Below are 56195 nucleotides of genomic sequence, written 5' to 3'. Positions count from 1 at the left end.
GTACGCCCATCTGGTGAGCGACCGCTTAGTACCTTCAGCAGACGTGACGCTAGAAGCCCTGGCACCCGGTGTCAACGCCACACGACGCGGGTGTGATCCATTACCTCACCAGCAGGTCCAGCAACCGCTCCGGCTCCGCAGCCGGATCGGCGGTGAGCCCGGTGTGCACCGGACCCGGCTGGAGGACCGTCGAGCGGGGTGCGACGAGCCAGCGGAAGCGGCGTCCGGCGTCGTCGCGCGCGGCCTGCCCCGCCGCCTCTCCCCCGGTGCACACGCCCTCGACCGCACGCAGCGCGGCCCGTACGCCCGCCACATCCGCCTCCGGGTCCAGCGCCAGCAGCTTGGTCTCGTCCAGGTGGGTGCGGGCGGCCACGAAGGACCGGGCGCGGCAGTACACCAGCACGCCGGCGTTGAAGCACTCCCCGCGCTCGACGCGCGGCACCACCCGCAGCAGCGCGTACTCGAAGACGTCCTTCCCGCGGGCACGGGTGCCCAGGGTGCGCTCGCTCACTTGATCCCCTCGATGCGTTCGTGGATGACGGTGGCCCGCGCGACCAACGGCTCCGCATAGGCCCGCCGGAGCGCGTCCGCCGACTCGAACCCGGGCTCGTCCGTCAGCCACACCTCGGGGATCGAAGCGGTCACCTCGGCGACCAGATCGGCGGTCACCAGGGGCGCCAGTTCGGCGGCGGCTGCCCCGACGTCCGGCGCAAAGGAGACCAGCGCGTGGTCCGAGGCGTCGTACGGGCGGGCTGCGGAGGCCGCGGCGCCGGGCCAGTTGTGGTGCCAGATCATGGTGGCGCCGTGGTCGATGAGCCACAGGTCGCCGCGCCACATCAGCAGATTGGGGTTGCGCCAGGACCGGTCGACGTTGCCCACGAGCGCGTCGAACCAGACGATCCGCCCGGCCTCCTCGGGGGACACCGCGAAGGCGAGCGGGTCGAAGCCGAGCGCTCCGGACAGGAAGTCCATGCCGAGATTGGTGCCGCCGCTGGACTTGAGCAACTCCTGCACCTGCTGGTCGGGTTCGCCGAGCCCGAGGACCGGGTCGAGGTCGACCGTCACGAGCCCGGGGACCCGGAATCCCAGCCGGCGGGCGAGTTCACCGCACACGACCTCGGCGACGAGCGTCTTGCGGCCCTGTCCGGCGCCGGTGAACTTCATGACGTAGGTCCCGAAGTCGTCGGCCTCGACGAGCCCCGGCAGCGAGCCGCCCTCCCGCAGGGGCGTGATGTAGCGGGTGGCGGTGACTTCCTTGAGCATCGCCCCAGGTTACTGGCGTGCCGCCGGATGCCCGAGACGGCCCGGGGCGGCGGTGCGCCGAGGCCGACAGCGAATCGACAGCGCATGACAGGGAATCGACAGGTCCGCTTTACCCACCCCTCGGCGAGAACGCGTCAGGATTTCGACATTGTCTGAACAGCCGGTCCCCAAGGGCCGTACCTCTCGGCAGATCACGAACTCCCGGAAGGAACGTCAGCATGACCAGCGAATCAGTTCAGCCGGTGCCGAGCCCGAGCCGCCGTACCGTCGTGGCGGCGGTCGGCGCGGCGGGGCTCGCCGTCGCGCTGACCGCTTGCGGGTCGGAGGACGACACATCCGGCTCGTCCACCGAACAGGGCGCCGACGCCAGTTCGCCCGCCGCGGGAGGCGACGAAGCCAGTTCCCCCGCGGCAGACGGCGGCGCCGGCGGTGCCGCGCTCGCGAAGACCTCCGACATACCGGAGGGCGGCGGCAAGGTCTTCAGTGACGAGAAGGTCGTGGTCTCGCAGCCGGCGGCGGGTGACTACAAGGCGTACTCCACGATCTGCACGCACCAGGGCTGCCCGATGACGGACCTCAAGGAGGACGTCATCTCCTGTGCCTGCCACGGCAGCCAGTTCTCCATCGCCGACGGCAGCGTGCAGAAGGGCCCCGCCACGAAGCCGCTGGAGGCCAAGCAGGTCACCGTGTCCGGGGACTCGATCACGCTCGCGTGACGCGTGGCCCCTTCCAACAGGCCAGCACCTCGTCCGTGGTCGCGACCGTGGCGACCAACGCGAGGGTGTTGCGGATCATCGCCGGGGTGTAGTCGGAGGGCACCCCGGCGATGGCGTCCGTGGGCACGACGGCGGTGTAACCGCGGTTGACCGCGTCGAAGACCGCATTGGGGACGGCGACATTGGCCGAGACGCCGGTGACGATCAGGGCGCGGCAGCCCAGGTTGCGCAGGAGCGCGTCGACCTCGGTGCCCTGGATGGGCGACAGCCCGTGCAGCCGTCGTACGACGAGGTCCTCCTCGGCGACCTCGATCGGGGCCGCCACCCGGACCGCAGTGGAGCCGGAGAGCTGCTGGACGGGGAGCCGTTCGGCGGCGCGGAACAAGCGGGCGTTACGGCTGCCGCCCCGGCCGTCCGGGCGGCGTTCGGCGATCGCGTGGATCACCTGGACCCCGCTCTCGTGGGCCCCCGCGACCAGCCGCGCGACGTTCGCGAGGGCACCGGAGGAGCGGGCCTCCTTCGCGAGCTCCGGCAGGGCGCTGTCCGATCCGACGACGCCCTGCTGGCATTCGACGGTGAGCAGTACGGTGGTCGCGGGGTCGAGGAGTTCGCTGAGCTGTTCGTACGACGGCATGGTGCCCCCTTGTCGCCGGCCTGGTGGGGCGGGCGACAGTAGCCACCATTGCGCGAGGACGGAAGACCGCTCATCCTTTTCTGACGTGATGTCAGAGGATCTCTCCTCTGGCACGACGTGGGAGAAGAGAAGAGGGGGCCGCATGACCGTCACTCAGCGCCGGGGCCGGAAGATCATGATGACACCGGGTGAGCTGGACGAGTTCCTGACCAGCCAGCGCACCTGCCGGGTCGCCACCGTGTCTGCCGACGGGGCCCCGCATGTGAGCACCCTCTGGTTCGCGTGGGACGGCACCTCGATGTGGCTGTACTCCGTGGTGCGCAGCAAGCGGTGGACGGACCTGCGACGGGATCCGCGGGTCGCGATCGTGGTCGACACGGGCGAGGAGTACGACGAGCTGCGCGGCGTCGAGCTGTCCGGGGCCGTCGACTTCGTGGGCGAGAGCCCGCGCACCGGCGAGCTGCGCGCGGAACTCGACGTCCCGGAGACGCTGTTCGCGCGCAAGAACTTCGGCCTTGAGGAGATGCCGCACGACGGGCGGCACGCGTGGGTGCGGCTGACGCCGGAGAAGATCGTCTCCTGGGACTTCCGCAAGCTCGGATCCGCATAGGTCAGCCGACCTTCAGGGCTGCCCCCCGCAGCGCCTCGACCGCCGCCCGGATCGACGGGCGGCGGTCGGCGTCCGCGCGCCACACGGCGTAGATGTACCGGTGGGCGCCGTGCCGCACCGGCACCGCCCGCACCCCCGCGGGCATCGGCTCGCGGCCCAGCCGGGGGGCGACGCAGACACCGAGACCGGCGGCGACAAGCGCGAGCTGGGTGTGGTGCTCCTCCGCGCGATGGGCGATCCGGGGCTCGATGCCCTTGGCGCGCAGGGTGTAGAGCAGCCACTCGTGGCAGAACTCGCCCTCGGGCCAGGCGACCCACTCGTCACCGGCGAAGTCCTCCAGGTCGACCTCGTCCCGGCCGGCGAGCGGATGCCCCTCCGCCATGGCGACACCGACGGGATCCTCCAGGATCGACGCCTTGGCGAGCCCCTGCGGCATGGGCAGCGGCTTGTTGTACCAGTCGAGGACGACGGCCAGGTCGGCGTCGCCGCGGAGCACCGCGTTCACCCCGCCCTCGGGCTCCAGTTCCCGCGACCGCACGCGCAGCGCCGGGTGGTCGGTGCGCAGGGCGGCGAGCGCCAGGGGGAACAGCCCGCGCAGGGCGGTGGGGAACGCGGCCAGCCGCAGCTCGCCGACGACCTGCCCGCGCTGCGCCTCCAGATCGGACTGGGCGAGCTCCACCTGGGAGAGGATGCGGGCCGCGTGCTCGGCGAGGAGCCGGCCGGCGTCCGTGAGCCGTACCCCCCGGCCGTTCTTGGCGAGGAGCTGCTGTCCGACCTCGCGCTCCAGCTTGGACATCTGCTGGGAGACGGCCGAGGTCGTGATGTGCAGGCCCTCGGCGGCACCGCTGACCGAGCCGTGCCGGGCCAGGGCGTCGAGGGTGCGCAGGCGCTCCAGGTTCAACATGTAAGCAATACTACGAGATACCGTGCGCGAAATCTCGCTTGTGCTACGAAATTGCTTCCACCATCGTGGTCGCCATGAGCACCCCCACCCAAGTCCGTGCCGCCCTCGACTGGCGGCTGCGCTTCGGCGCCCTCGCCCTGGTCTGGGGCTTCAGCTTCCTGCTCATCAAGGTGGGCACCGAGGGCTACGCCCCCTTCCAGGTCACGCTCGGCCGGCTGGTGTTCGGGACGGCGGTGCTCGCCGCGGCGATGGCGATGAGGCGGCAGCGGCTGCCGCGCGAGGCGCGGACATGGGGGCATCTGGCAGTCGCCGCGTTTCTGCTCAACGCACTGCCGTTCTCCCTCTTCGCCTACGCCGAGCTGACCATCCCGTCCACGCTGGCCGGCATCTGCAACGCGACCACGCCGCTGTGGGGCATGGCCCTGTCCCTGGTCGCCCTCTCCGAGGACCGGCCGACCCGGGTCCGCGTCGCGGGACTCGGCCTCGGCTTCCTGGGCGTCCTCACCGTGCTCGGCGCGTGGCAGGGCTTCCAGGGGCTGGACGCCACGGGCACGGCGATGGCGCTGGGAGCTTCCCTGAGCTATCCGATCGGCTGGATCTACGTCCGACGCACGCTCGCCGGGTCCGAGCACTCGCATCTCTCGCTGGCCGGCACCCAGTTGCTCCTGGCCACGGTCCAACTGGCGGTCGTCACCCCGCTGTTCACATCATGGCCAACGCGCTTCGAGGCCTGGCCACTGCTGGCGATCGTGGCCCTGGGCACACTCGGCACCGGCCTGGCCTTCCTGATCCAGTACGGCCTGGTCGCCGAGGTCGGTCCCACGACGGCCACGATGGTCACGTACTTCATCCCGGTCATCGCCACGGCCGCGGGCGTCGCGATCCTGGGCGAGTCGCTGAGCTGGTGGACGCCGGTGGGGGCGGTGATCGTGCTGGCGGGGGCGGCGCTGACGCAGGTGCGGGCGAAGGTGGGGGGACGGGTGGTCCAAGCGGCCCCGGTGCAGTCGGCTGCGGTTCGGCAGCGCCCCGAAGGGGCACGGGGAACTGCGCGACGAGCCACGTCGGGCCCGCAGACGACGAACGACCGCGCTCAGACGTAGCTCCGGATCGGGCCCGGGCCCACGGCCAGGGCGATCGCGTCCGCCAGCGGCCCGGCCTCGGCCTCCCTGAGCGTCGAGACGGTGACCCGGATGCCGGGCGGCGCGCTCATCCGGAAGCGGGCGCCGGGCGCGACGGCCCAACCGGCGTGCAGCAGGCGGGACACGGCCCCGGTCTCGTCCGGCACGGGGATCCAGACGTTCAGGCCGCTACGGCCGTACGCCTTTACCCCCCGCTCCGCGAGCGCAGCGATCAGCGCGTCCCGGCGCCGCCCGTACGCCGCCCCCACCACGCGCGCGTCCACCGCGTCGTCGGCCCGCAGCCGCACCACGGCCCGCTGCGTGATCCTGCTGACCCAGCCGGGCCCCAGCCGGTGCCGCCCGCCCACCCGGTCCACGGTGACGGCGTCCCCGGTGAGCACCGCGAGCCGCAGATCGGGGCCGTACGCCTTGGCGACCGAGCGCACGAAGGCCCAGCTCTGGGTCACGCCGGCGAGTGAATGCAGGGGCAGATCGACGATGCCGTGCCCGTGGTCGTCGTCGATCGTCAGGGTCTCCGGGTACTCCCGGAGCACGGCACGCAGGGCACGCGCGCGTGCGGCGCTCACCGCGGCGCCGGTCGGGTTCTGCGCCCGGTCGGTGACGATCAGGGCGCGCGCCCCGGCCTGAAGGACACGGCGTACGTCATCGGGGAGCGGCCCTTCGTCGTCGAGGCCGACGGGGGCGGTGCGCAGCCCGAGCGCCGGGACGAGGTCCAGCAGGCTGCCCCAGCCGGGGTCCTCCACGGCGACCGTGTCCCCGGTCTTGAGGTGGGCGGCGAGGACGCGCTCGATGGCGTCGAGAGAGCCGGAGGTGACCGCGAGGGGCCCGTCCGGCACGCCGCCCGCGTCCAGGTCGGCCCGCGTGAGACGGGCCAACTCCGGCTCCATGGGGTCGTCTCCGTACAGCACGGGTTCGCGGTCGGCCTGCTCGGCGGCTGCCGCGAACGCCTTGGCCAGCGACGGCAGCAGCGCGGGGTCCGGGTTGCCGCTCGCCACGTCCCGCACGCCCTCGGGCACATCCACTCGGACGTACTCGCGTCCCGTGGTGGCCGGCTTGGGCCGCACCCGGCTGCCGCGGCGTCCTGAGGTCTCGATGACCCCGCGCTCGCGCAGGATGCGGTACGCGGCCGCGACCGTATTGGGATTCACGCCCAGCTCGACCGCCAACTCCCGCATCGGCGGCAGCAGTTGGCCCGGCTTCAGCTCTCCCGACCCCACCGCGGCCTCGACACTGGCCGCAATCTCGGCTGCGCGCCGCCCGGCGATCCGATATCCTTCTAGCACAAAGTCAATTATGCACTAGTGCAATGGAGAGCGCAATGCAGGGGACCCAGCAACAGCCGACGTCGCAGCCCACCGCCTACACGCCGACCGACCGCACGGTCCCTACGCGCTCCCCCGACCGGGCGTCGTACGACAGGGACCTGGTGCACGCGATACTCGACGAGGGCTATGTCTGCCACCTCGGCTTCGTCCGCGACGGAGTGCCGGTGGTGCTGCCCACGCTGTACGGCCGGGTCGGGGAGCGGCTCTATGTGCACGGCTCGACCGGTTCGCGCCCGCTGCGGATGACGGGCCGGACCGACCCGGGGCTGCCGGTGTGCCTGACGGTCACGCACGTGGATGCGCTGATCCTGGCCCGCTCGGCCTTCCACCACTCGATGAACTACCGCTCCGTCGTGGTGCACGGCGTCGCCCACGACGTGACCGACCCAGAGGAGAAGCGGGCCGCGCTCGATGCCCTGGTCGACCATGTCGTACCGGGCCGGGCAGCCGACTCCCGGCCCGCCAACAAGAAGGAGCTGGCCGCCACCGCCGTCATCCGCCTCGACCTCGACGAGGTCTCCGCCAAGCTCCGCACCGGCGGGGTGAACGACGATCCCGAGGACCTGTCACTCCCCCACTGGGCCGGCGTCGTCCCCCTGCGAAAGGTCTACGACACCCCGGTCGCGGACGCCCAGCTGGCCCCCGGCACCGAACTCCCGGACTACCTGGCGGGCCTCTGACACTGGGCGCGCCCACACCGCGGAACCGCACATCGATTCAGCCCCGCGCCCTTTCGGCACCTGCACGCGGGCACCCCGCGTGAAGAACGGTCCGGGCAGCGCCCCGACAGGGGCGCGGGGAACTGCGCGACCAGCCACAGCGAACCCGCAGACAACCCACCGGCCCCAGCGGGCCACTCACCCGGCGGCACCCCGCGCCGACACCCGCGTCTCCGTACCGCCGGCGGCAACCGGCTCGGCCGACCCCTTCGCCGGCGCGGACGACTGGGCGATGAACGCGCCGGCCAGCACGATCGCGCCCCCGATGATCTGCGGTGCCGAGAGATGCTCGCCGAGCAGCACCCACGCGAGCACGGTCGCGATGACCGCTTCGAGGCAGGCCACGACACCAGCGACCTGCGGAGACAGCCGACGCACGGAGACCACGCCGGTCACGTACGCGACGACCGTGGCGACAAGCACGATCCAGCCCAGCAGCAGACCGGCGGCGACGGGGGTGCCGTTCATGTCCGCGGCGTCCCTGAGCACGGACCACTCCATGCTCCAGGGGCGGGCGACGACGGTGAGCACGGCGGTGCCGACCAGGAGGCCGTAGGCGATGACGCCGAGCGGATCAGGGGCCTCGGCGCCGGAGTCGCTGCCCTGGTCGGACAGGACGAAGTAGCCGACCTGGCAGCAGGCGGCGCCGAGCGCGAGGAGCAGGCCGAGGGCGTCGAAGCTCAGGCCGGACCAGACCTCCACGACACAGGCGAGACCGCCGACCGCGAGGACCACGCCGAGCGCGGCCGCGCGGGTGACCGGCCGCCGTTGCACGAACCGCACCCATCCCAGGACGAGGGCGGGCGCGAGGTACTCGACGAGCAGGGCGACCCCGACGGGTATCCGGGAGATCGCGGCGAAGTAGCAGGCCTGGACACCGGCCACGCCGAGCAGGCCGAACCCGGCGAGCAGCGCGGGCCGCCGGCGCAGCAGCGCGCGGTGCCGCACGGCGAGCGGCAGCATCACCAGGGCCGCGCCCGCCACCCGCAGCCACACCACGTGGAGCGGGTCGAGCCCCGCCTCGATCAGCGGCTTGGCCGCGACACCGGATCCCCCGAAGGCCAGCGCGGAACCGAGCGCGAGTCCGAGCCCGACGCCCTTTCCACCGCTGCCGCTGCTGCTGTCTGACGTATGCACCGGCACATGATGACAGGCGATGACATGAGCGTCATCCCCAATGACACCTGTCTCAGCGCTTGGACGGCACCCCGGGTCTCCGGCCGGTCAGCCGGTCTTCTCCAAGTGCCTCTCGATCCGCACGAAGAGGGCGCGTACGTCGACCCCGGCCCGGCCGAGCACCTCGACGGCCCGTGCCTGCGGGTCCACGACGACGGCGGCGAGCAGGTCGACCCCGAGGGCCGGTTCACCACCGCGCCCGGCGGCACGCTCGCGGGCGTACTCCATCGCTCTCGCGGCCAGTGGCGAGAATCCCGCCTCGCCCTTCACGACGGGTACGGCACCGGAGTCCTCGACGCTGCCCTGCCAGCGCAGGCCGTAGCCGATGCTGCGCTGCACGAGATAGCCGAGCAGCCGGGCCACCTGCGGTCCGGGTTCGAAGACGGCGCGCACCTCGGGGTCGGATTCCAGGAGCGAGTGCAGCAGATGGGCCGAGTCGATCTGCCGGTCCCCGTCCCGCACGGCCCGTCGGCGGGCACCGGAAACCACCGCTGCCAGCTCGTCACTGAGCCCGGCATCGTTGTCCATGCGGTGACCGCCCTGCTCTTGGGCCGCCTGCCGGGGGATTCGGGGTTGCACACCCCTACCCCATCAGTCCCTCCAGATCAGGACATCCCCGGAGAGAAGCATCTTTGCGTCCCACAGAGAGTGGACCCGGGCAGCAGGAATCTCCTCCTTACGGATGAGATCACGCCGTTTCGCTCCCAGCGGCGCGCACCGCCCCACTCCTGCGCCCCTCACGCAACCGTAACGCTCCGTCGCACGTCCAACACGGAGATGGGGAGCAGGTGTTGGCTGGTGGCCCTTCCGGCCGTGGACGGCAGACAGTACGTGTACCGGGTGTACGCCCCGGAGGACGCACTGCTCGCCGACCTGTTCTGGGACGCCTGGCACTGCCACGACGAAAGCACCTTCCCGCGCGCATGGGACCTGTTCGACGCGGCGGAGATACGGCTGGTCAGCTGACCCCGGCCTCACCCGGAAGGCCCGCACGCTCTCACGAGAAGCCCACATTTTCTGACGGTTCATCAGTATTGAATGTTCCGGTCCCTGCGGCTACGTTCCGCGACACCGTAGCCCGACACGAAGAGGTGGTCGCATGGCCGAAGTCAGCGCGGAGGCACGTATCGGGGCCCCCGCGGAGAAGGTGTGGGCGCAGCTCACGGACTGGTCCGCGTACGGCGAGTGGAACGCGACCCACACCGGCTTCCCCAAGGGCGGCCCCGAGACCCTCGAAGTGGGCGGAACCTTCCAGGAGAACATGAAGCTCATGGGCTTCCCGGCCGAGGTCGACTGGACCATCGAGGAACTGGAGCCGGCCCGGGTGCTGGCCATCCACGGCAAGGGCCCGATGGCGGTCGACCTGACCACGCGCTACACGCTGACGCCGGACGGCGACGCGACCACGGTCCGCATCGACGGGACATTCACGGGCGCCGCCGTGTCCTTGATGGCCGGTCGGCTGAAGGACTCGGCGACGGCCGCGCTGAACGAGTCGCTGCGCAAGCTGGAGGGTCTGCTGACCTGACACCCGGACACGCGAAGGCGCCCCCGCGGAGACTTCCGCGGGGGCGCCTTGATCTACGGCGGGGAGGCCGTCACACGTACCGTCAGTCCTCGTCGGCGAGGATCAGGTACAGCTTCTTGCGGGACTCGTTGATGACGGCCAGCGCCTTCTCCCGCTGCTCCTTGCTGCCGGTCTTCCAGACCTGGCCGAAGGCCTCCATCAGACCGAAGCCGGCCTGGCGGATCTCACCGAGGGCCTCCCAGTCGACGCCACGGGAGGCCTCCTCCCAGGGCGCCTCGGGGCCCTCCTCCGCCGCGGTGCGGCCGGGCTCGGTGAGCGAGAACAGCTTCTTGCCGCCCTCGGACTCACTCGTGATGAGGCCCTCGTCCTCCAGCAGTTGGAGGGTCGGGTACACCGAGCCGGGGCTGGGCTTCCACGCCCCGCCGCTGCGCTCGGCGATCTCCTGGATCATCTCGTAACCGTGCATGGGCCGGTCCTTCAGCAGGGCGAGGATCGACGCGCGTACATCGCCGCGCCGCGCCCTCCCCCGCGGTCCGCCGCGCCCTCGGGGCCCCCAGGGCCCAGGTCCGCCGAAGCCCGGTCCACCGAAGCCGGGGCCGCCCGGCCCGAAGGGACCGAAGGCGCCACGCAGGCCCTCGAAACCACCACGGCCGCGCTGGCCGTGTTCACCGTGTCCACGCTCGAATCCATGGGAACGCATCGCAATCACTCCATTCAGTCGTTGATCAGTCGCGATGCCTCAACGATATATCGGAATAGTTCGGCAGGCAAGCCCCACCCGAAGGACGTCCGGTACCGAAATCGGTCCAGCCCCCGGTAATTGGCCTTGGCCTGCCGCTGCGCGCCGCGCCTAGCGTCTGCGGCATGCGGATTCGAATCGTCGACGCCTTCACCGACCGCCCGTTCGCCGGTAACCCGGCCGGGGTCCTGCTCCTGGACGCCTTCCTGGACGACGCCTGGCTCCAGAAGGTGGCCATGGAGGTCAATCACGCCGAGACGGCGTTCGCCCACCGTCTGCCCGGGGGCGGTCCGGCCGACTGGGCGCTGCGCTGGTTCACGCCCGTCACCGAAGTCGCCCTGTGCGGCCACGCCACGCTCGCCACGGCCCACGTGCTGCACACCACCGGCGCCCACCGGGGTCCGGTGCGTTTCGCCACCCTGAGCGGGGTGCTGGTCGCGACGCCGGGCGAGGACGGCTCGATCACCCTGGACTTCCCGACCGCACCGCTCACCGCGATTGGGATACCGGAGGGGGTCGCCGACGCGCTGGGCGCCGAGCCGCGCGCCGCCTTCGACACCGGCCCGAACGTCGGTGACCTGGTCGTCGAGCTCGCCGACGAGGAGACCGTCCACGCCCTGACGCCGGACCACAAGGCCCTCGCCGACTACTCCACACGCGGCATCATCGCCACCGCCCGCGCCGAGGACCCCACGCGGGGCTACGACTACGTCTCCCGCTGCTTCTTCCCGAACGTCGGCATCGACGAGGACCCGGTCACCGGCAGCGCCCACACGGCACTGGCCCCCTTCTGGTCCGAGCGCCTCGGCCGCCCGGACCTCACCGGCCTCCAGGCCTCACCCCGCTCCGGCCGCGTCCGCACCGAACTGCGCGGCGACCGCACGCTGCTCACCGGACGGGCGGTCACCGTCATCGACGGTGAACTGCTCACGTAGCGGCGCTCCATCGACGTACGCGACGTACGAAAGGGGCGTACGAACCTGTCGTACGCCCCTGCATCGACACTCACGCCGTCGGCAGCCAGTCCACCTTCCCGGCCAGCAGCGCGTAGCCGACGAACGCCCCTATGTCGAGCAGTGAATGCGCCACTACGAGGGGACCCACCCGGCCCCAGCGCCGGTAGAGGTAGACGAACACCACACCCATCGCCATGTTGCCGAGGAAGCCGCCGATGCCCTGGTAGAGGTGATAGGAGCCGCGCAGTACGGAACTGGCCAGCAGCGCGGTGCCGGGGGTCCAGCCCAGCTGGCCGAGGCGGCGCAGCAGATAGCCGACGACGATGACCTCTTCGAGGATCGCGTTCTGCATGGCCGACATGATCAGGACCGGGTACTTCCACCAGACGTCGGGCAGCGCCTCGGGCACGACCGTGAGGTTGAAGCCGAGCCCGCGGGCGCCCAGGTAGAAAGCGATTCCGGTGCTGCCGATCACGGCCGCGATCGCCGCTCCGCGGCCGAGGTCCGGCCAGGGCCTGGTCCGGTCGAAGCCGAGGGTGCGCAGGCTCTCTCCCTCGCGCAGCAGGAAGTGCGCAACGAGCAGGACGGGCACGAGCGCCGACGCGATACCGAAGAGCTGCCAGGCCAGATCAAGCCACGGACGGCCCGGTGCGGCCGAGGCGTTGAGGGTGGCCGCCTGGTCCTTGAGGCCGCCCGGTTTCGTGACCGATCCGACAAAGCTGATCAGTGCGGACACACCGCTCGCACCGAGCGAAAGCCCCAGAACGAGCAAGGTCTCGGAACGGAGAATTCGTCGCGAGGGCCGCTCCTGCGGAAAAGAATCGGCCACTAGCCCGCCTCCGCCTGCACACATGCCTCCAGTTGAGTAATCCCGCCTCATCCCCATCGCCACGCCGCTAGGGTCTCGAATGAAGTTACGAAGATCGTGCGCGACAGGCCGTTGGGGGGCGGACGCCGTACGGGGCGTGCCTCCCCCTTTGCATGCCGTGTGGCCGCATTCAGCCACGGGGTCGACAGGGAGGGGCACGACCGTCATGGGACGTCACAGCTTGCCCGATCAGTATGGGGCGGGCCGCAGCGACCCCCGTCCACGCGCCCGCCGCCGCACCGTGGCCGTCGCGACGGCACTGGTACTCGCCATTGCCGGGGGCACCGCTGTCGCCGTCCAGAGCGGGCTGCTCTCCTTCGGCTCCTCCTGCCAGGAAGACCCGGTACGGCTGAAGCTCGCCGCCGCCCCGGACATGGCCCCCGCACTGCGGGAAGCGGCGAAGCGGGCGCGCGAGGACGAGGTCACCTCGGACGGGCGGTGCGTCGCGGTTTCGGTGACCGCGCGCGACGCGTACAAGGTTGCGGACGAACTCGCCACGGGCGGGAAGGCCGACATCCAGGTATGGGTGCCGGACTCGGACGTGTGGGTGCAGCGGGTCACGGCGGACGGCGGTGCGACCCAGGTGACTCCGGTCGGCACGGTGGCGTCCACTCCGGTCGGGGTGGCGATGGTGCCGGCGGTCGCGAAGTCGCTGGGGTGGCCGAAACGGACGTACAGCTGGATCGAACTGGCGGGTGCCAGCCTCCAGGAGGACGGCGTCAGGCTCGGCGCCGCCGACCCGGCACGCAGTGCGACCGGGCTGCTCGCGCTCACCCAGCTCGGCACGGCCGCAGCGAAGATCAAGGGCGGGGACACACAGGCGGCGGCCCTGATGAAGACGCTGTCGCAGCGCACCTCCGACAGTGACACCCAGGTCCTGGACACCCTGCCGCGTGACTCCTCGGGCACCGAGCAGGGCAACCCCAAGCGCAATCAGGCGCTGATCCTCACCGAGCAGGCGGCGTTCGCGTACAACTCCTCGGCCGCGGGCGCGGGCAGCCTGGACATGTTCTACCCGAAGGACGGCTTGCCCCGGCTCGACTACCCCTACACCCTGGTTGACCAGACCCGGCTGTCCACGGACGAGAGCCGGGCCGCGATCCGGTTCACGACCTATCTGCGGCAGCAGGAGCAGCGCCGGGTGCTGGAGAACTACGGCTTCCGCACCTCCGACGACGACGTATCGGAGGCGCTGGTGACCAAGGCAGGGGGCAGTCGCCCGCAGCCGTACACTCAGCCCGCCGCACGGCCCGCCGACGAGATCGCCCTCCAGGAGGCCCTCGGCACCTGGACGATCACGGTGCAGAGCGCCCGGATCAGCACGGTCGTCGACGCCTCCTCGTCCATGTCCGAACCGGTGGGGAACACCGGACAGACCCGCATGGACGTCACCAAGGCGTCGTTGTTGCAGGCCCTGGCCACCTTCACGCCCGAGGACGAGATCGGGCTGTGGGACTTCTCCACGAAGCTGGACGGCGACAAGGACTACCGCGTCCTCACGCCGACCAAGCGGCTCGGCGACCGCGCGGGCGACGGCACGCAGCGGGACCGGCTGTCGGCGGCGTTCAGCGCGCTGGCGCCGGTGCCGAACGGAGCGACCGGACTGTACGACACGACGCTCGCCGCGTACCGGGCGGCGACGTCCTCCTACGGCAGGGGCAAGTTCAACGCGCTGGTCATCCTCACCGACGGCGTGAACCAGGACCCGGGCAGCATCTCCCGCGCCGACCTCATCGATCAGCTGAAGCAGCTCACCAACCCCGAGCGCCCGGTCCCCCTCATCATGATCGCCGTCGGACCGGATGCCGACCTCGAGGAAGCCGAGCTGATCGCCAAGGCGACGGGCGGCTCGGGCCACGAGGTCAGTGACCCGGCCCAGATCCACTCGGTGATCCTTCAGGCGATCGTCGCGGCGGGCGCGCAGGAGGGGGGTAAGACAGGAGAGGAGTAGAGAGCTGCTTCTCCGGCCGACTGGATCCCTTCGCCCTCACCCCAGCGGCACCGTCTCCGGCAGCCCCACCGGCCAGGTGTGCACCGGCTCTCCGTGATGCATGAGCTCGCGGTACCGCTTGGTGGTGGCCGCCAGCGCGGCATCCCGGGACAGCCCCGCCTCAAGGGCCCGGTGGAAGGTCGCCGACTGCCATGCCGCCCCGTTGACCCTGCGTCGGCAGCGCTCGTCGATCACGCCCAGATACAGGTCCCGGTCGGCCGGATCGACGCCCCACGCGTCGAGACCGGCTTCGGCGAGCGGCAGCAGTTCGTCGCGTACGAGACTCACCGCGTCGACCTCGGTCGTACCGCCGTAGCGTCCGCGCCGGGGCCAGGTCAGGCGGGCGTCGATGCCGTGCCGGCACGCGGAGTCGAAGTTGGCGGCGGCCGCCTCGAACGGCAGCCGGGACCACACCGGCCGGGACTCCTCGGCGAGGGCGCGGACGACGCCGTAGAAGAAGGCGGCGTTGGCGAGGACGTCCGTGACGGTCGGCCCGGCGGGCAGGACGCGGTTCTCGACGCGCAGATGCGGGACGCCGTCGGCGATGCCGTACACGGGCCGGTTCCAGCGGTACACGGTGCCGTTGTGCAGGACGAGTTCGGCGAGTTTCGGTGTGCCGCCCGCGTCGAGGACCTCGATCGGGTCCTCGTCGTCACAGATGGGCAGCAGGGCCGGGTAGTAGCGCAGGTTCTCCTCGAAGAGGTCGTACGCCGAGGAGATCCACCGCTCGCCGAACCAGGTGCGCGGGCGTACGCCCTGGGCCTGGAGTTCGGGCGGGCGGGTGTCGGTGGACTGCTGGAACAGCGGCGGCCGGGACTCGCACCACAGCTCACGGCCGAACAGGAAGGGCGAGTTGGCGCCGACGGCGATCTGCGCGGCGGCGACAGCCTGCGCGGCGTTCCACACGTCGGCGAAGCGGCCCGGCGTCACCTGGAGGTGCAGCTGGACGGAGGTGCAGGCGGCTTCCGGCGCGATGGACTTGGAGCTACAGCGCAGGTGCTCCACGCCCGCGATGTCGAGCAGGAAGTCCTCGCCCCGGGCGGCGACTATCTGGTCGTTGAGGAGCGTGTAGCGATCGACGTCGGAGAGGTTCGTGGAGACCAGGTCGTCCCGGTCGAGCGTCGGCAGAATGCCGATCATCACGATTCCCGCGTCCACCTCACCCGCTTTCCGGTCAGCATATGCCAGCGAGGTGCGCAACTCCTCGGCCAGCCGGTCGAAAACCCGCCCCGCCAATCGGTGTGGGGCTATGTTGACTTCCAGATTGAACATGGCGAGTTCTGTTTGGAAATCTCGGCTTGCGATCCGCTCCAGCACTTGCGCATTCAGCATTCTCGGCATGCCGTCGGCACCGGTGAGATTCAATTCGATCTCCAGCCCCATGAGGTTCTTCGGGCGATCGAACCGCTGCTCCGCCAGGAGCCGCTCCAGGCCCGTCAGACACTGCCGGAGCTTGTCGCGGTACCGCTGCCGATCGGACAGGTCGAACCCGCCTGCCACGACCTTCTCCCCCATCGGAGCGTCCCTCCTCGCATGGGCGGACCGAAGATCGGTTCCGGCCGCCGGTGTCCGGGTCAGGTGGGATGATGCCCAGCCGAAGCGATCGATAACGTCACGGCCGGAGCGTGTGCGCGGTACGCTGACTGACGTGACCGGCGGCACATTCACCGGGCATGGCACATCGTGCAGTTTCCGGCACGTTGTCAACTCGTGAAAAACACCGACGAGTATTGGCCGACCCCTTCCTGGGCATTGTCCGAGGTCATCGGTGGGCGACCGGTTCGGAATCGGGAGGATTCCCGCTTATCACCGGCCGAATAGACCCTTGCCGGAGTCCCACGAAACGGCTAGACGAAACACAGTCTGAACACGTGTCGTATAAACTCCGCGAACAAGGCAGAGGGTTGGCGCCCACGGTTCTGGGTTCCTGCCGTCAGGTGACGGACGGCGGGCATCACTCACACCACGCACCCCAGACCCGGCCCCCGCCTCTCTGACCCTGCGAGCTGACAGCGCCGTCCGCCCCCGCCACGCCCTCGCGCCACCGTGCCTGTCGAATGAGAGGCGACCCACCATGCCGCTGCATGTCCCCCCGGCTCCAGCGCCCGCCCTTCGCTCCGTCCTCACCGCACTCGGTTCCCCCACCGCGGTTCGCGAGGCCCGGACTCCCTCCCTGCGTACCGCGCAGGGCACCGCCACCCCCGAACTCCCACTGCCCGTGCACGTACTCGACCGCATCACCTCCGAGGGCGTGTCCGCGACGCGACTGGCCGGGTGGCGTTTCCTGATCCGCTGCGGCGACCGCGCGGTGGCCGCGGCCGAGACCAGGCTGACCCCTGACGGCTGGGCCTTCTCGCACTTCTTCGAGGGCCCGTACATCGCCTCCACGGAGCGCGCGCTGCGCCAGGCCGAGTCGGTGGCGCAGGCCTATCAGCCGCGCCTGCTGTCCCTCCCGGGCCTGTACATGCTCACGCTGTGGCTGCACGGCGACTGCTCCTCGGACGGCACCACCGGCCACCCCGCCGCCACCGACCTGCTCGTCCCGCTGGCGCCCGCGCCACCCGGCATCGCGGCGCACCGGCCGCACCGGGTCGCCGAACTCCTGCCGATGCTCACCCACCGGGTGACGCCCGCCCCACTGCTCGGCCAGCCCGTCTGACCGACCGGGCCCCGCGAAAACACCCCCGTACCCCGCCGCCGGAATTCCGGGTAGCGGGGTACGGCGCTGTTTACAGCACCGAAAGGCTCGTACGCGGCGCAGAAAACCCATACGCTCGTGCGCGCTACAGAAACACTCGTGGGTGCCTCAAAACCCACACCGAGTTCCATCGCGCTCGCACGAGCAATACCGCGCTCGAACGAGCCGAAACGGGTCGCCGACCCATCCTGACTAGCCCCATCCGACCACCCCGAACCACCCGAAGCGGCAGCGAAGTTGGAATGAACCGTCCGCGCGGGTGATGCGTCCTCAACCTGTGAGAAGCGGTGCAGCTAAATCCCTGCGGATTGACGCCCGTGGGGCAACACTGGGTTCGACCGACTTATCACAACGGGGGCGGCCATGAACGAGGCTTCACGCCGCAGGACAGACACGACAACCCACTCACTCGATACGACAGAGCGAAAGATCCCATCCATGTGCCAGCACCAGCCACCATGTCCGAAAGCCGAATCAGCCGACCGGGAATCCGCCCGACTCATGGCGCACCACCCGGAGCAGGGATGGAGCCTGCTGTGCAACGGCGTTCTGCTGTTCGAGGACACCGGTGAGCTCCTGCCGGACGGCCAGATCATCGCCCCGCACCGCACACTGGTGATGACCGCCGCCTGAGCAGTACCGGGCGGACCGACAACCCGCCCGGAGATACGAGGGGCCGGCCGCAGGCACACGCTGCGAACCGGCCCCGACGCATGTCCGGCGGTGGTCACTCCCCGTAGTTCCCCGTGCGTGATCCGGTCGACGGAGGTGGGGAATCGGCAGCACGCGAGGCCGATGCCGAACAGGCGCCGGAGGACGGGAGCAAGGTCACGATCACGGAGATCGCCCGGCGGGCCGGGGTTTCGGTACCGACCGTGTCCCGCGTCGTCAACGGCCGCTCGGACGTGTCGCCGCAGACCCGCGCCCGCGCCGCCCTGCTCGACCTGGTCTTCAACGACCTCGACAGCCCCTGGGCCGTGGAGATCATCCGGGGTGTGGAGGAGGTGGCCCACACGACCGGGTCGGCACCGTGGTGTCGGCGATCCACGGACGCTCGAGCGACGCCCGCGAGTGGATGCGGAACCTGCGGGCCCGCGCCTTCGACGGCGTCATCCTCGTCACCTCGGCCCTGGAGCCGGTACTGCACGAGGAGCTGCGCATCCTCGGCGTCCCGCTCGTGGTCGTCGACCCGGCCGGCTCGCCCGCCCTCGACGCCCCCACCATCGGCGCCGCCAACTGGTCCGGCGGCATGGCGGCGACCGAGCACCTGCCGGCCCTCGGCCACCGCAGGATCGGCCTGATCGCCGGGCCACCCCGGCTGCTCTGTTCCCGGGCCCGCCTCGACGGCTACCGGACGGCCCTGGAAAGCGCCGGCCTCACGCTCGACGAGACCCTCGTGGTGCCCGGCGACTTCCACCCGGAGTCCGGATTCACCGGCTGCAACGCCCTGCTGGACCTGCCCGAGCCGCCCACCGCCGTCTTCGCGGCCGGCGACCGGATGGCACTCGGCGCGATCGAGGCGCTGCGCCGGCGGGGCCTCAGGGTGCCGGAGGCCATGAGCGTGGTCGGTTTCGACGACCTTCCGGAAGTCCGCTGGTCGGCCCCGCCGCTCACGACCGTGCGGCAGCCCCTCGCCGACATGGGAAAGCTCGCCGTCCGTACCGTGCTGCGCCTGGCCCGCGACGAGCGGCCGGACTCGCCGCGGGTGGAGCTGGGAACCGAGTTGGTGGTGCGAGCGAGCACGGCCCCCGCCGACTGAGCGGCTCCCGCAACGGCCCGCGCCGCCAGGGCCTGTCCGGCGGACCATGCCGCAGACGCGGGGCCTGGCACGCCCACCAGCGCTGATCTGGCACCGCTTCTTTCCTGCGACCTGATCCGCCGGACACGCCCTACCCGAGTGCCTCCCTGATCGCGAAGTACGCCGGCTTCGGCCGCAGTTGCTCGTCCCACGGCAGCGCGGCGCCCTCACCGTCGAAGAACGCCGGGATCCACGAGTATTTGTCGGTGTAGTCCCACAGCGTGATCCCCACGCACCGCCGCACCGCGAGGCACGCCTCGGTCATGTCGCGGTACCACTCGGCCTGCGTTGCCAGCTTCGCGTCGTCCGCCGGCACGTACATGCGCACGTCGACCTCGGTGAGCGCGGTGTCGAGGCCGAGCCGGGAGAAGCGGCGGAGGTTGTCCTCCAGGGTGCCCGGATAGCCGTACTGGAGGGCGAGATGGGCCTGGAGACCGAAGCCGTGGACCGGGACGCCCTGGGCCTTCAGCTCCTTGACCAGCTGGTAGTAGGCGTCGCTCTTCGGGCCGGTCCCCTCGACGTTGTAGTCGTTGAGGTAGAGCTTTGCCTTCGGGTCGGCCTGGTGGGCCCAGCGCAGGGCGTCGGCGATATAGCCCGGGCCGAGCGTCTTGTAGAAGATCGTCTCCCGGTAGGTGCCGTCCTCGTTGAACGCCTCGTTGACGACGTCCCAGGCGTAGATCTTGCCCTTGTAGTGGCGTACTTCGGTCTGGATGTGCTTCTTCAGTACGGCCCTCAGCTCGTCGGCCGTCCACGCGCGCGAGGTGAGCCAGCCGGGCAGCTGGCTGTGCCAGACCAGGGTGTGGCCGCGCACCCGCTGGTGGTTGGCTCGGGCGAGGTTCACGATCTCGTCGCCCTGGGAGAAGTCGAAGACACCCTGCTGGGGCTCGGTGGCGTACCACTTCATGCCGTTGCCGGGGGTGATCATGTCGAACTCGGTGCCGAGGACTGCCTTGTAGGGCTCGTCGGTGAGTTCGGGGTTGTCGGTGGCGCTGCCGAAGTAGCGGCCGTGGCGCTGGGCGAGTTCGGCGAGCGTGGGCGGTTCGTTCTCGTCCGCCTGGGCCACGGGGGCGCCGACGGACAGCAGCAGGGCTGCGAGCCCCCCTGCGAGTCTGAGCCGGGTGCTGGTCTTGCGCATGGTGCGACTCCTCACGGTCGGATGTGTGGGTGAGCCGTACGTCCGCGCGGCGCGGGTCATCCCTTGGTGGCGCCGGCGGTGAGGCCGCCGACGAGCTGACGCTCGGCGACGGAGTAGAAGGCGAGAGCGGGGACCATGGCCAGCACCAGGTAGGCGAAGACCCTGGCGTACTCCGCGGAGTACTGGCCCTGGAACTGCTGGACGCCGATCGGGATCGTCCACCACGTCGAGTCGGTGAACACCAGCAGCGGCAGGAAGAAGTTGTTCCAGCTGGTGACGACGGCGAGGACGGAGACGGTGCCGAGCGCGGGCCGCGCCATCGGCAGCAGTACCCGCCAGAAGAACCCGAGCGGACTACAGCCGTCGAGCGTGGCCGCCTCCTCCAGCTCGCCGGGGATCTGCCGGAAGAAGCCGCGCAGAATGATGATGGTCATCGGCAGTCCGAAGGCGGCCTGCGGCAGGATCACGCCCAGCGGGTTGTCCAGCAGGCCCAGGTAGCGCAGCAGCAGGAACAGCGGCAGCGCCGCCACCGCGAAGGGGAACATCAGCCCCATCGTGAACACCGTGAACAGCAACTCCCGCCCGCGGAAGGCGAACCGGGCGAAGGAGAAGGCGGCGAGCGCGGACACCGCGACGACGAGCACGGTCGTGCCGATCGCGATGAACGTGCTGCTGCCGACCATCCGCCAGAAGGCGCCCGAGCCGAGGATGTCGGTGTAGTTGGAGGTCACCCATGAGTCGGGCAGCCCGATCGGGTTCCGGGACAGCTCGTCCGTGGACTTGAAGCCGGAGACGACCGCGAAGAGCAGCGGTACGGCCATCACCGCGCCGACGACGACAAGGACGATGTGGACCGGGAGTTTCCCTGCGCGTGCCTTCACTTCTGGCCTCCCCGCATGGTCGTGGTCGCCCCTTCGAGGTCCCGGCGGAGCACGAACCGCTGGTAGGCGAGGGCGAAGACGAGGCTGATGCCGAACATGACCACGCTGATCGCGCTGGCATAGCCGACCTGGTAGCGCTTGAAGCCGTACTGGAACATGGTCACGGCCATGGTCTCGGAGTGATGGTCGGGGCCGCCCGCCGTCGTCACCCACACCAGGTCGAACAGCTGGATCGACCCGATGACCGACAGGAAGACACTGATGCGCAGGGTGGGCGCGAGCAGCGGCAGGGTGACGTTGCGGAAGCGCTGCCAGGGGCTCGCGCCGTCGATGAGTGCCGCCTCCGTCAACTCGGCGGGGATGGACTGGAGTCCGGCCAGGTAGAGCATCATGTGGAAGCCGAAGTACTTCCAGGTCATGACGAGGAAGAGCGTCGCCATGACGGTGGAGGGATCCGCGAACCACGTTCCGCCGAGACCGTCGAGGCCCACGCTGCCCAGGACATGGTCGGCGAGACCGTCGTCCGGGGCGAAGATCATGGCGAACAGCACACCGGTGATCGCCTCCGACAGCACGTACGGCGCGAAGAACAGCATCCGGTACACGGCACGGCCGCGGATCCGCTGGTTGAGCAGGACGGCCATGGCGAGCGCGAACGGCAGCTGCACCGCGAGCGACAGCACGACCAGGACGAGGCAGCGCCACAGGTCGCCCAGGAAGACCGGGTCGTCGAAGAGCCGGGTGAAGTTGTCGACGCCGATGTAGTCGGAGGGCATGCCGAAGCCGCCCCAGCGGAAGAAGGCCGCGTACAGGGCGAACATGATCGGCAGCAGGACCAGCACCAGGAACAGCACCAGCGCGGGCAGCTGGAAGCCGACCGCGGTGAGCCAGTTGACGACCCGCCGCCGGGTCCGCCCCCGGCCCGCGCCTGTGGCCGGGGGCGGGAGGCCGACGTCGGGGCCGGTCCGCTTGTCCGGAAGGAACGTGGAGGTCATCGGGGCCTACTGCTCTTCCTTCGCGGTCTGTGTGATCGACTCGGTGACCTGCTCAGGGGACTTGGAACCGGCGATCAGCGCGCCCACACTGTCGTTGACCTCCTGGCCGAGGGCGGGCGCGTACGCCTGGTCGAGATAGAGCTGGAAACCGGTGGACCCCTTCAACTGTGCTTGTACGGCCTTGATGTTGGGGTCGATGATGGCGCTCTCGGCTCCGGGCACCACCGGAAGGACGCCGGTTTTCTTGACCAGTTCCAGGTCCGTGGCCTCGGAGGCGAAGAACTTCAGGAAGTCGACGGCGGCCTGCGGAGCGCCCTGGCGCAGGGCGTGTCCGCCGCCCCCGCCGAACACCTCGGTGATGGCGCCCTTGCCGCCCTCGACCGCCGGGAACGGGAAGAACCCCAGGTCGTCGCCGAGGCCCTTGCCGGCGTCGGCCTGCACGACCGGCGCCCACTGGCCCATGAGTTCCATCGCCGACTTGCCGTTGCCGACGGCGGCGGCCTGGCCGGTGGGGCTGGAGTAGGCGGCGCCGAGGAACCCCTTCTGGAACGGCTGGAGATCGACGAGTTCCTTGAGGTGCTCGCCGGCCTGGACGAACTCGGCGCCGGTGAAGTCCTTGTCGTCGCCCGCCTTCTCCAGCGCTTCGGCGCCCGCGGTGCGCATCGCCAGGTACGCCCAGTAGTACATGCCGGTCCACGTCTCCTTGCCCGCGAGGGCGAGGGGGGTGATGCCGGCGGACTTCAGCTTGCCGACGGCGTCGAGGAAGCCGCTCCAGGTGGCGGGCGGCGTGCTGATGCCGGCCTGCTCGAACAGCGCCTTGTTGTACCAGAAGCCGATCATTCCCATGTCGAACGGGACGCCGTACACCCGGTCGTCGAGCAGATACGGCTCCTTCGTGACCGGCAGCAGTCCGTCGGCCCAGGGCTTCGTCCGGTCCGTCAGATCCTCGACGAGCCCGGCGTCGACCTGCTGCTTCAGGACGCCGCCGCCCCAGGTGTGGAAGATGTCCGGCAGCTTTCCGGAGGCGGTCAGCGCCGTCATCTTCGACTTGTAGGCGTCGTTCTCCAACTGGACGATCTTTATCTTGACCTTGGGGTTCTGCGCCTCGAACTTCTTCGCAAGCCCGGCCCAGACGTCTTTCGTCGGCTGCGTGGTGGAGATGTTCCACCACTCGATCGTGGTCGTCCCCGAGGCCCCTCCGTCCGAGTCGCCGCCGCAGCCGCTCAGTGCCGTCATGCCCAGACCGGCCGCGGCGGAGGCCGCCAGGAAGCCGCGGCGGGACAGTGCCCGGTCGCCCATGATCCGCTCCTTGGGTACGGGACGGCGCGTCCACGCCTGTCCGCTGGACCGAAACTTTCGGAACAATTCCAGAAAGCTTCGTTGTTGCCGCACCCTAGAGACAGCTGCCAAAGGGTGGCAACCCCTCGTACACAGCGAATCTGCGGTCAAGGAACAGAGCGTCCAGGGCCGTTGGCGGGCCCGTGGTCGAACCAGTCGAAGGCCGCACCGCCCTCGGTGACGTACATCCCGATCACCCGTCCCGTGAAGCCGCCCGCGACCTGGGCCGCAGGCGCGGACTGCGACGGCGTCGCGGCCCCGGGCGATGAGCTCGCCTCTCCCACCGGACGCTCACCGAGGGACCAGCAGCACTGCGGCCTACGACGGGGTGAGATCCAGTACGGGAGTTGGGAAGGTCTTGCGGCCGAGCCGGGTTGGCGGGTGCCGGTTCGAAGGGGACGTGCGGCGAGCGGGCGAGGGAGAGGGAGTGGCCGTAGTCCGTGTCTCCCTCGGCCGGCAGGAGGTACCACCACTCGCCGATCCGGTAGAGGTGCGGCGCCTGCGACCCCGCCCCGTCCCGATCTGCCGCCAGTGCACGAGATCCCGGCTGTGGAAGACCGGGACGCCGCAGACGAGGTAGTAGTCCTCGTCCACCCGGCACACACGGCGATCACCGGGTGGTCAGAGCCCTTCCGCGGACCGAACGAAACTTTCGACTACAGCGACGAACCTTACGGAGCGGCACTGTAAGCGGCGGACGGGCACGTGTGAAGGGCGCCCGGTTCAGCGGTCCCGGTGAAGTGAGGTGGGGCCGCTCAGAGCCCCACGTCCCGGCTGCGGATGTCGTCCAGGGACTCGCGGCGTACGAGGAGCCGGGCCTGCCCGGCGGCCACGGCGACCAGCGGCGGGCGGCCGACCAGGTTGTACCCGGAGGCCATGGACAGGTGATAGGCCCCGGCCACGGGCACGGCGAGGAGGTCTCCGGGGCGTACGTCGGCGGGGAGTCGGACATCGGCGGCGAGGATGTCCCCCGCCTCGCAGTGCCGGCCGACGACGGTCACCCGGGCCGGGGCCGCGGTGCTGTGCCGGCCGACCATGCGGGGCGCGTAGCGCACTCCGTACAGGGCAGGCCGCGGGTTGTCGCTCATGCCGCCGTCGACGGCGACGTACGTGTGCTCGCCGCTGCGCTTGACGGACAGGACGTGGTAGAGGGCGATGCCCGCCGGGCCCGCGATGGCCCGACCGGGTTCGATGATCAGGCGGGGTACGACGAGCCCCGCCGACGCGCACGCCTCGGCCAGCTCCGAACGGACCTTGCGGGCCAGGGCCGTGATGTCCAGGGCCTGCTCGCCGGGGCGGTAGGCGATGCCGTGGCCCCCGCCGAGGTCGAGTTCGCGCAGGACGAGTCCGTGCTGTGCGTGCAGCCGGGCCATCAGGCCCACCATGCGGCGGACGGCGGCCAGATAGGGCTTGACGCTGGTGATCTGCGAGCCCAAGTGGCAGTGCAGGCCGGTGAGTTCGAGCTGCGGCTGGTCCAGTATGCGGGCGATGGCGTGCTGGGCGTAGCCGTCGGAGATCGACAGGCCGAACTTCTGGTCGTCGGTACCGGTGCGGATCTTCGCGTGGCCGCCCGCGGTGATTCCGGGTACCACCCGGACCATGACCTTCTGGTGACCGTCCGGTCCGACGGCCGCCGCGAGCCGTGCGATCTCGGACGGGCTGTCGATGACGATGCGGCCGACGCCCAGGCGCAGCGCGGTCTCCAGATCGCGCGGGGACTTGGCGTTGCCGTGCAGCACGATCCGCACGGGCGGGAATCCGGTGGTGACCGCCAGTTCCAGTTCGCCGGCGGAGCAGACGTCGAGACCCAGGCCCTCCTCGGCCGTCCAGTGGACCATCGCGCGGCACAGGAACGCCTTGGCGGCGTACAGGACTTCGGCGTCGGGGAAGGCATGCCGGTAGGTACGGCACCGCTCGCGCACCTCGCCCTCGTCGATGACGTACACGGGTGTGCCGAAGCGGTCCGCGATCTCGGTGAGCGGTACACCGGCAACAGCCAGGTCGCCGGTCCGGTGCTCCGCGGTGGAGGCGGGCCACACCGACAGGTCGGCGAGTACGGGTTCGTGGAGGGTCGTCATCGTGCGGTCCCTTCGGCCGTCGCGAGGGTGGCCTCGGGCGCCCAGCGGTGGAGCGGCTCGGGAGCCGGTGCGGAGAACTGGGGGTCGATCGTGACGGCGGTGACGCCGAGGGGCGCGGTGAGCGCGCGCAGGGCGGGCTCGGCGAGCCTGATCCAGGCCTGGTCCGCGCCGAGTACGGTGGTCAGCCTGCTCACGGACGTGAAACCGACGGCCGTACGGTCGCCGAGCGGGGTGCGGAAGATCCGGGCCGCACACCTCGCGGTACCCGGCCGGACCGGGACGAACAGTGGTCCGGCCGGGAACCGATCGGAAGGCTCCGGGTCATCACCGCACAAGAGTTCTTTCATGGGATACCTCCTGAACGATCCGAGCTGAGCTGACGTCTGGAGCGCCCCGGACGCGCGGAGGCGGACCGGGGCACACCGTCGACGCTATGCCCGTCACCCCCGGGGTCCGGACCCTCCATGACGGGATACTGACGGCGATCGGCCGGACGCTGACGGGTCGTTGACACGCCCTCGGGAAAGCCGTCAGAGGTGTGCCAAGAAGCGGCGTCCGGGCTGGTCCGAGCGATGGGCCAGGAGTGAGATGGAGGCAGCCCCTGAAGGACTGCGTGCGAAGAACGGTGAAGCCATGTCTGTTCCCTGCCGGATCGTGGTGGGCGTGAACGGCTCCCCGCGCAGCCGCACCGCCCTGCGCCGGGCCGCCGTCGAGGCCCGGCAACGGCACGCGGAGCTGTGGCCGGTGCTGGCCTGGGAACCGCCCGGCGGGGAGCCGGCCGCCCTCCGTTCGCCGGGCACGAGCGTGCCGGCCGAGGACGTCAAGCGCCTGGCGGCCCGGCAGTTGCTCGCCACACTGCGGGACGTCTTCGGCGACGGCGCCCAGGATCTCCCGCCGCCGCACCACCTCGTCCGGCACCCAGCGACTCCAGGTGCTGGATGTTCACCGTCGATATGACGTCGATCCCGGCCGCGAGCAGTTCCTCCACGTCCTGCCTGCGCTTGGTGTTGCGCGACCCGGGGATGTTGAGGTGAAGACGGCCGTGCACCGCTCCACACGTCGGTGCGCCTCGGACAGCATCGCGTACGTCTTGCCCACACCCGGTGCCGCACCCAGATAGATCCGAAGCTTGCCGCGAGCCATGTTCATCCTTCGAAGCGGTAACCCATGCCGGGTTCGGTGATGAGGTAACGGGGGTGCGAGGGGTCCGCTTCCAGTTTGCGGCGCAACTGGGCCATGTAGACGCGCAGGTAGTTGGTCTTGTTGCGCTGGGACACCCCCCAGACCTCCTGGAGCAGGTACTTCTGCGTGATGAGCCGGCCGGGGTTGGTGACCAGGATCTCCAGCAGATGCCATTCGGTCGGTGTCAGACGCACGTCGCGCCCGCCGCGGACGGCCTTCTTGGCGAGCAGGTCGATGGTGAACCCGTCCGTCTCCACCAGCGTCGTCTCCGACGTGGCCGGGCCGTCCTCGGTACGACGGACCGCTGCCCGCAGCCGGGCCATCAACTCGTCCATGCTGAACGGCTTGGTGACGTAGTCGTCGGCTCCCGCGTCCAGCGCGGCGACCTTCTCGTCTGACGCCTGGCGGGCGGAGAGCACGAGTATCGGCACACGGGTCCAGCCGCGCAGGGCCCTGATCACGTCGACGCCGTCCATGTCGGGCAGTCCCAGGTCGAGCATCACGACGTCGGGCTGGCGTGCGGCGGCCAGCCGGAGGGCGGTGGCGCCATCGGGCGCCGCGTCCACTCCGTACTGGCGTGCCTGCATGTTGATTACGAGGGCCCGGACGAGCTGAGGGTCGTCCTCCACCACCAGCACGCGGGTCATCGGTGGGCGCCTTTCCGGTCGTACGGGGGGGTCGGCTTCATGACGGCGGGCGCCGGCGGAACCGGGACATGTTCCGGGCCGCCGGCTCCCGCACCGGTCGGGTAACGCCATCAGCTCTTCGCCACGAGTTCCTTGAGGGCGATGTTGAGTTCGAGGACGTTCACGCGGGGCTCGCCGATGAAGCCGAGGGTGCGGCCCTCGGTGTGGTCCGCGACCAGCTTCTCCACGTGCGCGACGGACAGACCGTTGCGCTCGGCGACGCGGTGGACCTGGAGGTCCGCGTACGCAGGCGAGATGTCGGGGTCCAGGCCCGAGCCGGAGGACGTGACGGCGTCGGCGGGTACGTCCGACGGCTTCACCTTGTAGTCGGCCGTGGAGTTGTCCTTGACGACCTCGGCCTGCGCTTCCTTGACCCACTTGATGAGTTCGGGATTGTCACCGGAGCGGTTGGTCGCGCCCGACAGGATCAGCTTGTACTGGGTGTTGACGGAGTTCTCACCCAGTCCGTTGGCGGGGCGCGGCTGGAAGTAGTCCAGGCTGTAGCCCTGTTGACCGATCAGGGACGAGCCGACGACCTTGCCCTCCGCCTTGATCTCCGAGCCGTTCGCCTTGTTGTTGAACAGGCCCTGGGCGACGCCGGTGATCACCAGCGGATAGATGACGCCGGTCACCAGGGTCAGCACGAGGAGGGCTCGCAGGCCCGCCCCGAGCAACCGGGCGGTGTTCGTAACCGAGTTGTTCATGGCGGTCAACCGATTCCGGGGATGAGGGAGATGAGCAGGTCGATGATCTTGATGCCGATGAAGGGCGCGATCAGTCCGCCGAGGCCGTAGATCCCGAGGTTGCGGCGGAGCATCTTGTCGGCGCTGACCGGCCGGTACTGCACACCCCGCAGGGCGAGCGGGACCAGCGCGATGATGATCAGTGCGTTGAAGATGACCGCGGACAGGATCGCGGAGTCGGGCGAGGACAGGTCCATGATGTTGAGCTTGTCCAGGCCCGGGTAGACCGCCGCGAACAGCGCCGGGATGATCGCGAAGTACTTCGCGACGTCGTTGGCGATGGAGAACGTCGTCAACGCGCCCCGGGTGATCAGCAGTTGCTTGCCGATCTCGACGATCTCGATGAGCTTGGTGGGGTTGGAGTCCAGGTCCACCATGTTCCCGGCCTCCTTGGCGGCCGAGGTACCGGTGTTCATGGCCACACCCACGTCGGCCTGGGCCAGCGCCGGCGCGTCGTTCGTGCCGTCGCCGGTCATCGCGACCAGCTTGCCGCCGGCCTGCTCCCGCTTGATGAGCGCCATCTTGTCCTCGGGAGTCGCCTCCGCGAGGAAGTCGTCGACGCCCGCCTCCTCGGCGATCGCCTTGGCGGTCAGCGGGTTGTCACCCGTGATCATGACGGTCTTGATGCCCATGCGGCGCAGCTCGTGGAACCGCTCGCGCATGCCGTCCTTGACGACGTCCTTGAGGTGGATGACGCCCAGGACGCGGGCGCCCTCGGAGTCCTCGACGGCGACCAGCAGCGGGGTGCCGCCGGCCTCGGAGATCCGGTTGGAGAGGGTGTCGGCGTCGTCGGAGACCTCGCCGCCCTGTTCCCGGACCCAGGTGATGACCGAACCGGCCGCGCCCTTGCGGATCTTGCGCCCCTCGACGTCCACACCCGACATACGGGTCTGGGCGGTGAAGGCGATCCAGTCGGCGCCCGTCAGCTCACCCTGGTGACGCTCGCGCAGCCCGTACTTCTCCTTGGCGAGTACGACGATGGAGCGGCCCTCGGGCGTCTCGTCGGCGAGCGAGGAGAGCTGGGCGGCGTCGGCGACCTCGGCCTCGGTGGTGCCGGTGACCGGCGCGAACTCGGCGGCCTGACGGTTGCCGAGGGTGATGGTGCCGGTCTTGTCGAGGAGGAGGGTCGAGACGTCGCCCGCGGCCTCAACTGCCCTTCCGGACATGGCCAGTACGTTCCTCTGCACCAGCCGGTCCATGCCCGCGATGCCGATCGCGGAGAGCAGGGCGCCGATCGTGGTCGGGATCAGGCAGACCAGGAGGGCCACCAGGACGACCATGGTCAGGTTGGTGCCCGCGTAGTCGGCGAGCGGCGGCAGGGTGGCCACCGCGAGCAGGAAGACGATCGTCAGAGACGCGAGGAGGATGTTCAGCGCGATCTCGTTGGGGGTCTTCTGGCGCGCGGCGCCCTCGACCAGGTTGATCATCCGGTCGATGAAGGTCTCGCCCGGCTTCGTCGTGATCTTGATGACGATGCGGTCGGAGAGGACCTTCGTACCGCCGGTGACGGCCGAGCGGTCTCCGCCGGACTCACGGATGACCGGAGCCGACTCACCGGTGATGGCCGACTCGTCGACGCTGGCCACGCCCTCGACGACGTCACCGTCGCCGGGGATGATGTCGCCCGCCTCGCAGACGACCAGGTCGCCGACCTTCAGTTCGGTGCCGGGCACCTGCTCCTCGACGGAGCCGTTGAGCCGCCGGGCCACCGTGTCGGTCTTGGCCTTGCGCAGGGTGTCCGCCTGCGCCTTGCCGCGGCCCTCGGCGACGGCCTCCGCGAGGTTCGCGAAGATCACCGTCAGCCACAGCCAGGCGCTGATCGTCCAGCCGAACCAGTCGCTCGGGTCCTTGAAGGAGAAGACCGTCGTCAGTACCGAGCCGACGAGGACCACGAACATCACGGGGGACTTGATCATCACCCGCGGGTCGAGCTTGCGGCACGCGTCCGGCAGCGACTTCAGCAGTTGCTTCGGCTCGAAGAGCCCCGCGCCGATGCGCCCTTCGGCCTTGTGCCCGGTGGGTACGTCGCTGTGCGGCGCCCGGGTCGGGGTGGCTGTGGACATGGAGTCCTCTTGCTTCTCTGTGCGGGTGGTCATGACGCCAGCCCCTCGGCCAGCGGACCCAGCGCGAGGGCCGGGAAGTAGGTCAGACCGGTGATGATCAGGATCGCGCCCACCAGCAGGCCGGTGAACAGCGGCTTCTCGGTGCGCAGGGTGCCCGCGGTGGCCGGGACCGGCTTCTGCTCGGCGAGCGAGCCGGCCAGCGCCAGCACGAACACCATCGGCAGGAAGCGGCCGAAGAGCATGGCCAGACCCAGCGTGCTGTTGAACCACTGCGTGTCCGCGTTCAGACCGGCGAAGGCCGAGCCGTTGTTGTTCGAGGCGGACGTATAGGCGTAGAGGATCTCGGAGAATCCGTGCGCCCCGCTGTTGGTCATCGAGTTGCCCGGTGTCGGCAGGGCCATGGCGAAGGCGGTGAAGATCAGCACCAGCGCCGGGGTGATGAGGATGTAGCAGGCCGCGAACTTGATCTCGCGGGTGCCGATCTTCTTGCCCAGGTACTCGGGCGTACGGCCGACCATCAGACCGGCGATGAACACCGCGATGACCGCCATGATCAGCATGCCGTAGAGACCGGAACCGGTACCACCGGGTGCGATCTCACCGAGCATCATGCCGAGCATGGTGATACCGCCGCCGAGGCCGGTGAACGAGGAGTGGAAGGAGTCCACCGCGCCCGTCGAGGTCAGGGTGGTCGACACGGCGAAGATCGAGGAGGCGCCGACGCCGAAACGGGTCTCCTTGCCCTCCAGCGCCCCGTGGGCCAGCTCGAACGCCGGGCCGTGGTGGGCGAACTCGGTCCACATCATCAGTCCGACGAAACCGACCCAGATGGTGGCCATGGTGGCGAGGATCGCGTAGCCCTGCTTGACCGAGCCGACCATGATGCCGAAGGTCCGGGTCAGGGAGAACGGGATCACCAGGAGCAGGAAGATCTCGAAGAGGTTGGAGAACGGAGTGGGGTTCTCGAACGGGTGGGCGCTGTTGGCGTTGAAGTAGCCACCGCCGTTGGTGCCCAGCTCCTTGATGGCCTCCTGAGAGGCGACCGCTCCGCCGTTCCACTGCTGCTGGCCACCCATGAACTGACCGACCTCGTGGATGCCGGAGAAGTTCTGGATGGCACCGCAGGCGACCAGCACGATCGCGGCGATCGCGGCACCCGGCAGCAGGATGCGGATGACACCGCGCACCAAGTCGGACCAGAAGTTGCCCAGTTCACCGGTGCGCGAGCGCGCGAAGCCGCGCACGAGGGCCACCGCGACGGCGATACCGACCGCGGCCGACACGAAGTTCTGCACGGCCAGACCGGCGGTCTGCACGACGTGGCCCATGGCCTGCTCGCCGTAGTACGACTGCCAGTTGGTGTTGGTCACGAAGGACACGGCGGTGTTGAACGCCTGGTCCGGGTCGATCGAGGAGAAGCCGAGCGAGCCGGGCAGAACTCCCTGGAGCCGCTGGAGCGCGTAGAGGAAGAGGACGCCGACCGCGGAGAAGGCGAGCACGCCGCGCAGGTACGCGGGCCAGCGCATCTCGGCGTCGGGGTTGGCGCCGATCCCCTTGTAGACCCACTTCTCGACACGCCAGTGCTTGTCGGAGGAGTAGACCTTGGCCATGTAGTTGCCAAGGGGGACGTAGGCGAGCGCCAGTGCCGCTATCAGGGCGAGCAGCTGGAGGATGCCGGCGAGTACGGGACCCATGTCTTGTCTCAGAACCTCTCCGGGAAAATCAGGGCGAGGACGAGATAGCCCAGCAGGGCGACGGCCACGACCAGGCCGACGATGTTCTCGGCAGTCACAGCTTCGTCACCCCCTTGGCAGCGAGAGCCACCAGCGCGAAGCACGCGACCGTGATGACGACGAAGGCCAGATCGGCCATCGTGAGCTCCTGGAATGAGGTTCGGATTGGACTAGGACGGTTAGAGGAAACCGTCTTTCCGGCCGGATTCGGCCGTCGTTGACGGGTCCCTTACGGCGGCGTACACGCCTTTGACGCGACTCTTACGGCGCCTGCGGTGACCCGCATGTCCGCGCCGCCGTACAGCGCAGTGAAGCGCTCAGGACAGCCGGAACCGGAGCCGGCAGATCACCGCGTCGGTCTCCCGCCGTACGGCATGCGCGACGACGGCGCCGCGCTGGTTCTGGAGCAGCCGCTGCCACAGCCGTTCCGGCTCGGTCTCCGGGATGAGGACGGTGACCCGGGTGGCCGGTTCCGTCGCGACCTCACGGACGTAGGCGACGATGGGGCGCCCCAGGGAGCGGCGCTCGCAGTTCAGCCGGACCAGGGGAACCCCCGGATCCCACTCGGCCCAGGCAGCCTCAAGGGCGTGGAGCGCCGCCCGGTCCTCGGGGTCCGGATAGCAGACGGTCACGGCGCGGACCTCGTCACCGAGGGAGGTGGCGGCGGTCAGTGCCTCGGAGGTCAGGCGGGACAGGGAGGAGACGGGCACGATCACGACCGAGCGGTCGCGGTGCGGGGCCTCCGGTATGCGGCCGAGTCCCAGGCGCTCACCGATCCGGGTGTAGGCGCGGTGCACGGTCTCGAAGGCCACCACCAGCGACGGCAGGGCGATCACGATCAGCCAGGCGCCCTCCTCGAACTTGCTCGCCGTGACGACGACCGCGGCGACACCCGTGAGGAGACCGCCGAAGCCGTTGAGCAGCGCCTTGCCCTGCCGGCCCGGACCGCGCTCCAGGCGCCAGTGCCGGACCATGCCCACCTGGGCGATGGTGAAGCCGACGAAGACGCCGATGGCGAAGAGCGGCACGAGGGTGTTGGTGTCGCCGCCGGAGAACACCAGCAGGGCGGCGGAGACCAGGGCCAGGGCGAGCACGCCGTGGCGGTGGACCTGGCGGTCGGCCTTGAGGGCGAAGACGTGCGGCAGGTAGTTGTCGCGGGCGAGCAGCTTCAGCAGGACGGGGAGGCCGCCGAAGGAGGTGTTCGCGGAGAGGGCCAGCAGAATCATCGTCGCGAACTGGATGACGTAGAAAGCCCAGTTGTGGCCGAGGGAGGCGTCCGCGAGCTGGGCGAGGACGGTGACGCCCTCGACCGGCTGGAGGTGGAACCGGGAGATCAGCACCGACAGGCCGACCAGCATCACGCCGAGCACGGCGCCGAGGGCGACCTCCGCGCGCTGGGCCCGCTTGGCGCGGGGGACGCGGAAGGACGGGACGGCGTTGGCGATGGCCTCGACGCCGGTGAGGGCGCTGCATCCGGAGGCAAAAGCTTTCAGCAGGAGCAGGGCGCCGACGGTCGTGGCGTTGTCGGCGAGCACAGAGGTGTGTCCCTGGGCGGTCGCGGTGCTCACGGGCTCGGAGCGGAAGAGACCGGCGGCGATCAGTACCAGGATCGAGCCGACGAATATCACGGTCGGCACGATGAACACCTTCGCCGACTCCACGATGCCGCGCAGGTTCACGCCGGTGATCAGCACGAGCACCACCAGGCACAGCCACAGCCGCTCGTCGTAGAGCTCCGGGAACGCGGAGGTCAGCGCGGCCACACCGGCCGTGACGGCGACGGCGACGTTCAGGACGTAGTCCAGGACGAGCGAGGCCGCGGCGACCAGGCTCGTGTGCGCACCCAGGTGCGTCTTGGCGACGGCGTACGAACCGCCGCCGTCCGGGAAGGCCGCGATCACCTGCCGGTACGAGGCGACCAGCACCGCCAGCAGGCCCGCGATGGCCAGCGTGACCGGCAGGGTGAAGCCGAGTCCATGGGCCCCCGCGGCGGCCAGGACGAGCACGATCGCCTCGGGCCCGTACGCCACCGACGCCATCGCGTCCAGGGACAGCGCGGCCAGGCCGGTGACGGCGGTGAGGCGATGGCGCTCACCGGTATCCGGCGGTTCCTCGCCGGCGGGGACGGCGTCCGGTTCGGCGGTCAGGACGGACATGGATGGGTGCTCCTTCGTGCGGGGTCGAACGACCGCGCACGGGACGCCGCGCGCGGTCAACCCAGGTTCTGTCCGGATCGCGTGGCCGCCGACCGCTCCTTGCGCGTTCTTCGCGCGGAACCGGCCGACCTTGACGGCACCTTGACGGGGGTGTGATCCAGGCGACGCGCGACCCGACGTCTTCAGCACACCTGTGCGGCCGCCCGATCCGCAGGTGTACGACCGCCAGTGGAAGCCTGAGCTGCCCAGCTCACTCCGCTGCTCGGCCGTACTGCACGCGCTGCTGCTCCTGGTCGACTTCGGCGCCGACACCTTCACCCCGCGGCGCGACCGACCTGCTCGTGTCGGTCCGCTGCCTCGACGGGATTGCCCAGCGGCTGGTACTCCGGGACAAGGCGGGCTCCCGGGTCGAGATCGACCCCCGGGTCCTCGTGAACAACCCTGACCTCTGGCGCCGCCGAGCGGGTCCGACGCGCCCCGAAGGGGCGCGGGGAACTGCGCGACCAGCCACAACGAACCCGCAGCCAACCGACTGACAGAGTGACGGCGATGCTTATGTGGCTTCACCAGTGGCCTGCGCGGAGTGATGGGTCGGCGCTTTCGTCTCGGCGAGCGGCAGGGACACGACCATGGTCAGGCCGCCCCCCGGAGTGTCCTCGGGGGCGATCGTGCCGTTCATCGCCTCGGTGAGCCCGCGGGCGAGGGCGAGGCCCAGACCGAGTCCGGTGGTGTTGTCGTTGTCGCCGAACCGCTGGAAGGGCTCGAAGAGGCGCTCCCGGCCCGTCTGCGGCAGGCCGGGCCCGCGGTCCACGACCCGGAGTTCGACCCGTCCGGCCAGGACGCTGGCGGTCACCAGGACCCGGGTGCCGGCCGGGGTGTGGCGGGCGGCGTTGGCGACCAGGTTGGCGATGACGCGTTCCAGCAGCGGCGGGTCGGTCAGTATTGAGGGGATCTGCTCCACGTCCCCGACCTCGACGTCGGGGATGTCGCCGAGCGCCGCCGGGAGGACCTCTTCCAGGGCGGTGGCCCGGAGGTTCAGCTTCAGCACGCCCGCCTCCAGGCGGCTCAGGTCGAGCAGGTTCTCCACCAGGCGGTTCAGCTTGGCCATGGACTCGTCGGCGGTGGCGAGGAGTTCGTCGCGGTCCTCGGCGGAGAACTCGACGTCGCGGCTGCGCAGTGAGGCGACGGCGGCCCAGCCCGCGGCGAGCGGGGTGCGCAGGTCGTGACCGACGGCCCGCAGCAGCGCCGTACGCATCCGGTCGGCGGCCTTGACGGGCTCGATCTCGGCGGCGGCCTCGGCGAGCCGGGCCCGCTCCACCGCGGATCCGACGTGCGCGGCGAAGGCGGCGAGGACCCGCCGCTCGGACGACGACAGGGTGCGGCCGCGCAGCACCAGCCAGGCACCGGGGCCGGCCGGGACGGCGGTGACCCCGTCGGCATCGGGCGGCTGGTCGACGAGTTCGACCGAGGACATACCGAAGGTCTCGCGGGTGCGTTCCAGCAGCGCCGGGATCGTCTGGCCGCCGCGCACGATGTTGCCCGCGAGCGAGGACATGGTCTCCGCCTCGGCGGTGGCGCGGGCCGAGCGTCGCGACAGGCGCAGGGAGCGGTCGACGACGGCGGCGACCACGGCGGCCACGACCGCGAAGACGCCCATGGCCACCAACGCGTTCGGTTCGTCCAGTGTGAAGTGGCCGACGGGCGGGATGAACCAGTAATTGAGCAGCAGGGACGCCGTGATGGAGGCGATGACCGCGGAGACCACACCGCCTATGCAGGCCACGCCCACCACCGCGAGCAGGAACAGCAGGGCGTCGCTGGTGAGGTTCACGGTGTCGCGCACCTGCGCCAGACAGATGGTGAGCAGCACGGGCAGTACCAGCCCGGCGACCGGTCCCGCGATCAGCCGGGATGTGGACAGCGTGCGGCGGCGCGACGGCAGCAGCGTGCCGCGTCCGGCGCGCTCGTGCGTGACCCGGTGGACGTCGATGTCGCCGGAGAGCGCCACGACGGTCTCACCCGTGCCGAGCCCGGTCAGGAACCGCTCCAGCCGCCCGCGCCTGCTGGAGCCGAGGACGAGTTGGGTGGCGTTCTCGGCGCGGGCGAACTCCACGAGCGTGGTGGCGACGTCGTCGCCGACGACCGAGTGGTAGCTGCCGCCGAGGTCCTCGACGAGCCGCCGCTGCCGGGCCAGTGAGGCATGGGACACCCCGGCGGCCAGGCCGTCGCTGCGGGCGACGTGCGCGGCGAGCAGGTCGCCGCCCGCCGACCGGTCGGCGATCCGGGCGGCCCGCCGGATGAGCGTGTCGCCCTCCGGGCCGCCGGTCAGCGCGACCACGACGCGCTCCCTGGTCTCCCACACCCCGCCGATCGCATGCTCGGCCCGGTAGAGCTGGAGCGCCTCGTCGACCCGGTCGGCGACCCACAGCAGTGCCAGTTGCCTGAGCGCGGTCAGATTGCCCTGCCGGAAGTAGTTGGCGAGGGCCGCGTCGATCTTCTCGGGCGCGTAGATGTTCCCGTGCGCCATACGGCGGCGCAGCCCTTCGGGCGGCATGTCGACGAGCTCGATCTGGTGGGCGCGGCGGACGATCTCGTCGGGCACCGTCTCGTGCTGCGGCACCCCGGTGATCTTCTCGACCACGTCCTTGAGGGACTCCAGGTGCTGGACGTTGACGGCCGTGATGACGTCGATCCCGGCGGCCAGCAGCCGCTCGACGTCCTGCCAGCGCTTCGGATTGCGTCCGCCGCCGGGGACGTTGGTGTGCGCCAGCTCGTCGACCAGCGCGACCGCGGGCCGCCGCTCCAGTACGGCGTCCACATCCATCTCGGGGAACACTCCGCCGCGGTACTCGCAGCGGGCACGGGCCAGCACGTCGAGCCCGTCCAGCATCCGCTCGGTGTGCGGGCGTCCGTGGCACTCCACGAACCCCACCACCACATCCGCCCCGCGGGCGGCCCGGCGCCGCCCCTCGTCGAGCATCCGGTAGGTCTTGCCGACGCCGGGAGCGGCCCCGAGGTAGACCTTCAGTCGTCCGGGCCTTACGTCATTCATCGCAGCCGTAGCGCTCCGCTCACTGGCTCAACTCCTCTGAGGAGACCGGTGTCAGCTCTCACCGAAGCCCCTCTACGGGGCGGTCGGCACGGCCGTTAGCGGATCCTTGGCGCGGCTCACGTGGACCTTGACACTGCCTTGACACAGCCCGTGTCGACAGAGTGAAAGCGGTGTGCCGGGAAGCCTGGTCGGCGTGGAGCCAACGTGGCTCCGTGAACAACGCCCCAGGGGGACGGCATGCGAAGCGTCGGTACGTTCTCGCACTTGTGGTGCTCGCCACGGTCGTGGCGACCTTCGCGCGCCGATGGCGGATCCCCGCCGCCTCCCTGCTCGTGGTCGCCGGTCTCTCCGTGGCGTTGCTGCCCGGCACCCCCCCCCAGATCGAGATCAGCCCCGGCAGACCGAATCACAGCCCGCCACAGTCCCCTTCGGGATCACCCTGCGCCGGCTGGAACCGGCCGACACCGACGCACTGGAGGACCTCGACCCGGACGCCTCATGGCTTTCGGCCAGCTGGGGCGGCCCGCTCGGCCTCGCCGCCTCCGGACACGGCTGGGCGGCGCTGAGCCGCAAGGGCCGCGTCCTTGCCGTCGCCTGCACCTACCTCCTCGCCCTGGCCTGCGTCAACGCCCTGTGCGAGGACATCGCCGCCCGCAACCGCACCCCCGGCTGGAACTACGCCGTCCTCAACCGCGCCGGCCCCCTGCTCGCCTGGACCGCCGGCTGCCGACTGGTCCGCGAGTATGTGCACTACGCGGTCGGCAGCCCTATCTCCCACGACCGGCTCAGCGCACGAGGCGCATGAGGCGCATGAGCCACAGGCGGACGACTCCTTCGCGCCGCACGACATGACGCTGGGTGTCCGCCACTGATCACCCGGACCGAACCTCCCCCATACAGCGCAGTGGCAGCGAATGGGTTCCTGGAGTTCACTTCTTGATGGGCAACCCACGGCGACACGGCCACTCTTAACGCAAGCTTGACGCCTCCGGCCCCCTCATCCGTGGGCCCGGGCGTCACTCTCCGCTTACGCTGGTGCCGCCGTCCGCGTGATGGCCGGATCCACACTCCCCCACTGCCTTAAGAGCGTGGGGGGACCCCCAGCCGCACATCAGGAGCACGCCGATGGCCACCACGGAACACCCCCCGGCCAGTCGCCTGCGCGCCTGGATGCTGGAGGGCCTGTCCGACATGGGCAAGACCGGCGCGCAGCACGCACCGAGCGCCGAGCCGAAGGCGGACGAGGGCCAGCACTGGTACCGCGTGATGTGCCTGACCGGCGTCGACTACTTCTCGACCCTCGGCTATCAGCCGGGCATCGCGGCCCTCGCGGCCGGCCTGCTGTCGCCCATCGCGACCATCATCCTCGTGATCGTCACCCTTGCCGGCGCGCTGCCCGTCTACCGCAGAGTGGCCGAGGAGAGCCCGCACGGACAGGGCTCGATCGCGATGCTGGAGCGGCTGCTCACCTTCTGGAAGGGCAAGCTGTTCGTCCTGACGCTGCTCGGCTTCGCCGCCACCGACTTCCTGATCACCATCACGCTCTCGGCCGCGGACGCCTCCACCCACCTGGTGGAGAACCCCCATCTGAACAGTGCCCTGCACGACCGGCAGATGCTGATCACCCTCGTGCTCGTCGCGCTGCTCGGCGCGGTGTTCCTCAAGGGCTTCCTGGAGGCGATCGGTGTCGCCGTCGCCCTCGTCGGGCTCTACCTGGCGCTGAACGTCGTCGTCGTGATCGTCGGCCTGTGGCACGTCGTCACCGAAGGCCACGTCGTCACCGACTGGTCGAGCGCCCTGACCGCCGAGCACGGCAACGTCTTCGTCATGATCGGCGTGTCCCTGATCGTCTTCCCGAAGCTCGCCCTCGGCCTCTCCGGCTTCGAGACCGGCGTTGCCGTCATGCCGCACGTCACGGGCGACGCGGGCGACACCGAGGAGGACCCGAAGGGCCGGATCCGGGGCACCAAGAAGCTGCTCACCACGGCCGCCCTGATCATGAGCTGTTTCCTGATCACCACCAGCTTCATCACCACGCTCCTGATCCCCGAGAAGGAGTTCGAGGAGGGCGGCCAGGCCAACGGCCGCGCCCTCGCGTACCTCGCGCACGACTACCTCGGCGGCGCCTTCGGCACGGTCTACGACGTCTCGACGATCGCCATCCTGTGGTTCGCCGGCGCCTCCGCCATGGCCGGCCTGCTCAACCTGATGCCCCGCTACCTGCCCCGCTACGGCATGGCCCCGCACTGGGCCCGTGCCGTGCGCCCGATGGTCATCGTCTTCACCCTGGTCGCCTTCCTGGTGACCTGGATCTTCGACGCCGACGTGGACGCGCAGGGCGGCGCCTACGCCACCGGTGTCCTGGTGCTGATCAGCTCCGCCGCGATCGCCGTGACGATCGCCGCCCGCAAGGCCGGACAACGGAACTGGACCATCGCCTTCGCGGTGATCTCGGCGGTGTTCCTCTACACGACGATCGTCAACGTCATCGAGCGTCCGGACGGCGTGAAGATCGGCGCCTGCTTCATCGCGGGCATCATCATCCTCTCCCTGGCCTCCCGGCTGGCCCGAGCCTTCGAACTCCGCGTGACCAGCGTGACGATGGACGACATGGCGGAACGATTCGTCCGGGACATCGCCAGCCGCAAGATCCGGTTCATCGCCAACGAACCCGACGCGCGTGACAAGGCCGAGTACCGGGACAAGATCGAGCAGATCCGGCAGGACAACGACCTCTCCGAGCAGGACGACTTCGTCTTCGTCGAGGTCACGGTCACCGACCCCTCCGAGTTCGAGTCCGGCCTGACCGTGCGCGGCGAGGTCATGCACAACCGCTACCGGGTCCTGTCCCTGGAGTCCTCCTCAGTCTCCAACGCCCTGGCCGCGCTGCTCCTCGACGTCCGCGACACCACCGGCTGCATCCCGCACATCTACTTCGAGTGGACCGAGGGCAACCCCTTCGCCAACTTCCTGCGCTTCTTCCTCTTCGGCCAGGGCGAGGTCGCCCCGACCACCCGAGAGGTCCTGCGCGAAGCAGAACCGGACCGCGCCCGACGACCCCGCGTCCACACCGGCTGAGGGCGGGCGCCGAGATCGCGTTGCGGGCGCCGGGATCGGGGGCCGGACGCCGGGATTGAGGGGCCGACGCGGGATCGATCGACGTACGGACGCCCGGATCGTGTGGCGAGCGCCCGGATCGGGGCGGGGCACCCGGATCGCTCACGGCGCGGGCATCGGAGTGCCGACACCCGGATCGCTTGACGGGCGCGGGCATCGGAGTGCGGGCGCAGGTATCGGAGTACGGGCGCCGGTATCAGGTTGCGGGCGCTGGGATCGCGTCAAAATGCGGCCGTACAGCGCCATGACCCCGTCAACGGCACCGCCGCCGTACGACCGGGGACTTACCGTCGGCCCCATGCGACCGAGCGAACCGCCGAGCCCGGCCGGCGACCGCCACTGGCGCGGCAGCGTCCGGTTCGCGGCGGCCTGCGCTCTGGTCTTCGGCACGATGACCCTGCTGGTCGACTGGGACGCGCACACCCTCACCCCGACCCGCGCCCTGTTGTGGCTGGCCCTCACCACCGCGGCGTTCGCGGTCCTCCTCCCCCAACGCGTCACCGCGGGCCCCGGCTGGCTGACCGTCCGCGGCCCGTTCGGAAGGCACACCGTCCATACGGACGCCCTGATCGCCGTACGCCACTACGGCGACATCTCCTCGCACCTCATCCTGCGCGACGCCCACGGCCAACGCCTGGAACTCGACCCCCGCGTCCTGATCGCCAACCCACTGCTCTGGCACGAACTCGACACAGGCGTCCGGCGCTCCCTCGAACGCGGCACGCTGCCGCAGGACCCGGACGACCTGCGGAGACTTCGTCACCGGATCGACGACGAGACCGCGCGGGCCGTGCTCAGGGCTTCGGGGATTTCCTGAACCACCGGCGGCGTGGTGCACGCGCCACGACGCGCCCGTAGCTCAACTCCCCCACCAGCTCCACGCGCAGGACGACCGGCACCCCGGTGTGCGAGTCCGTCTTGATCTCGGCGAAGTGGGTCACGAGGCCGTCGGTGTCCACGACGACCCCCGGCCGGGTCACCAGCCGCAGGGCCCCTGCCTGCATATCGAGGTCGATGCGCAGGGTGTCGTGCCTGATGTCCGCCCGGCTGAAGTCGAGCGTCACATCACCCCAGGCCGAATGGATCTCCATCCGGCGCGGCACCACCCACCCTTCGCCCCGCCGGGTCGAACTGCCCTGCTGCTCGATCCGCACGACGTCCTTGACCTCGGCGACCTCGGCCGCCTCCGGCAGATCGGTCGTCAGCGCGGCCAACTCCCCCATCGTGCGGGCGGACAGGGCCACGCCCACGCGCTCGTCGAGCTCCTCGGCGGTCAGCCGACCGTCGCCGGCAGCGACGGCGAGCACCTCCACGACTCGATCACGATCCTCGTGGGAGGCCCTCAGCCCGGACGACGCAAGCTCAGCCGACATGTCCCTCACCCCGATCACCGATCCTGCACTAACGCTATATCGCGTTATACCCAACGGCCAACCCCATGTCCACCACCGCCCGCTCCGCCAGGGCGACGCAGACCCACACATACCCGGCCGGGGCCGCCCCCACGGCTACGGTGGGGATCCCCGCGGGCGCAAAGCCCACCAATCCCCCACGTTCTGCGAGGCGTTCTCCATGACCCTGAGCATCCGCAACCAACTCCCCGGCACGGTCACGTCCGTCACCCCCGGCGAGGTCATGGCAACGGTGAAGATCCACTTGACCGGCGGTCAGGACTTCACCGCGGCGATCACCCTGGAAGCAGCTGAGGAGCTCGGTCTCGCGTCGGGTTCCTCCGTACGCGCCCTCGTGAAGTCGACGGAGGTGTCCCTGGCCACCGCCCCGGTCGAGGGCCTGTCCATCCGCAACCAGCTCCCCGGCATGGTCACCGACGTCGCCACCGGCAACGCCATGGCCTCCGTCAAGATCGGCGTCGAGGGCGGCGAGCTGACCGCCGCGATCACCAAGGACGCCGTCACGGACCTGGCCCTGTCGCCAGGGACTCCCGTGGTCGCGCTGATCAAGTCGACCGAGGTCTCGCTGGCGACCGCATGACGCAGCGGGGGCTCCGCCTTCACGGCGGAGCCCCCGGTCATGTGTGACTCAGTCCTCGTACGCGTCCAGCGGCGGGCACGAGCACACCAGGTTCCGGTCACCGAAGGCCTGGTCGATCCGACGCACCGGCGGCCAGTACTTGTCGGCCACCGAGACCCCCTCCGGGAACACGGCGTCCTCGCGCGTGTACGCGTGCTCCCACTTCCCGCCGAGCGCCGCCGCGGTGTGCGGCGCGTTCCGCAGCGGATTGTCGTCCGCGGGCCACTCACCGGAGCCGACCCTCTCGATCTCCGCACGAATGGCGATCATCGCCTCGCAGAACCGGTCGAGTTCGGTCAGATCCTCGGACTCGGTCGGCTCGATCATCAGCGTCCCGGCCACCGGGAACGACATCGTCGGCGCGTGGAACCCGTAGTCGATCAGCCGCTTGGCGACATCGTCGACACTCACCCCGGTCGCCTTGGTCAGCGGCCGCAGATCGATGATGCACTCGTGCGCGACCAGCCCGCCCGGCCCGGTGTAGAGCACCGGGTAGTGCGGCTCGAGCCGCTTGGCGATGTAGTTGGCGCTGAGCACCGCCACCTGCGTGGCCCGCTTCAACCCCTCCCCGCCCATGAGCCGGACGTACGCCCACGAGATCGGCAGGATCCCGGCGGACCCCCACGGCGCGGCCGAGATCGGTCCGACACCGGTCTCGGGACCGGCCGCGGGCTGCAGCGGGTGGTTCGGCAGATACGGCGCCAGGTGCGCACGCACACCGACCGGGCCGACGCCCGGACCGCCGCCGCCGTGCGGGATGCAGAAGGTCTTGTGCAGGTTGAGGTGCGAGACATCCCCGCCGAAGTGCCCCGGCTTGGCAAGCCCCACAAGGGCGTTGAGGTTGGCACCATCGACGTACACCTGGCCACCCGCCTCATGCACCTGCGCGCAGATGTCGGCGACATGCTCCTCGAAGACGCCATGCGTCGACGGGTACGTGATCATCAGCACCGACAGCTCGTCGCGGTACTGCTCGATCTTCGCCCGCAGGTCCGCCACGTCGATCTCGCCGTCCTCGGCGGTCTTCACGACGACGACCTTCATCCCGGCCATGACGGCACTGGCGGCGTTGGTCCCGTGCGCGGACGACGGAATCAGACACACGGTCCGCTGCTCGTCCCCGTTGGCCCGGTGATATCCGCGTACGGCGAGCAGCCCGGCGAACTCGCCCTGCGAACCGGCGTTGGGCTGAAGCGACACCTTGTCGTACCCGGTGACCTCGGCGAGCCGCTCCTCCAGCTCACGGATGAGCGTCAGGTAGCCCTGCGCCTGCTCGGCGGGGGCGAAGGGGTGCAGCTGCCCGAACTCGGGCCAGGTGACCGGCTCCATCTCGGTCGTCGCGTTGAGCTTCATGGTGCAGGAGCCCAGCGGGATCATGCCGCGGTCGAGCGCGTAGTCCCGGTCGGCGAGCCTGCGCAGGTAGCGGAGCATCGCGGTCTCGGAGCGGTGCTGGTGGAAAACGGGGTGGGTGAGGTAGTCGTCGGTGCGCAGCAGCGCGTCCGGCAGCGGATCCTCCGTGCCGGAGTCCAGCGCCTCGATGTCGGCCTCGACCCCGAATGCGGTCCATACGGCGCCCAGTTGGGCCCGGTTCGTGGTCTCGTCGCAGGCGATGGACACGTGGTCGGTGTCGACGAGCCGCAGATTGACGCCGTGCTCGTAGGCACCGGCGACGACCTCGGCGGCCCGCCCCGGAACCCGCACGGTGACGGTGTCGAAATAGGCGCCGTGGACGACCTCGGCACCACCGCTCCTGAGCCCCTCGGCGAGGATCGACGCATACCGATGGGTCCGGCGGGCGATGGCCTTCAGCCCCTCGGGCCCGTGGTAGACGGCGTACATCCCGGCCATCACGGCGAGGAGCACCTGGGCGGTGCAGATGTTACTGGTCGCCTTCTCGCGGCGGATGTGCTGCTCGCGTGTCTGCAGGGCGAGCCGGTAGGCCTTGTGCCCGTCGGCGTCGACGGAGACGCCCACGAGCCGTCCGGGCAGGCTGCGCGCGAACTTCTCGTGCACCGCCATGTATCCGGCGTGCGGCCCGCCGAAGCCCATCGGCACCCCGAACCGCTGCGTCGTACCGACCGCGATGTCGGCGCCCAGCTCACCCGGCGACTTCAGCAGCGTCAGCGCGAGCAGATCGGCGGCGACGGTGACGAGCGCGCCGAGCTCGTGCGCACGGTCGATGACCGGCTTGATGTCGCGTACGGCACCGGAGGCGCCCGGGTACTGGATGAGCACGCCGTTGATCTCACGCTCGGCGAGCTCGGCCGGGATGCCCTCGCTGAGATCGGCGACGACGACCTCGACGCCGGTCGGCTCGGCCCGCGTCTCGATCACGGCGACGGTCTGCGGCAGCGCGTCCGCGTCGACCAGGAACAGGCCCTTCTTGTTCTTGCCCATTCGCCGGGACAGAGCCATCGCCTCGGCGGCGGCCGTCCCCTCGTCGAGCAGCGAAGCACCGGAGGTCGGCAGCCCGGTCAGCTCCGCGACCATGGTCTGGAAGTTCAGCAACGCCTCGAGCCGCCCCTGCGAGATCTCCGGCTGGTACGGCGTGTAGGCCGTGTACCAGGCCGGGTTCTCCATGACGTTCCGCAGGATGACGGGCGGCGTGAACGTCCCGTAGTACCCGAGCCCGATCATGGAGCCGAGCACCTGGTTGCGGTCGGCCAGCGTGCGCAGCTCGGCCAGCACCTCGGCCTCGGTGCGTGCGCCCGGCAGCTCCAGGTCGTCGGTGTTCTTGATCACATCCGGCACCGCGGCGGCGGTCAGCTCGTCGAGGGAGCCGTAGCCGACCTGCGCGAGCATCTTGGCCCGTGCCTCCTGGTCGGGCCCGATGTGGCGCTGCTCGAAGGGGATTCCCTGTTCGAGCTCGGAGAGCGGAATGCGATGGGCGGTCATTGCGGAGGCCTCCTGGTCTGACACGACCTTCGAGGGCACCACGGCGCGGGTGCCCGGACGGCCTCCCCCTCTGTCATCTCAACCTGAGAGCTTCACCGGCCGCCCGAGGGCTGCCGGCTTTCACCGTCGGTGAGAGCGGAAGCCGTTGACACCCGCCCTGCTTTCCAGAGTGACCTCGTCCGTGCGGTACGTGAGCCTGAGAGATTCCGGGGAGGATTTGCTCCTTCGGCGCCTCCGATGGTGTCCGGAGGACTCTCCCGCACGGGGTCAGCAGCCGCTGTCAGAGTACCAGCGAGGGCAACGCCGGAACCTTCGAGTGGCCACCTGGCTGAATGTGCTCTTTTGTAGTGCTTACGGATGAGTTGCGACCAATTGGAGGGACCGTGCAGACCGACATCGATCCGCGCAACCTGATCGGCCGCAAGGCGTTCGACCGCAACGGCACCAAGATCGGCACCATCGACGAGGTCTACCTCGACGACGCCACCGGAGTACCGGAGTGGGCGGCCATACGCACCGGCCTGTTCAGCAGGGATGCCTTCGTCCCACTCGAGCCCAGCGAGCTGATAGAGGGGACCCTGCACATCCCCTTCGAACGCGCTCTGATCAAGGACGCGCCCGACTTCGGCGTGGGCCGCCACCTCTCGCCGGAGCAGGAACTCCAGCTCTACCACCACTACGGTCTCGACATCGCCCCACCTCCCTCACTCCCGGACCGCGATTTCGGCAAGCTGGCCGGCACGGACGACGCCTGAACCGACGCCACCTCGGGCTCATCCGGCTCGCCGGGTCTTCGCGGCACGAGCGGCAGCGGCTCCGCCGGCTCCAGATCGGGATCATCGACCCGGAAGGTCCGCACCCTCCCGGGCTCGGAGTCGGGCGTCTCAAACCGCACGGTGACCCGCCCGAGGCCACTGCCCTGCGCCCATCCGTGCCCGTATTCGGCATGCCGAACGTCATGCCCCGCGGGCCACCGCCGCTCCACGGGCGCCGACGGCACCTCGGCCGCCTCCCCGGGCGAAGGCTCCTCCACCTCGCTCTCCGCCTGCTCTCCCGCCGCCTGCGCGAACAGGTCCTCCTGCGTGTAGTCGGCGAGCCCGCTGACGCCCACGCCCAGCAGCCGCACGCCGCCCGTGGTGTCCACGGACTCCAGCAGCCGGGCCGCCGCCTCCCGCACCACCCCGGGGTCGTCCGTGGGCCCGCGCAGCGTCTCCGACCGCGTCAGCGTGGAGAAGTCGTACCGCCGCACCTTGAGCACGATGGTCCGCCCGGACAGCCCGGCCCCGCGCAGCCGCCGCACACACCGGTCGGCGAGCCGCTGCACCTCGAGGCCCACCCGGACCCGGTCGTGGATGTCCACGTCGTACGTGTCCTCGACCGACACCGACTTGGTCTCCCGCTCGGCCACCACGGGCCGGTCGTCGCGCGCCAGCGCCATGGCGTACAACGCATGTCCGTGGGCCTTGCCCAGCAGCCGTACGAGCTCGTCCTCGCCCGCCTCGGCGATCTCGTCGACCGTGGTGATCCCGGCCCGCCGCAGATGGTCGCCCGTCGCCGGACCGACCCCCGGCAGCGTCCGCACCGACATGGGCCCGAGCAGCGCCCGCTCGGTGCCCGGCTCGATCAGCACCAGACCGTCGGGCTTGGCCTGCTCCGAGGCGATCTTCGCGAGCATCTTGGAGGCGGCGAGGCCGACCGACCCGGTGAGCCCGGTCCCGGCCCGTATGTCGGCCCGCAGCTGCACTCCGGCCAGCCGCGCCGACGCCTCGTCCCAGGCCGCCCCGCCGGCCTCCAGATCGACGAACGCCTCGTCCAGGCTCAGCGGCTCCACCAGCGGCGACAGGGCCCCCAGCAGCCCCATCACCTGCTCGCTGATCGACCGGTAGAAACCGAAGCGCGGCACGAGATACGCGGCGTTCGGTGCGAGGCGGCGGGCCTGCGCCATGGGCATCGCCGAATGGACCCCGAAGATCCGCGCCTCGTACGAACACGTCGCCACCACGCCACGAGGCCCGAGCCCGCCCACGATGACCGCTTTCCCGCGCAGGCTCGGCTTGGACGCCTGCTCCGCCGAGGCGAAGAAGGCATCCATGTCGAGATGCAGGATCGTGGGCGCACTTCTCACATGTCCGATGCTGCCCTACGCCACTGACAATGCCCCTGAACCGCCGGCGAACGGGGCTCAGACCGCCCGGTTCCGCCGTCTCGCCAGCTCGTCGGCCGGATTGTGCCCGACGAGCGTCTCACCGGTGTCGATCCGCTCCCCGTGCAGTTGCGAGAGCGCGCTCTCGACGTCCCGCCACACAACGCCCACGGCGATCCCGAAGATGCCCTGGCCACCCTGGAGGAGCGCGTGCACCTCGTCGGGCGAGGTGCACTCGTAGACCGTGGCGCCATCGCTCATCAGCGTCATGCGCTCCAGGTCGCAGAAACCGCGTTCCCTGAGGTGCTGGACGGCGCTGCGGATGTTCTGCAGCGACACCCCGGTGTCGAGGAACCGCTTGACGATCTTCAGGACGACGACGTCCCGGAAGCTGTAGAGACGCTGCGTCCCCGACCCGAGAGCAGGCCGCACGCTCGGCTCGACGAGCCCGGTGCGCGCCCAGTAGTCGAGTTGCCGATAGGTGATGCCCGCGGCCGCGCAGGCCGTGGGACCGCGATAGCCGATCTGCTCGGACGCCATGGACGTCGCCCCTCCGCTGCTCGGCACGGCCGCCGGTCGCTGCGGAGCGTGATCGGCCGCGCTGCCATGAAGCGGGTACGGACCGCCCGCTCCCGGACCTCGTCCGGGAGCACCCCCCGCCGTACCGTCGCCGCTGCTTCTCACGCCGACCTCCGTCCTTGACCTGCCTTCTCGACGGTAGGCAGTCACCAGGGGTGCGTCAACGATCGCCACACTCGGCACGCCGAGTGATAATCACCCTAGGAGTGGTTTCCCGAACCCCACCGCGGGGAAAGGCTAGCCGAATGCGCTCAGAGGGGGCGCAGGACGCTCTCACTCGCCCATGGCACATGCCAGCATTTTGCCGCCGTCGGGCATCGGCCGACCCGACCGTACGGAGTCAGCAGGGCCGCCCGCGCTTCACTGGCTGCTGGTGCCGAAGTCCTCGGGCGAGATCTGGTCGAGGAACTCGCGGAACTTCTCCACCTCGTCCTCCTGCTCGTCCGGGATCGCGATGCCCGCGTCGTCGAGCACGCCGTCGCTGCCGTAGATCGGCGTTCCGGTGCGCAGGGCCAGCGCTATGGCGTCGGACGGGCGAGCGCTCACCTCGACGCCGCTGGCGAAGACCAACTCGGCGTAGAAGACACCCTCACGCAGATCCGTGATGCGCACTTCGGTGAGCTCCTGGCCGACGGCCTCCAGCACGTCCTTGAACAGGTCGTGGGTCAGCGGTCGTGCGGGGGCCATGCCCTGCTGGGCGAAGGCAATGGCCGTCGCTTCCCCAGGCCCGATCCAGATGGGGAGGTAACGGTCGCCTCCCACTTCGCGCAGGAGCACGATCGGTTGGTTGGAGGGCATTTCGACCCGGACACCTACGACATCGAGCTCGTTCACACAGCAACCCTAGGCCGTGCCCGGGACGTTTGGGTAGTCGGGCCGAAAACGGGTGGGGTATCGGGACTCCCGTGGCTCGCCCGCCTCAGGGCAGCCGCACTCCCAGCGCGGTCTTCACCAGCGCGGCGTGCAGCTTCACCGTGAGCACCGCCAGTTCCTTCGTACGCGCCTCGGCATGTGCCCTGGTCTGCGGATTGCGGTGCCGCTTCAGTGGGGCCACGACCTGGTCCACGAGCCCCGCCTCGCGGTCCGCGGCGGCCTTCATGACGCGCAGATGGCGCGGCTCGATCCCGAACCGCCCCAGCTCGGAGACGAGGGACGCGACAGTGACCGCCTCAGCGTCGTACGCCCCGTCCGGCAGCGGAGCGATGAGGCCGTACGCCTCCCACTCCTCGAGTTCCCGCTCGCAGATCTCCGCAGCCTCGAGCAGCTCGGCCCGGCCGATCCGGGCCGCGGTGGGTGCCTCGGAGACCTCCACCACGGCTTCACCGTCACGCTGACGACCCACCACAGGCAGCTGTACGGCCTCCCCGCGCTCTATCGCGTCCAGGTGCTCACGGATCACCTTGAGCGGCAGATAGTGGTCCCGCTGCATCCTCAGTACGTGCCCGAGCCGCTCGACATCGTCCGCGCTGAACTGCCGATACCCCGAGGGGGTCCGCTGCGGCTCGATCAGCCCCTCCGACTCCAGGAAACGGATCTTGGAGATGGTCACTTCAGGGAACTCGTCGCGCAGCACGTTCAGCACCGTGCCGATGCTCATCAGCCCACTGTCCGTGGCGGCGGTGCCGTGCCCGGCACCGCCGCTCGGTGTTTGAAGCATGGACCTTCCCTGGGGTCCCCCCGGACAGAGCCGGGAGAGAGTCAGTAGCCCCGCTGGCTCGCGTAGAAGACCAGCCGGTACTTGCCGATCTGCACCTCGTCACCGTTCGACACCGCGACCTGGTCGATGCGCTCGCGGTTGACATACGTACCGTTCAGACTGCCCACGTCGGCCACCGTGAACGAGCCGTCCGGGCCCCGGCGAAACTCCACGTGCCGCCGGGAGACCGTCACGTCGTCCAGGAAGATGTCGCTCTGCGGGTGCCGCCCGGCGGTGGTCAGGTCGCCGTCCAGGAGGAAGCGGCTGCCGGAGTTCGGCCCGCGGCGCACCACCAGGAGCGCCGAGCCCAGCGGCAGCGCGTCGACGGCCGCCTGCGCCTCCGGGGACAGCATCGGCATCTGCGTCTGGCCGGTGACCTCGGCGTCGTAGGCCTCGATGCCGGAGATGGAGATCGTGGAGGTCGTCTCGGACGGGCGCTCCGGCCCCGCCCCGGCTCGCAGGGGGGCGCCGCAGTTGGAGCAGAAGCGGCTGTTCTCCGCGTTGCGGTTACCGCACCTCGTACAAACCAGGGCCGACATGGACGGATCCTCCTGCCGCGGCTGCCCCGCCGGGGCGTTGGACGCGTACGGGTCGGCGGAATATCCTCCACCCGCACCCGAGGTTGACGGTTGCCCGAAACCTATGCCGCCGGACTGCGCAGGGTCAACAGACGGCGCGCCCTGACCTCCCGAAATGTCACCTCCCGGACCAGCGACCTGGTCCCGGAACAGCGGGCGCTGGCCCTCCGCATCGGGCTGTGCGCGATGACGAGCAGTGGCGTTTTCACTGCCCTCTCGCGCGCTCTTGCCGAACAACTTCGCAAACAACTTCACGGGCGATTCCCCTTGACCGAAACAGACCCGCCCGTGGGGCAGGACGAACCCTGACTGCACTCACCGGTCGACCCGGACATCCTCACAACGTCCGTATCCACCAGACAGTTTCCACCACGCACCACCCATTCGGTGCGCCGACCCCCCGCAACCTCTTGCCCTCGCCGGACGTCCCCCATGCACCCCCGGTTCACTACGAGGACGACCGAGCGTAGTCAGGCCGCTTCGCCGCCCGCAAGGCGTCCACGACGATCTTGGTCGACCGCTCGACGGTCACGGTGGCCTGCTCCTTCTCCAGAGTCTGCACCACGCCTCCTGGGATGTTGAGCGCCGGCTCGAGGTCCTGCGGCTTGCCGATGACCTTGAAACGATAGGGGGCGTTGATCTTGTTCCCGTCGACGCTGACGCTGTTGCCGGAGTCCGTCAGATAGGTGCCGGCGACGACCCGCACGCCGTTCACCTGGATCGCCTCCGCCCCCGCCGCCCGCAGCTCCTGGATCGCGTCGAGCAGCATGTCCGCCTCGACCGTCCCCTTCGTGTCGTCGATGGTGATCGTGATACCGGGCCCCTGCGCGGCCACCGTGCCCGCCAGAATGCCGAGTTGCCTCTCCTTCTCAAGCGTCTGCTTTCGGGCCTCCTCGGCCTGGTCCGAGCTGTTCTCCAGCTCGTCGCGCTGCTTCTCGAGTCCCTGCTTCTCGTCCTCAAGACGCTGTGTGCGGTCGTCCAGTTCATCGAGGATGCGGACGAGGTCTTCCTGACGCGCGCCGCGCAGGGCACTGTCGCTGTCGCTGTTGGAGGCCACCTGGACGGCCAGGCCGAAACCGAGCCCGAACAGCAGCAGGGCGACGATCAGTTGGGCCCGGGTGACGCGCAGTGGCCAGATCCCCTGCACCAGCCGCTGCCTGCCGGTCAGCTCGGGTGCGGCCGCGACGGGGCTTTCCTCGGCGGGCCCTGCCTCGGCGGGCGTCTCCTCGGCCTGCGGAGCCGTCGCGGGCAACTCCTCGGGGAGTTCCTTGCGCAGCCTGTTCTTCGCCGTCTCGTCCTCGTTGCTCATCGTCCTCACGCCCTGAACACGTGCCGGCGGATCGCGGCGGCGTTGGAGAAGATGCGGATACCGAGGACCACGACGACACCGGTGGACAGCTGGGCTCCGACGCCCAACTTGTCACCCAGGAACACGATCAACGCAGCCACGACAACGTTGGACAGGAACGACACGACGAAGACCTTGTCGTCGAAGATGCCGTCGAGCATGGCCCGCAGACCTCCGAAGACGGCGTCGAGCGCCGCCACGACGGCGATCGGCAGATAAGGCTCGACGACCGCCGGAACCTCCGGCCGGACCAACAGGCCGGCCACGACTCCCACGACGAGGCCCAGTACGGCGATCACGATGTGCCCTTCTCGGTTTTCGGCTGTGCTGTTCGTACGGTCACACTCGGTGCGGCAGGCAACCGGAGGTCCTCCTCCACGGAGATCGAGGTCCGGATGCCGTAGTTCTCCTTCAGGGCATGCAGATACAGTCCGTCGGCACTGTTCTGGAACCTGGTGCTCAGCCGCTTCCCGTCCCCCACCGCGAGCACCGTGTACGGCGGCACCAGCGGCTTGTTGTCGACCAGTATCGCGTCCCCCGCGGCCCTGATCGCCGACAGCGCCGTCAGCCGCTGACCGTTGATGGAGACGGCCTCGGCCCCCGACTCCCACAGCCCGTTCACCACGCGCTGCATGTCGCGGTCGCGTACCCGTCCGGTGTCGGAGAAACCGGAGGTCTCACGCGCGTCGCCGTCTCCGCCGGTAGACGCTTCCTCGGCGTCGTCCACGACCAGCTTCACCCCTGGCCCGCGCACATCCGTAGCGCCCGACAGAAGGCTCATCAGCTCCACCTGATCACTGCCGCCGCTCTGCTTGAGCGCCTCGCGCTGCCGCGCACTCACCTCGGCGCGCAATTGGTCGACGGTGTCTTCGAGCTTGTCCGCGGTCGCGGTCTCGCGGTCGATACGGTCGATCAGTTCCTCGCGCTCCTTCGCCACGACAGGAGCGGCGATACGCGCCTGTGCCGCTCCGACGGTCACTACCAGAGCAGCCAGCACCAGACCGACGGCGAGCCCCAGCTTCGCCCTGAGGGTCTTGGGCATACCGCCCGCGGCCTCTTTCCGGGCTGCCGCTTCGGCGTACCCGTCGTCAAGGCTGTGGTCCATGACATTGGTGAGCAGCGACATGGAAGCATCCGGACGCGACGGGCGCGTAGGTGTGCTCCGAACGGGGGGCTGCTGCGGCATGCCGCACATCGTCGCACGTCGCGACCGCTACCTCCGAATGGCCCCACCGGCGTGCCGGACAGGCCCCCTTGAGGCCACCTGTCCGGCACGCGCGCGTGCTGCGTCTTTCAGCGACCGGCGCTGTCCACGACCGCCGACCACTCGTCGAGCAGGGCCTGCGCGGAGGCGTCGTCGGGGCCCTCCGCCCACAGGTGCGTGACCGCCTCGGCCGGGTCGGGCAACACCATCACCCAGCGCCCGTCGGTCTCCACCACCCGCACACCGTCCGTGGTGTCCACGAAACGGTCACCTGCCTCCTCGACGACCCGCCGCATCACAAGTCCCTTGACGGCCCAGGGAGTCGCCAGATCCCGCTTGATGACGTGAGCCCGCGGAATCCGCGCGTCGATCTGGCTGAGCGTGAGCTGCGTCCGCGCGACCAGCCCGATCAGCCGTACAAAGGCCGCCGCACCGTCGAAGACACCACTGAACTCCGGGACGATGAACCCGCCCCTGCCGTCCCCGCCGAAGATCGTCGAATCGTCGCGTCCGACCCGGGTCAGATCGTCGGGCGAGGTGGTCGTCCACTCGACCTGAGTCCCGTGATACGCCGCCACCTGCTCGGCGATCCTCGTCGTCGTCACCGGCAGCGCCACGCGGCCACTGCGCCGTTCCGCGGCCACCAGGTCGAGCATGACGAGCAAGGCCCGGTCGTCCTCGACGATCCGCCCCTTCTCATCGACCAGTGACAGCCGCTCGCCGACAGGATCGAACCGCACCCCGAACGCGGCCCGAGCCGACGCCACGATCTCTCCCAGCCGCACCAGCCCCGACCGCCGAGCATCGGCCGTCTCGGTGGGCCGGGACTCGTCCAGACCGGGATTGATGGTCAGCGAGTCCACACCCAACTTGCCGAGCAGACTCGGCAGGACGAGCCCGGCACTGCCGTTCGAGGCGTCCACGACAACCCTGAGCCCGGACTCGGTGATCCCGGTCGTGTCGACATTCCGCAACAGCGACCCGGTGTACGAGTCGAAGACGCTGGCCGGGAAGTGCAGATCACCGATCTCGCCCGGGAACGCACGCCGGTACTCCTGCCGCGCGAACACCCGGTCCAACTTCCGCTGACTGCCCTGCGAAAGGTCCGCACCCTGCCCGTCGAAGAACATGATGTCCACGGAGTCCGGAACCCCGGGAGTGGTCCGGATCATGATTCCGCCGGCACTGCCCCGCGCGGTCTGCTGCCGGGCCACGGGCAGCGGTACGTTCTCCAGATCTCGTACGTCGATGGCGCTGGCCTGTAGCGCCGAGATGACCGCCCGCTTCAGCGCACGGGCACCACGCGAGTGGTCACGAGCCGTAGTGACCGTGGACCCCTTCTTGAGGGTCGTCGCATAGGCGCCGGCAAGACGCACCGCGAGTTCGGGTGTGATCTCCACGTTCAGGATTCCGGAGACCCCGCGAGCTCCAAAGAGATGCGCCTGGCCCCTCGACTCCCAGATCACCGAGGTGTTGACGAAAGCGCCTGCCTCGATGGTCTTGAAAGGGTAGACCCGAACGTTGCCCTGAACGATCGATTCTTCACCGATCAGGCACTCGTCGCCGATCACGGCGCCGTCCTCGATCCGGGCCGCGCGCATGATGTCGGTGTTCTTTCCGACGACACAGCCACGCAGATTGCTGTGCTGCCCTACGTACACGTTGTCGTGCACAACGGCCTTGTGCAGAAACGCCCCGGTCTTGACGACCACGTTCGAGCCCACGACCGTGTGCTCGCGAATTTCCGCGCCGGCCTCGACCTTGGCGTAGTCGCCGATATACAGAGGGCCGCGCAGCACGGCATCGGGATGCACCTCGGCGCCCTCCGCCACCCACACACCCGGGGAGATCTCGAAGCCGTCGAGCTCGACGTCGACCTTGCCCTCCAGGACGTCGGCCTGCGCCTTCACATAGCTCTCATGGGTGCCGACGTCCTCCCAGTAGCCCTCGGCGATATAGCCATAGACCGGCTTGCCTTCCTTCATCAACTGGGGGAAGACATCGCCGGACCAGTCGACGGGCACGTCAGGCTCGACATAGTCGAAAACCTCGGGCTCCATGACGTAGATACCCGTGTTCACGGTGTCCGAGAAGACCTGCCCCCAGGTCGGCTTCTCGAGAAAACGCTCCACCCGACCCTGTTCATCGACGATGGTGATGCCGAATTCCAGCGGATTAGGCACGCGCGTCAGACAGACAGTCACCAGCGCACCCTTCTCCTTGTGGAAACGGATCAGTTCGGTGAGGTCGAAGTCGGTCAGCGCATCGCCGGAGATGACGAGGAAAGCATCGTCCTTCAACGCCTCTTCGGCGTTCTTGACGCTTCCGGCAGTACCGAGTGGCTTCTCCTCATTGGCATAGGTGAGCTCCATTCCGAGCTCCTCACCGTCACCGAAGTAGTTCTTGACCAGTGAGGCCAGGAACTGGACGGTGACGACGGTCTCGTTGAGCCCATGCCTTTTGAGCAGCCGCAGAACATGCTCCATGATCGGGCGGTTGGCCACAGGTAGGAGCGGCTTGGGCATGCTTGAGGTCATGGGGCGAAGGCGGGTGCCTTCACCTCCGGCCATCACGACGGCCTTCATGTCGGAAGCGTCCTCCTCGAAGAGACGACGGTCTAGCCGACTTCACCCGTCCAGATTGTCCCGCACTTTTCCGTCGCGGGCCATCGCGGCACTACGTCCGCCTCAATCCGCGAGTTCAATCGGCCATGGCTGCGTCCGCACGAACCAGACGGCGGACTTGTACCACGTAGAGGACTCCTGCCCACCAGTACAGCGTTGTACCCCATCCGGCGAACGCCCAGCCGAAAATAGCACCAAGTGACGAGAGCCATCCACTTCCGTCACTGAGCAACAGCAGAGGGAAGGCATACATCAGGTTGAACGTGGCTGCCTTGCCCAGGAAGTTCACCTGCGGGGGCGGATAGCCATGGCGCCTGAGGATGCCCACCATCACCAGCAGAACCAGCTCTCTCGCCAGAAGTGCAGCGGTCAACCAGATGGGCAGAATCTCCCGCCACGTGAGACCGACCAGGGTCGAGAGAATGTACAGCCGGTCAGCAGCGGGATCGAGAAGCCGGCCGAGGCTGCTGATCTGGTTCCAGCGCCGTGCCAGCTTGCCGTCCAGGTAGTCGCTCACCCCGCTGAGCATCAGCACGAGGAGCGCCCAGCCATCGCTCTTGGGCCCTCCGAACTCGGGCCTGAGGATCAGCCACAGGAACACAGGCACGCCGACAAGGCGAGCCATGCTCAGGATGTTGGGGATGGTGAGGACCCGGTCTGTCTGGACGCGGGTCTCCTGGACCTCCACCCGGGAGCCTCCTGTGGGAAACGAGCCAACGATGCTCCCTGACCTTACCTCAACGCAAAAAAGCTCTGGCTCTTGGGCATGATGCCCAAGAGCCAGAGCTATAAAAGGAGTTCGGCGGTGTCCTACTCTCCCACAGGGTCCCCCCTGCAGTACCATCGGCGCTGTAAGGCTTAGCTTCCGGGTTCGA

The 56195-nt window shown here is 69.6% G+C and carries 51 protein-coding genes, 1 rRNA gene, 3 pseudogenes and 1 riboswitch; of the genes and pseudogenes, 17 read left to right on the top strand and 38 right to left on the bottom strand.

Annotated features, from left to right (window positions below; genetic code table 11):
• Positions 1-100: 100 nt before the first annotated feature.
• A complete protein-coding gene (locus KCH87_RS11785) occupies positions 101-511 on the bottom strand; it encodes a DUF3037 domain-containing protein (protein ID WP_210585953.1) in 411 nt (136 codons plus the stop codon).
• Complete coding sequence (locus KCH87_RS11780) at positions 508-1263, bottom strand: HipA family kinase (protein ID WP_210585952.1); 756 nt, start codon at positions 1261-1263, stop codon at positions 508-510. The genes KCH87_RS11785 and KCH87_RS11780 overlap by 4 nt, the downstream gene beginning before the upstream one ends.
• A 218-nt stretch (positions 1264-1481) precedes the next feature.
• Here KCH87_RS11780 and KCH87_RS11775 point away from each other — a divergent pair, with 218 nt between their 5' ends.
• Positions 1482-1979 (top strand): Rieske (2Fe-2S) protein, encoded by a 498-nt coding sequence (locus KCH87_RS11775; RefSeq protein WP_210585951.1) that lies wholly within the window; start codon positions 1482-1484, stop codon positions 1977-1979.
• On the opposite strand, the gene KCH87_RS11770 is transcribed toward KCH87_RS11775, so the two are convergent.
• Positions 1966-2613, bottom strand: a complete 648-nt coding sequence (locus tag KCH87_RS11770) for a cysteine hydrolase (RefSeq protein ID WP_210585950.1) — start codon at positions 2611-2613, stop codon at positions 1966-1968. The genes KCH87_RS11775 and KCH87_RS11770 overlap by 14 nt on opposite strands.
• Before the next feature lie 142 nt (positions 2614-2755).
• Here KCH87_RS11770 and KCH87_RS11765 point away from each other — a divergent pair, with 142 nt between their 5' ends.
• Entirely contained in the window at positions 2756-3223 is a 468-nt protein-coding gene (locus KCH87_RS11765) for a pyridoxamine 5'-phosphate oxidase family protein (protein ID WP_210585949.1), read from the top strand.
• A gap of 1 nt (position 3224) precedes the next feature.
• Here KCH87_RS11765 and KCH87_RS11760 read toward each other — a convergent pair whose 3' ends face one another.
• Positions 3225-4127, bottom strand: a complete 903-nt coding sequence (locus tag KCH87_RS11760) for a LysR family transcriptional regulator (protein WP_210585948.1) — start codon at positions 4125-4127, stop codon at positions 3225-3227.
• 74 nt (positions 4128-4201) lie between these two features.
• Here KCH87_RS11760 and KCH87_RS11755 point away from each other — a divergent pair, with 74 nt between their 5' ends.
• Complete coding sequence (locus tag KCH87_RS11755) at positions 4202-5227, top strand: DMT family transporter (RefSeq protein WP_210585947.1); 1026 nt, start codon at positions 4202-4204, stop codon at positions 5225-5227.
• On the opposite strand, the gene KCH87_RS11750 is transcribed toward KCH87_RS11755, so the two are convergent.
• Positions 5218-6549 (bottom strand): aminotransferase class I/II-fold pyridoxal phosphate-dependent enzyme, encoded by a 1332-nt coding sequence (locus tag KCH87_RS11750; RefSeq protein ID WP_210585946.1) that lies wholly within the window; start codon positions 6547-6549, stop codon positions 5218-5220. The genes KCH87_RS11755 and KCH87_RS11750 overlap by 10 nt on opposite strands.
• 35 nt (positions 6550-6584) lie before the next feature.
• Here KCH87_RS11750 and KCH87_RS11745 point away from each other — a divergent pair, with 35 nt between their 5' ends.
• The gene (locus KCH87_RS11745; protein WP_210585945.1) at positions 6585-7271 is read left to right on the top strand and encodes a pyridoxamine 5'-phosphate oxidase family protein; all 687 of its coding nucleotides are present in this window, start codon (positions 6585-6587) and stop codon (positions 7269-7271) included.
• Positions 7272-7448: 177 nt separating this feature from the next.
• Here KCH87_RS11745 and KCH87_RS11740 read toward each other — a convergent pair whose 3' ends face one another.
• Both KCH87_RS11740 and KCH87_RS11735 read right to left on the bottom strand, forming a co-directional pair.
• Positions 7449-8453 carry a DMT family transporter gene (locus KCH87_RS11740; protein ID WP_210585944.1) on the bottom strand — a complete coding sequence of 335 codons (1005 nt, stop codon included), beginning with the start codon at positions 8451-8453 and terminating at the stop codon, positions 7449-7451.
• Between the two features lie 81 nt (positions 8454-8534).
• Complete coding sequence (locus KCH87_RS11735) at positions 8535-9065, bottom strand: Clp protease N-terminal domain-containing protein (protein WP_210585943.1); 531 nt, start codon at positions 9063-9065, stop codon at positions 8535-8537.
• Positions 9066-9299: 234 nt separating this feature from the next.
• Between KCH87_RS11735 and KCH87_RS11730 the strand changes: the two genes are divergently transcribed.
• A complete protein-coding gene (locus tag KCH87_RS11730; RefSeq protein ID WP_308298828.1) occupies positions 9300-9452 on the top strand; it encodes a hypothetical protein in 153 nt (50 codons plus the stop codon).
• A 133-nt stretch (positions 9453-9585) separates the two neighbouring features.
• Positions 9586-10014, top strand: coding sequence for an SRPBCC family protein (locus KCH87_RS11725; protein WP_210585941.1), 429 nt, complete (start codon positions 9586-9588; stop codon positions 10012-10014).
• Between the two features lie 82 nt (positions 10015-10096).
• Here the strand turns inward: KCH87_RS11725 and KCH87_RS11720 are convergent, their stop codons facing one another.
• On the bottom strand, positions 10097-10714 hold the full coding sequence (locus tag KCH87_RS11720; protein WP_210585940.1) for a PadR family transcriptional regulator: 618 nt from the start codon (positions 10712-10714) through the stop codon (positions 10097-10099).
• 164 nt (positions 10715-10878) lie between these two features.
• Between KCH87_RS11720 and KCH87_RS11715 the strand changes: the two genes are divergently transcribed.
• A complete protein-coding gene (locus KCH87_RS11715; RefSeq protein ID WP_210585939.1) occupies positions 10879-11688 on the top strand; it encodes a PhzF family phenazine biosynthesis protein in 810 nt (269 codons plus the stop codon).
• Between the two features lie 70 nt (positions 11689-11758).
• Here KCH87_RS11715 and KCH87_RS11710 read toward each other — a convergent pair whose 3' ends face one another.
• The gene (locus KCH87_RS11710; protein ID WP_210585938.1) at positions 11759-12562 is read right to left on the bottom strand and encodes a CPBP family intramembrane glutamic endopeptidase; all 804 of its coding nucleotides are present in this window, start codon (positions 12560-12562) and stop codon (positions 11759-11761) included.
• 181 nt (positions 12563-12743) lie between these two features.
• Between KCH87_RS11710 and KCH87_RS11705 the strand changes: the two genes are divergently transcribed.
• A complete protein-coding gene (locus KCH87_RS11705; RefSeq protein ID WP_210585937.1) occupies positions 12744-14528 on the top strand; it encodes a substrate-binding and VWA domain-containing protein in 1785 nt (594 codons plus the stop codon).
• 36 nt (positions 14529-14564) lie between these two features.
• Here KCH87_RS11705 and KCH87_RS11700 read toward each other — a convergent pair whose 3' ends face one another.
• Entirely contained in the window at positions 14565-16082 is a 1518-nt protein-coding gene (locus KCH87_RS11700; RefSeq protein ID WP_210585936.1) for a glutamate-cysteine ligase family protein, read from the bottom strand.
• Positions 16083-16641: 559 nt separating this feature from the next.
• Here KCH87_RS11700 and KCH87_RS11695 point away from each other — a divergent pair.
• The 3 genes and pseudogenes from KCH87_RS11695 to KCH87_RS11685 all read left to right on the top strand — a co-directional run bounded on the left by KCH87_RS11695 (position 16642) and on the right by KCH87_RS11685 (position 19024).
• Positions 16642-17226 carry a hypothetical protein gene (locus KCH87_RS11695; RefSeq protein WP_210585935.1) on the top strand — a complete coding sequence of 195 codons (585 nt, stop codon included), beginning with the start codon at positions 16642-16644 and terminating at the stop codon, positions 17224-17226.
• A gap of 477 nt (positions 17227-17703) precedes the next feature.
• The gene (locus tag KCH87_RS11690; RefSeq protein ID WP_282612936.1) at positions 17704-17898 is read left to right on the top strand and encodes a DUF5999 family protein; all 195 of its coding nucleotides are present in this window, start codon (positions 17704-17706) and stop codon (positions 17896-17898) included.
• A 200-nt stretch (positions 17899-18098) separates the two neighbouring features.
• Positions 18099-19024 (top strand): annotated as a pseudogene (locus tag KCH87_RS11685) (LacI family DNA-binding transcriptional regulator).
• Between the two features lie 130 nt (positions 19025-19154).
• On the opposite strand, the gene KCH87_RS11680 reads toward KCH87_RS11685, so the two are convergent.
• The 7 genes and pseudogenes from KCH87_RS11680 to KCH87_RS11650 all read right to left on the bottom strand — a co-directional run bounded on the left by KCH87_RS11680 (position 19155) and on the right by KCH87_RS11650 (position 25837).
• Positions 19155-20198 carry an endo-1,4-beta-xylanase gene (locus KCH87_RS11680; RefSeq protein ID WP_210585933.1) on the bottom strand — a complete coding sequence of 348 codons (1044 nt, stop codon included), beginning with the start codon at positions 20196-20198 and terminating at the stop codon, positions 19155-19157.
• A 56-nt stretch (positions 20199-20254) separates the two neighbouring features.
• A complete protein-coding gene (locus KCH87_RS11675; protein ID WP_247196131.1) occupies positions 20255-21019 on the bottom strand; it encodes a carbohydrate ABC transporter permease in 765 nt (254 codons plus the stop codon).
• Between the two features lie 56 nt (positions 21020-21075).
• On the bottom strand, positions 21076-22074 hold the full coding sequence (locus KCH87_RS11670) for a carbohydrate ABC transporter permease (protein ID WP_210585931.1): 999 nt from the start codon (positions 22072-22074) through the stop codon (positions 21076-21078).
• Positions 22075-22080: 6 nt separating this feature from the next.
• Positions 22081-23373, bottom strand: coding sequence for an extracellular solute-binding protein (locus tag KCH87_RS11665; RefSeq protein ID WP_210585930.1), 1293 nt, complete (start codon positions 23371-23373; stop codon positions 22081-22083).
• 409 nt (positions 23374-23782) lie between these two features.
• A pseudogene (locus KCH87_RS50725) lies at positions 23783-23914 on the bottom strand (hypothetical protein); the annotation flags it as partial.
• A gap of 253 nt (positions 23915-24167) precedes the next feature.
• Entirely contained in the window at positions 24168-25490 is a 1323-nt protein-coding gene (lysA, locus tag KCH87_RS11655; protein WP_210585929.1) for a diaminopimelate decarboxylase, read from the bottom strand.
• Complete coding sequence (locus KCH87_RS11650; RefSeq protein ID WP_210585928.1) at positions 25487-25837, bottom strand: SAV_915 family protein; 351 nt, start codon at positions 25835-25837, stop codon at positions 25487-25489. The genes lysA and KCH87_RS11650 overlap by 4 nt, the downstream gene beginning before the upstream one ends.
• Positions 25838-26078: 241 nt before the next feature.
• Between KCH87_RS11650 and KCH87_RS11645 the strand changes: the two genes are divergently transcribed.
• Positions 26079-26447, top strand: a complete 369-nt coding sequence (locus tag KCH87_RS11645; protein ID WP_308298813.1) for a universal stress protein — start codon at positions 26079-26081, stop codon at positions 26445-26447.
• Here KCH87_RS11645 and KCH87_RS11640 read toward each other — a convergent pair.
• The 8 genes and pseudogenes from KCH87_RS11640 to KCH87_RS11605 form a co-directional block, all read right to left on the bottom strand.
• Positions 26407-26633: pseudogene (locus KCH87_RS11640) on the bottom strand (hypothetical protein); the annotation flags it as partial. The gene KCH87_RS11645 and the pseudogene KCH87_RS11640 sit on opposite strands and share 41 nt — an antisense overlap.
• A gap of 2 nt (positions 26634-26635) precedes the next feature.
• Positions 26636-27319: a response regulator gene (locus tag KCH87_RS11635; protein WP_210585927.1), complete on the bottom strand. Its 684-nt coding sequence runs from the start codon at positions 27317-27319 to the stop codon at positions 26636-26638.
• Between the two features lie 110 nt (positions 27320-27429).
• Positions 27430-28062, bottom strand: a complete 633-nt coding sequence (locus tag KCH87_RS11630) for a potassium-transporting ATPase subunit C (RefSeq protein WP_210585926.1) — start codon at positions 28060-28062, stop codon at positions 27430-27432.
• A gap of 5 nt (positions 28063-28067) precedes the next feature.
• Complete coding sequence (gene kdpB, locus KCH87_RS11625) at positions 28068-30197, bottom strand: potassium-transporting ATPase subunit KdpB (RefSeq protein WP_210585925.1); 2130 nt, start codon at positions 30195-30197, stop codon at positions 28068-28070.
• Entirely contained in the window at positions 30194-31858 is a 1665-nt protein-coding gene (gene kdpA / locus KCH87_RS11620; RefSeq protein ID WP_210585924.1) for a potassium-transporting ATPase subunit KdpA, read from the bottom strand. Before kdpA ends, kdpB begins: the two co-directional genes overlap by 4 nt.
• 8 nt (positions 31859-31866) lie before the next feature.
• The gene (gene kdpF, locus KCH87_RS11615; protein ID WP_016434100.1) at positions 31867-31956 is read right to left on the bottom strand and encodes a K(+)-transporting ATPase subunit F; all 90 of its coding nucleotides are present in this window, start codon (positions 31954-31956) and stop codon (positions 31867-31869) included.
• Between the two features lie 258 nt (positions 31957-32214).
• Entirely contained in the window at positions 32215-34053 is a 1839-nt protein-coding gene (locus KCH87_RS11610; RefSeq protein WP_210585923.1) for an APC family permease, read from the bottom strand.
• Positions 34054-34606: 553 nt separating this feature from the next.
• Positions 34607-37105 carry an ATP-binding protein gene (locus tag KCH87_RS11605; RefSeq protein WP_210585922.1) on the bottom strand — a complete coding sequence of 833 codons (2499 nt, stop codon included), beginning with the start codon at positions 37103-37105 and terminating at the stop codon, positions 34607-34609.
• Between the two features lie 304 nt (positions 37106-37409).
• On the opposite strand from KCH87_RS11605, the gene KCH87_RS11600 reads away from it, so the two are divergent.
• The 3 genes from KCH87_RS11600 (at position 37410) to KCH87_RS11590 (ending at position 41039) form a co-directional block, all read left to right on the top strand.
• Positions 37410-37910 (top strand): hypothetical protein, encoded by a 501-nt coding sequence (locus tag KCH87_RS11600; protein ID WP_210585921.1) that lies wholly within the window; start codon positions 37410-37412, stop codon positions 37908-37910.
• A 320-nt stretch (positions 37911-38230) separates the two neighbouring features.
• Positions 38231-40183, top strand: a complete 1953-nt coding sequence (locus tag KCH87_RS11595; protein WP_210585920.1) for an APC family permease — start codon at positions 38231-38233, stop codon at positions 40181-40183.
• Positions 40184-40520: 337 nt separating this feature from the next.
• On the top strand, positions 40521-41039 hold the full coding sequence (locus tag KCH87_RS11590) for a hypothetical protein (RefSeq protein ID WP_210585919.1): 519 nt from the start codon (positions 40521-40523) through the stop codon (positions 41037-41039).
• On the opposite strand, the gene KCH87_RS11585 is transcribed toward KCH87_RS11590, so the two are convergent.
• Complete coding sequence (locus KCH87_RS11585; RefSeq protein ID WP_210585918.1) at positions 41017-41595, bottom strand: DUF1707 domain-containing protein; 579 nt, start codon at positions 41593-41595, stop codon at positions 41017-41019. The genes KCH87_RS11590 and KCH87_RS11585 overlap by 23 nt on opposite strands.
• A gap of 199 nt (positions 41596-41794) precedes the next feature.
• Between KCH87_RS11585 and KCH87_RS11580 the strand changes: the two genes are divergently transcribed.
• Positions 41795-42214 (top strand): molybdopterin-binding protein, encoded by a 420-nt coding sequence (locus KCH87_RS11580; RefSeq protein WP_210585917.1) that lies wholly within the window; start codon positions 41795-41797, stop codon positions 42212-42214.
• Positions 42215-42262: 48 nt separating this feature from the next.
• On the opposite strand, the gene gcvP is transcribed toward KCH87_RS11580, so the two are convergent.
• A complete protein-coding gene (gcvP, locus tag KCH87_RS11575; protein WP_210585916.1) occupies positions 42263-45148 on the bottom strand; it encodes an aminomethyl-transferring glycine dehydrogenase in 2886 nt (961 codons plus the stop codon).
• A gap of 174 nt (positions 45149-45322) precedes the next feature.
• Positions 45323-45418, bottom strand: a riboswitch (glycine riboswitch).
• Between the two features lie 113 nt (positions 45419-45531).
• On the opposite strand from gcvP, the gene KCH87_RS11570 reads away from it, so the two are divergent.
• Complete coding sequence (locus KCH87_RS11570) at positions 45532-45903, top strand: PRC-barrel domain-containing protein (protein WP_210585915.1); 372 nt, start codon at positions 45532-45534, stop codon at positions 45901-45903.
• Here the strand turns inward: KCH87_RS11570 and KCH87_RS11565 are convergent.
• The 11 genes from KCH87_RS11565 to rrf form a co-directional block, all read right to left on the bottom strand.
• The gene (locus KCH87_RS11565) at positions 45825-47273 is read right to left on the bottom strand and encodes a DNA polymerase IV (RefSeq protein WP_210585914.1); all 1449 of its coding nucleotides are present in this window, start codon (positions 47271-47273) and stop codon (positions 45825-45827) included. The two genes, KCH87_RS11570 and KCH87_RS11565, sit on opposite strands and share 79 nt — an antisense overlap.
• A gap of 57 nt (positions 47274-47330) precedes the next feature.
• The gene (locus KCH87_RS11560) at positions 47331-47975 is read right to left on the bottom strand and encodes a MerR family transcriptional regulator (protein ID WP_210585913.1); all 645 of its coding nucleotides are present in this window, start codon (positions 47973-47975) and stop codon (positions 47331-47333) included.
• 255 nt (positions 47976-48230) lie between these two features.
• Positions 48231-48704, bottom strand: coding sequence for a bifunctional nuclease family protein (locus KCH87_RS11555; protein WP_004002801.1), 474 nt, complete (start codon positions 48702-48704; stop codon positions 48231-48233).
• An 85-nt stretch (positions 48705-48789) separates the two neighbouring features.
• Positions 48790-49527 carry a MerR family transcriptional regulator gene (locus KCH87_RS11550; protein ID WP_210585912.1) on the bottom strand — a complete coding sequence of 246 codons (738 nt, stop codon included), beginning with the start codon at positions 49525-49527 and terminating at the stop codon, positions 48790-48792.
• A 41-nt stretch (positions 49528-49568) separates the two neighbouring features.
• Entirely contained in the window at positions 49569-50459 is an 891-nt protein-coding gene (locus KCH87_RS50720) for an FHA domain-containing protein (protein ID WP_374198995.1), read from the bottom strand.
• Between the two features lie 133 nt (positions 50460-50592).
• A complete protein-coding gene (locus tag KCH87_RS11540; RefSeq protein ID WP_210585910.1) occupies positions 50593-51453 on the bottom strand; it encodes a DUF881 domain-containing protein in 861 nt (286 codons plus the stop codon).
• A 5-nt stretch (positions 51454-51458) separates the two neighbouring features.
• A complete protein-coding gene (locus tag KCH87_RS11535) occupies positions 51459-51791 on the bottom strand; it encodes a small basic family protein (RefSeq protein ID WP_003988855.1) in 333 nt (110 codons plus the stop codon).
• A complete protein-coding gene (locus KCH87_RS11530) occupies positions 51788-52687 on the bottom strand; it encodes a DUF881 domain-containing protein (protein WP_210585909.1) in 900 nt (299 codons plus the stop codon). Before KCH87_RS11530 ends, KCH87_RS11535 begins: the two co-directional genes overlap by 4 nt.
• 98 nt (positions 52688-52785) lie before the next feature.
• Positions 52786-55281, bottom strand: a complete 2496-nt coding sequence (locus KCH87_RS11525; RefSeq protein ID WP_210585908.1) for a mannose-1-phosphate guanyltransferase — start codon at positions 55279-55281, stop codon at positions 52786-52788.
• A gap of 115 nt (positions 55282-55396) precedes the next feature.
• On the bottom strand, positions 55397-56008 hold the full coding sequence (locus KCH87_RS11520; RefSeq protein WP_210585907.1) for a CDP-alcohol phosphatidyltransferase family protein: 612 nt from the start codon (positions 56006-56008) through the stop codon (positions 55397-55399).
• Between the two features lie 109 nt (positions 56009-56117).
• Positions 56118-56195: ribosomal RNA gene (gene rrf / locus KCH87_RS11515) — 5S ribosomal RNA — on the bottom strand; the annotation flags it as partial.

Source organism: Streptomyces sp. GESEQ-35 (assembly GCF_017948485.1).
In the GTDB taxonomy this organism is placed as follows: domain Bacteria; phylum Actinomycetota; class Actinomycetes; order Streptomycetales; family Streptomycetaceae; genus Streptomyces.
Note: the sequence above shows the minus strand (reverse complement) of the source record. Positions and strands in the feature narration are given on the sequence as shown.

What these genes read in the sequence shown, in the direction of transcription:
- KCH87_RS11650 (WP_210585928.1), bottom strand. Translation starts at nt 25,837, where the DNA reads ATGAAAGAACTCTTGTGCGGTGATGACCCGGAGCCTTCCGATCGGTTC.
- KCH87_RS11755 (WP_210585947.1), top strand. Translation starts at nt 4,202, where the DNA reads ATGAGCACCCCCACCCAAGTCCGTGCCGCCCTCGACTGGCGGCTGCGC.
- KCH87_RS11595 (WP_210585920.1), top strand. Translation starts at nt 38,231, where the DNA reads ATGGCCACCACGGAACACCCCCCGGCCAGTCGCCTGCGCGCCTGGATG.
- KCH87_RS11610 (WP_210585923.1), bottom strand. Translation starts at nt 34,053, where the DNA reads ATGTCCGTCCTGACCGCCGAACCGGACGCCGTCCCCGCCGGCGAGGAA.
- KCH87_RS11695 (WP_210585935.1), top strand. Translation starts at nt 16,642, where the DNA reads ATGCCGCTGCATGTCCCCCCGGCTCCAGCGCCCGCCCTTCGCTCCGTC.
- KCH87_RS11590 (WP_210585919.1), top strand. Translation starts at nt 40,521, where the DNA reads ATGCGACCGAGCGAACCGCCGAGCCCGGCCGGCGACCGCCACTGGCGC.
- KCH87_RS11635 (WP_210585927.1), bottom strand. Translation starts at nt 27,319, where the DNA reads ATGACCCGCGTGCTGGTGGTGGAGGACGACCCTCAGCTCGTCCGGGCC.
- KCH87_RS11645 (WP_308298813.1), top strand. Translation starts at nt 26,079, where the DNA reads ATGGAGGCAGCCCCTGAAGGACTGCGTGCGAAGAACGGTGAAGCCATG.
- KCH87_RS11710 (WP_210585938.1), bottom strand. Translation starts at nt 12,562, where the DNA reads ATGTGTGCAGGCGGAGGCGGGCTAGTGGCCGATTCTTTTCCGCAGGAG.
- kdpA (WP_210585924.1), bottom strand. Translation starts at nt 31,858, where the DNA reads ATGGGTCCCGTACTCGCCGGCATCCTCCAGCTGCTCGCCCTGATAGCG.
- KCH87_RS11765 (WP_210585949.1), top strand. Translation starts at nt 2,756, where the DNA reads ATGACCGTCACTCAGCGCCGGGGCCGGAAGATCATGATGACACCGGGT.
- kdpB (WP_210585925.1), bottom strand. Translation starts at nt 30,197, where the DNA reads ATGACCACCCGCACAGAGAAGCAAGAGGACTCCATGTCCACAGCCACC.
- KCH87_RS11675 (WP_247196131.1), bottom strand. Translation starts at nt 21,019, where the DNA reads ATGGCCGTACCGCTGCTCTTCGCGGTCGTCTCCGGCTTCAAGTCCACG.
- KCH87_RS11630 (WP_210585926.1), bottom strand. Translation starts at nt 28,062, where the DNA reads ATGAACAACTCGGTTACGAACACCGCCCGGTTGCTCGGGGCGGGCCTG.
- KCH87_RS11720 (WP_210585940.1), bottom strand. Translation starts at nt 10,714, where the DNA reads ATGCGTTCCCATGGATTCGAGCGTGGACACGGTGAACACGGCCAGCGC.
- KCH87_RS11725 (WP_210585941.1), top strand. Translation starts at nt 9,586, where the DNA reads ATGGCCGAAGTCAGCGCGGAGGCACGTATCGGGGCCCCCGCGGAGAAG.
- gcvP (WP_210585916.1), bottom strand. Translation starts at nt 45,148, where the DNA reads ATGACCGCCCATCGCATTCCGCTCTCCGAGCTCGAACAGGGAATCCCC.
- KCH87_RS11705 (WP_210585937.1), top strand. Translation starts at nt 12,744, where the DNA reads ATGGGACGTCACAGCTTGCCCGATCAGTATGGGGCGGGCCGCAGCGAC.
- KCH87_RS11680 (WP_210585933.1), bottom strand. Translation starts at nt 20,198, where the DNA reads ATGCGCAAGACCAGCACCCGGCTCAGACTCGCAGGGGGGCTCGCAGCC.
- KCH87_RS11775 (WP_210585951.1), top strand. Translation starts at nt 1,482, where the DNA reads ATGACCAGCGAATCAGTTCAGCCGGTGCCGAGCCCGAGCCGCCGTACC.
- KCH87_RS11665 (WP_210585930.1), bottom strand. Translation starts at nt 23,373, where the DNA reads ATGGGCGACCGGGCACTGTCCCGCCGCGGCTTCCTGGCGGCCTCCGCC.
- KCH87_RS11540 (WP_210585910.1), bottom strand. Translation starts at nt 51,453, where the DNA reads ATGAGCAACGAGGACGAGACGGCGAAGAACAGGCTGCGCAAGGAACTC.
- KCH87_RS11780 (WP_210585952.1), bottom strand. Translation starts at nt 1,263, where the DNA reads ATGCTCAAGGAAGTCACCGCCACCCGCTACATCACGCCCCTGCGGGAG.
- KCH87_RS11525 (WP_210585908.1), bottom strand. Translation starts at nt 55,281, where the DNA reads ATGAAGGCCGTCGTGATGGCCGGAGGTGAAGGCACCCGCCTTCGCCCC.
- lysA (WP_210585929.1), bottom strand. Translation starts at nt 25,490, where the DNA reads ATGACGACCCTCCACGAACCCGTACTCGCCGACCTGTCGGTGTGGCCC.
- KCH87_RS11670 (WP_210585931.1), bottom strand. Translation starts at nt 22,074, where the DNA reads ATGACCTCCACGTTCCTTCCGGACAAGCGGACCGGCCCCGACGTCGGC.
- KCH87_RS11745 (WP_210585945.1), top strand. Translation starts at nt 6,585, where the DNA reads ATGCAGGGGACCCAGCAACAGCCGACGTCGCAGCCCACCGCCTACACG.
- KCH87_RS11770 (WP_210585950.1), bottom strand. Translation starts at nt 2,613, where the DNA reads ATGCCGTCGTACGAACAGCTCAGCGAACTCCTCGACCCCGCGACCACC.
- KCH87_RS11550 (WP_210585912.1), bottom strand. Translation starts at nt 49,527, where the DNA reads ATGCTTCAAACACCGAGCGGCGGTGCCGGGCACGGCACCGCCGCCACG.
- KCH87_RS11530 (WP_210585909.1), bottom strand. Translation starts at nt 52,687, where the DNA reads ATGTGCGGCATGCCGCAGCAGCCCCCCGTTCGGAGCACACCTACGCGC.
- KCH87_RS11690 (WP_282612936.1), top strand. Translation starts at nt 17,704, where the DNA reads ATGTGCCAGCACCAGCCACCATGTCCGAAAGCCGAATCAGCCGACCGG.
- KCH87_RS11715 (WP_210585939.1), top strand. Translation starts at nt 10,879, where the DNA reads ATGCGGATTCGAATCGTCGACGCCTTCACCGACCGCCCGTTCGCCGGT.
- KCH87_RS11580 (WP_210585917.1), top strand. Translation starts at nt 41,795, where the DNA reads ATGACCCTGAGCATCCGCAACCAACTCCCCGGCACGGTCACGTCCGTC.
- KCH87_RS11605 (WP_210585922.1), bottom strand. Translation starts at nt 37,105, where the DNA reads ATGAATGACGTAAGGCCCGGACGACTGAAGGTCTACCTCGGGGCCGCT.
- KCH87_RS11760 (WP_210585948.1), bottom strand. Translation starts at nt 4,127, where the DNA reads ATGTTGAACCTGGAGCGCCTGCGCACCCTCGACGCCCTGGCCCGGCAC.
- KCH87_RS11600 (WP_210585921.1), top strand. Translation starts at nt 37,410, where the DNA reads ATGGCGGATCCCCGCCGCCTCCCTGCTCGTGGTCGCCGGTCTCTCCGT.
- KCH87_RS11585 (WP_210585918.1), bottom strand. Translation starts at nt 41,595, where the DNA reads ATGTCGGCTGAGCTTGCGTCGTCCGGGCTGAGGGCCTCCCACGAGGAT.
- KCH87_RS11700 (WP_210585936.1), bottom strand. Translation starts at nt 16,082, where the DNA reads ATGGGGGAGAAGGTCGTGGCAGGCGGGTTCGACCTGTCCGATCGGCAG.